Annotated in this window: 53 protein-coding genes (1 of these 53 running past the window's edge); 21 read left to right on the forward strand and 32 right to left on the reverse strand. The window is 65.5% G+C overall.

From position 1 onward, the window contains the following. Positions 1 to 185 precede the first annotated feature (185 nt). The 7 genes from VGR99_RS27500 to VGR99_RS27530 all read right to left on the reverse strand — a co-directional run bounded on the left by VGR99_RS27500 (position 186) and on the right by VGR99_RS27530 (position 7536). On the reverse strand, positions 186 to 1160 hold the full coding sequence (locus VGR99_RS27500) for an ABC transporter ATP-binding protein (protein WP_326902990.1): 975 nt from the start codon (positions 1158 to 1160) through the stop codon (positions 186 to 188). Then, a complete protein-coding gene (locus VGR99_RS27505) occupies positions 1157 to 2572 on the reverse strand; it encodes an amidase (RefSeq protein WP_326902992.1) in 1416 nt (471 codons plus the stop codon). Before VGR99_RS27505 ends, VGR99_RS27500 begins: the two co-directional genes overlap by 4 nt. Next, positions 2569 to 2766: a hypothetical protein gene (locus tag VGR99_RS27510; RefSeq protein ID WP_326902993.1), complete on the reverse strand. Its 198-nt coding sequence runs from the start codon at positions 2764 to 2766 to the stop codon at positions 2569 to 2571. Before VGR99_RS27510 ends, VGR99_RS27505 begins: the two co-directional genes overlap by 4 nt. Then, positions 2763 to 3824 (reverse strand): oligopeptide/dipeptide ABC transporter ATP-binding protein, encoded by a 1062-nt coding sequence (locus VGR99_RS27515; protein ID WP_326902994.1) that lies wholly within the window; start codon positions 3822 to 3824, stop codon positions 2763 to 2765. Before VGR99_RS27515 ends, VGR99_RS27510 begins: the two co-directional genes overlap by 4 nt. A 2-nt stretch (positions 3825 to 3826) precedes the next feature. Next, the gene (locus tag VGR99_RS27520; RefSeq protein ID WP_326902995.1) at positions 3827 to 4729 is read right to left on the reverse strand and encodes an ABC transporter permease; all 903 of its coding nucleotides are present in this window, start codon (positions 4727 to 4729) and stop codon (positions 3827 to 3829) included. A gap of 3 nt (positions 4730 to 4732) precedes the next feature. After that, entirely contained in the window at positions 4733 to 5686 is a 954-nt protein-coding gene (locus VGR99_RS27525) for an ABC transporter permease (RefSeq protein ID WP_326902996.1), read from the reverse strand. A 191-nt stretch (positions 5687 to 5877) separates the two neighbouring features. After that, entirely contained in the window at positions 5878 to 7536 is a 1659-nt protein-coding gene (locus tag VGR99_RS27530) for an ABC transporter substrate-binding protein (protein WP_326902998.1), read from the reverse strand. 210 nt (positions 7537 to 7746) lie between these two features. Between VGR99_RS27530 and VGR99_RS27535 the strand changes: the two genes are divergently transcribed. After that, positions 7747 to 9342: an ABC transporter substrate-binding protein gene (locus VGR99_RS27535; RefSeq protein WP_326903000.1), complete on the forward strand. Its 1596-nt coding sequence runs from the start codon at positions 7747 to 7749 to the stop codon at positions 9340 to 9342. A gap of 143 nt (positions 9343 to 9485) precedes the next feature. On the opposite strand, the gene VGR99_RS27540 is transcribed toward VGR99_RS27535, so the two are convergent. From VGR99_RS27540 to VGR99_RS27560, 5 genes are all read right to left on the reverse strand, one after another. After that, positions 9486 to 10424 (reverse strand): dihydrodipicolinate synthase family protein, encoded by a 939-nt coding sequence (locus VGR99_RS27540; protein ID WP_326903001.1) that lies wholly within the window; start codon positions 10422 to 10424, stop codon positions 9486 to 9488. A gap of 121 nt (positions 10425 to 10545) precedes the next feature. Further along, positions 10546 to 12627: a methyl-accepting chemotaxis protein gene (locus VGR99_RS27545; protein ID WP_326903003.1), complete on the reverse strand. Its 2082-nt coding sequence runs from the start codon at positions 12625 to 12627 to the stop codon at positions 10546 to 10548. Between the two features lie 100 nt (positions 12628 to 12727). Further along, the gene (locus VGR99_RS27550; protein WP_326903004.1) at positions 12728 to 13498 is read right to left on the reverse strand and encodes an enoyl-CoA hydratase; all 771 of its coding nucleotides are present in this window, start codon (positions 13496 to 13498) and stop codon (positions 12728 to 12730) included. A gap of 10 nt (positions 13499 to 13508) precedes the next feature. Next, positions 13509 to 13973, reverse strand: coding sequence for a MarR family winged helix-turn-helix transcriptional regulator (locus VGR99_RS27555; RefSeq protein WP_326903005.1), 465 nt, complete (start codon positions 13971 to 13973; stop codon positions 13509 to 13511). A gap of 45 nt (positions 13974 to 14018) precedes the next feature. Beyond that, a complete protein-coding gene (locus tag VGR99_RS27560) occupies positions 14019 to 14693 on the reverse strand; it encodes a TetR/AcrR family transcriptional regulator (protein ID WP_326903007.1) in 675 nt (224 codons plus the stop codon). Positions 14694 to 14799: 106 nt separating this feature from the next. Between VGR99_RS27560 and VGR99_RS27565 the strand changes: the two genes are divergently transcribed. Both VGR99_RS27565 and VGR99_RS27570 read left to right on the forward strand, forming a co-directional pair. Beyond that, a complete protein-coding gene (locus VGR99_RS27565; protein ID WP_326903008.1) occupies positions 14800 to 16047 on the forward strand; it encodes an HlyD family secretion protein in 1248 nt (415 codons plus the stop codon). Beyond that, a complete protein-coding gene (locus tag VGR99_RS27570) occupies positions 15995 to 17611 on the forward strand; it encodes a DHA2 family efflux MFS transporter permease subunit (protein ID WP_326903009.1) in 1617 nt (538 codons plus the stop codon). The genes VGR99_RS27565 and VGR99_RS27570 overlap by 53 nt, the downstream gene beginning before the upstream one ends. A 147-nt stretch (positions 17612 to 17758) precedes the next feature. On the opposite strand, the gene VGR99_RS27575 is transcribed toward VGR99_RS27570, so the two are convergent. From VGR99_RS27575 to VGR99_RS27615, 9 genes are all read right to left on the reverse strand, one after another. Further along, the gene (locus VGR99_RS27575) at positions 17759 to 19420 is read right to left on the reverse strand and encodes a tannase/feruloyl esterase family alpha/beta hydrolase (protein ID WP_326903010.1); all 1662 of its coding nucleotides are present in this window, start codon (positions 19418 to 19420) and stop codon (positions 17759 to 17761) included. Between the two features lie 79 nt (positions 19421 to 19499). Beyond that, on the reverse strand, positions 19500 to 20954 hold the full coding sequence (locus VGR99_RS27580) for a GntP family permease (protein WP_326903011.1): 1455 nt from the start codon (positions 20952 to 20954) through the stop codon (positions 19500 to 19502). 3 nt (positions 20955 to 20957) lie between these two features. Beyond that, positions 20958 to 21977 (reverse strand): patatin-like phospholipase family protein, encoded by a 1020-nt coding sequence (locus tag VGR99_RS27585; protein WP_326903013.1) that lies wholly within the window; start codon positions 21975 to 21977, stop codon positions 20958 to 20960. 111 nt (positions 21978 to 22088) lie between these two features. Further along, positions 22089 to 23333: a phosphoglycerate dehydrogenase gene (gene serA, locus VGR99_RS27590; RefSeq protein ID WP_326903014.1), complete on the reverse strand. Its 1245-nt coding sequence runs from the start codon at positions 23331 to 23333 to the stop codon at positions 22089 to 22091. Between the two features lie 195 nt (positions 23334 to 23528). Next, positions 23529 to 24761 carry a rhodanese-like domain-containing protein gene (locus VGR99_RS27595; protein WP_326903015.1) on the reverse strand — a complete coding sequence of 411 codons (1233 nt, stop codon included), beginning with the start codon at positions 24759 to 24761 and terminating at the stop codon, positions 23529 to 23531. A gap of 85 nt (positions 24762 to 24846) precedes the next feature. Beyond that, positions 24847 to 26040 carry a PepSY-associated TM helix domain-containing protein gene (locus tag VGR99_RS27600; RefSeq protein WP_326903017.1) on the reverse strand — a complete coding sequence of 398 codons (1194 nt, stop codon included), beginning with the start codon at positions 26038 to 26040 and terminating at the stop codon, positions 24847 to 24849. Then, the gene (locus VGR99_RS27605) at positions 26033 to 27061 is read right to left on the reverse strand and encodes an extracellular solute-binding protein (RefSeq protein WP_326903018.1); all 1029 of its coding nucleotides are present in this window, start codon (positions 27059 to 27061) and stop codon (positions 26033 to 26035) included. Before VGR99_RS27605 ends, VGR99_RS27600 begins: the two co-directional genes overlap by 8 nt. Before the next feature lie 2 nt (positions 27062 to 27063). Then, positions 27064 to 29403: a TonB-dependent siderophore receptor gene (locus VGR99_RS27610; RefSeq protein WP_326903019.1), complete on the reverse strand. Its 2340-nt coding sequence runs from the start codon at positions 29401 to 29403 to the stop codon at positions 27064 to 27066. Between the two features lie 202 nt (positions 29404 to 29605). After that, positions 29606 to 30490 (reverse strand): dihydrodipicolinate synthase family protein, encoded by an 885-nt coding sequence (locus VGR99_RS27615; RefSeq protein ID WP_326903021.1) that lies wholly within the window; start codon positions 30488 to 30490, stop codon positions 29606 to 29608. A gap of 178 nt (positions 30491 to 30668) precedes the next feature. On the opposite strand from VGR99_RS27615, the gene VGR99_RS27620 reads away from it, so the two are divergent. Then, positions 30669 to 32081, forward strand: a complete 1413-nt coding sequence (locus tag VGR99_RS27620; RefSeq protein ID WP_326903022.1) for an FAD-binding oxidoreductase — start codon at positions 30669 to 30671, stop codon at positions 32079 to 32081. 12 nt (positions 32082 to 32093) lie between these two features. Next, positions 32094 to 32774, forward strand: a complete 681-nt coding sequence (locus VGR99_RS27625) for a GntR family transcriptional regulator (RefSeq protein ID WP_326903025.1) — start codon at positions 32094 to 32096, stop codon at positions 32772 to 32774. Positions 32775 to 32777: 3 nt separating this feature from the next. Here VGR99_RS27625 and VGR99_RS27630 read toward each other — a convergent pair whose 3' ends face one another. Beyond that, positions 32778 to 32942: a hypothetical protein gene (locus VGR99_RS27630; protein WP_326903026.1), complete on the reverse strand. Its 165-nt coding sequence runs from the start codon at positions 32940 to 32942 to the stop codon at positions 32778 to 32780. Positions 32943 to 33250: 308 nt separating this feature from the next. On the opposite strand from VGR99_RS27630, the gene VGR99_RS27635 reads away from it, so the two are divergent. Together VGR99_RS27635 and VGR99_RS27640 are read left to right on the forward strand one after the other, a co-directional pair. Then, positions 33251 to 34117 (forward strand): 3-keto-5-aminohexanoate cleavage protein, encoded by an 867-nt coding sequence (locus tag VGR99_RS27635; protein WP_326903027.1) that lies wholly within the window; start codon positions 33251 to 33253, stop codon positions 34115 to 34117. 84 nt (positions 34118 to 34201) lie between these two features. Further along, a complete protein-coding gene (locus VGR99_RS27640; RefSeq protein ID WP_326903028.1) occupies positions 34202 to 36223 on the forward strand; it encodes a YgiQ family radical SAM protein in 2022 nt (673 codons plus the stop codon). A 17-nt stretch (positions 36224 to 36240) separates the two neighbouring features. Here VGR99_RS27640 and VGR99_RS27645 read toward each other — a convergent pair whose 3' ends face one another. Continuing rightward, positions 36241 to 36534 (reverse strand): DUF718 domain-containing protein, encoded by a 294-nt coding sequence (locus VGR99_RS27645; protein WP_326903029.1) that lies wholly within the window; start codon positions 36532 to 36534, stop codon positions 36241 to 36243. A 309-nt stretch (positions 36535 to 36843) separates the two neighbouring features. After that, positions 36844 to 37119 (reverse strand): type II toxin-antitoxin system Phd/YefM family antitoxin, encoded by a 276-nt coding sequence (locus VGR99_RS27650; RefSeq protein WP_326903031.1) that lies wholly within the window; start codon positions 37117 to 37119, stop codon positions 36844 to 36846. Positions 37120 to 37292: 173 nt separating this feature from the next. Here VGR99_RS27650 and VGR99_RS27655 point away from each other — a divergent pair, with 173 nt between their 5' ends. Further along, positions 37293 to 37751: an Rrf2 family transcriptional regulator gene (locus tag VGR99_RS27655; protein WP_326903032.1), complete on the forward strand. Its 459-nt coding sequence runs from the start codon at positions 37293 to 37295 to the stop codon at positions 37749 to 37751. Between the two features lie 62 nt (positions 37752 to 37813). Next, positions 37814 to 38461 (forward strand): class I SAM-dependent methyltransferase, encoded by a 648-nt coding sequence (locus tag VGR99_RS27660; protein ID WP_414645191.1) that lies wholly within the window; start codon positions 37814 to 37816, stop codon positions 38459 to 38461. Between the two features lie 42 nt (positions 38462 to 38503). Here the strand turns inward: VGR99_RS27660 and VGR99_RS27665 are convergent, their stop codons facing one another. Both VGR99_RS27665 and VGR99_RS27670 read right to left on the reverse strand, forming a co-directional pair. Next, positions 38504 to 38782 (reverse strand): DUF1488 family protein, encoded by a 279-nt coding sequence (locus tag VGR99_RS27665; RefSeq protein WP_326903034.1) that lies wholly within the window; start codon positions 38780 to 38782, stop codon positions 38504 to 38506. A gap of 36 nt (positions 38783 to 38818) precedes the next feature. Beyond that, complete coding sequence (locus tag VGR99_RS27670; RefSeq protein ID WP_326903035.1) at positions 38819 to 39166, reverse strand: hypothetical protein; 348 nt, start codon at positions 39164 to 39166, stop codon at positions 38819 to 38821. Between the two features lie 219 nt (positions 39167 to 39385). Between VGR99_RS27670 and VGR99_RS27675 the strand changes: the two genes are divergently transcribed. Together VGR99_RS27675 and VGR99_RS27680 are read left to right on the forward strand one after the other, a co-directional pair. After that, positions 39386 to 40471, forward strand: a complete 1086-nt coding sequence (locus VGR99_RS27675) for an AraC family transcriptional regulator (protein WP_326903036.1) — start codon at positions 39386 to 39388, stop codon at positions 40469 to 40471. Between the two features lie 9 nt (positions 40472 to 40480). Next, positions 40481 to 41503 carry an LLM class flavin-dependent oxidoreductase gene (locus tag VGR99_RS27680; protein WP_326903037.1) on the forward strand — a complete coding sequence of 341 codons (1023 nt, stop codon included), beginning with the start codon at positions 40481 to 40483 and terminating at the stop codon, positions 41501 to 41503. A 16-nt stretch (positions 41504 to 41519) separates the two neighbouring features. On the opposite strand, the gene VGR99_RS27685 is transcribed toward VGR99_RS27680, so the two are convergent. Beyond that, entirely contained in the window at positions 41520 to 41966 is a 447-nt protein-coding gene (locus VGR99_RS27685) for a hypothetical protein (RefSeq protein WP_326903038.1), read from the reverse strand. A 143-nt stretch (positions 41967 to 42109) separates the two neighbouring features. On the opposite strand from VGR99_RS27685, the gene VGR99_RS27690 reads away from it, so the two are divergent. Both VGR99_RS27690 and VGR99_RS27695 read left to right on the forward strand, forming a co-directional pair. Continuing rightward, the gene (locus tag VGR99_RS27690; protein ID WP_326903039.1) at positions 42110 to 42397 is read left to right on the forward strand and encodes a type II toxin-antitoxin system ParD family antitoxin; all 288 of its coding nucleotides are present in this window, start codon (positions 42110 to 42112) and stop codon (positions 42395 to 42397) included. 6 nt (positions 42398 to 42403) lie between these two features. Continuing rightward, positions 42404 to 42754, forward strand: a complete 351-nt coding sequence (locus tag VGR99_RS27695) for a type II toxin-antitoxin system RelE/ParE family toxin (RefSeq protein WP_326903041.1) — start codon at positions 42404 to 42406, stop codon at positions 42752 to 42754. Positions 42755 to 42791: 37 nt separating this feature from the next. Here the strand turns inward: VGR99_RS27695 and VGR99_RS27700 are convergent, their stop codons facing one another. Next, on the reverse strand, positions 42792 to 43388 hold the full coding sequence (locus tag VGR99_RS27700) for a TetR/AcrR family transcriptional regulator (RefSeq protein WP_326903042.1): 597 nt from the start codon (positions 43386 to 43388) through the stop codon (positions 42792 to 42794). A gap of 91 nt (positions 43389 to 43479) precedes the next feature. Here VGR99_RS27700 and VGR99_RS27705 point away from each other — a divergent pair, with 91 nt between their 5' ends. Then, positions 43480 to 44772, forward strand: a complete 1293-nt coding sequence (locus VGR99_RS27705) for an MFS transporter (RefSeq protein WP_326903043.1) — start codon at positions 43480 to 43482, stop codon at positions 44770 to 44772. A gap of 80 nt (positions 44773 to 44852) precedes the next feature. Here the strand turns inward: VGR99_RS27705 and VGR99_RS27710 are convergent, their stop codons facing one another. Then, positions 44853 to 46172, reverse strand: a complete 1320-nt coding sequence (locus VGR99_RS27710; protein ID WP_326903045.1) for an aminotransferase class V-fold PLP-dependent enzyme — start codon at positions 46170 to 46172, stop codon at positions 44853 to 44855. A 252-nt stretch (positions 46173 to 46424) separates the two neighbouring features. Here VGR99_RS27710 and VGR99_RS27715 point away from each other — a divergent pair, with 252 nt between their 5' ends. From VGR99_RS27715 to VGR99_RS27725, 3 genes are read left to right on the forward strand one after another with little or no spacing between them, the layout of a single operon-like run. Further along, a complete protein-coding gene (locus VGR99_RS27715; protein WP_326903047.1) occupies positions 46425 to 46859 on the forward strand; it encodes a DUF2846 domain-containing protein in 435 nt (144 codons plus the stop codon). Between the two features lie 25 nt (positions 46860 to 46884). Beyond that, positions 46885 to 47016 carry a hypothetical protein gene (locus VGR99_RS27720; RefSeq protein WP_326903049.1) on the forward strand — a complete coding sequence of 44 codons (132 nt, stop codon included), beginning with the start codon at positions 46885 to 46887 and terminating at the stop codon, positions 47014 to 47016. Then, positions 46989 to 47222 (forward strand): hypothetical protein, encoded by a 234-nt coding sequence (locus VGR99_RS27725; RefSeq protein WP_326903050.1) that lies wholly within the window; start codon positions 46989 to 46991, stop codon positions 47220 to 47222. Before VGR99_RS27720 ends, VGR99_RS27725 begins: the two co-directional genes overlap by 28 nt. A 6-nt stretch (positions 47223 to 47228) precedes the next feature. Here the strand turns inward: VGR99_RS27725 and VGR99_RS27730 are convergent, their stop codons facing one another. Then, positions 47229 to 50441 (reverse strand): autotransporter outer membrane beta-barrel domain-containing protein, encoded by a 3213-nt coding sequence (locus VGR99_RS27730; RefSeq protein WP_326903052.1) that lies wholly within the window; start codon positions 50439 to 50441, stop codon positions 47229 to 47231. 192 nt (positions 50442 to 50633) lie between these two features. Between VGR99_RS27730 and VGR99_RS27735 the strand changes: the two genes are divergently transcribed. The 3 genes from VGR99_RS27735 (at position 50634) to VGR99_RS27745 (ending at position 54233) form a co-directional block, all read left to right on the forward strand. Continuing rightward, positions 50634 to 50804: a hypothetical protein gene (locus VGR99_RS27735; RefSeq protein ID WP_326903053.1), complete on the forward strand. Its 171-nt coding sequence runs from the start codon at positions 50634 to 50636 to the stop codon at positions 50802 to 50804. A 33-nt stretch (positions 50805 to 50837) separates the two neighbouring features. Next, positions 50838 to 52217, forward strand: coding sequence for a hypothetical protein (locus tag VGR99_RS27740; protein WP_326903054.1), 1380 nt, complete (start codon positions 50838 to 50840; stop codon positions 52215 to 52217). A 102-nt stretch (positions 52218 to 52319) separates the two neighbouring features. Next, a complete protein-coding gene (locus VGR99_RS27745; RefSeq protein ID WP_326903055.1) occupies positions 52320 to 54233 on the forward strand; it encodes a tetratricopeptide repeat-containing glycosyltransferase family protein in 1914 nt (637 codons plus the stop codon). Here the strand turns inward: VGR99_RS27745 and VGR99_RS27750 are convergent. Together VGR99_RS27750 and VGR99_RS27755 are read right to left on the reverse strand one after the other, a co-directional pair. Continuing rightward, complete coding sequence (locus VGR99_RS27750) at positions 54212 to 54994, reverse strand: alpha/beta hydrolase (protein WP_326903056.1); 783 nt, start codon at positions 54992 to 54994, stop codon at positions 54212 to 54214. The genes VGR99_RS27745 and VGR99_RS27750 overlap by 22 nt on opposite strands. Further along, positions 54991 to 55332 (reverse strand): hypothetical protein, encoded by a 342-nt coding sequence (locus VGR99_RS27755; RefSeq protein WP_326903057.1) that lies wholly within the window; start codon positions 55330 to 55332, stop codon positions 54991 to 54993. The genes VGR99_RS27750 and VGR99_RS27755 overlap by 4 nt, the downstream gene beginning before the upstream one ends. Positions 55333 to 55594: 262 nt before the next feature. Here VGR99_RS27755 and VGR99_RS27760 point away from each other — a divergent pair, with 262 nt between their 5' ends. Continuing rightward, positions 55595 to 56117: the beginning of an NAD-glutamate dehydrogenase gene (locus VGR99_RS27760; protein WP_326903058.1), read on the forward strand. The gene runs 4301 nt beyond the window's last position; only the first 523 of its 4824 coding nucleotides appear in the window; it begins with the start codon at positions 55595 to 55597; its stop codon lies beyond the right edge, outside the window.

Raw genomic sequence — 56117 nt, forward strand, 5'->3', positions numbered from 1 at the left:
AACTCCAATCTCGCGTCCATCCGGGACACCTCGTGGAACGGCATCCGACAACCTCCTTACTGAGCTGTCGAAAGTGTCCACGATGTCTCCGAACACCCGTCCACTATCTCCCCGGTCTGAACACCCGCAAGGGGGGAGGGAGCGCAGTGTGCATGAGGCGATGGCTGCGCTGAATCGCGGAAGTGCTACGTCGCGGCCACCGGCTCGGCCAGCACGCACCTTGCCGCCCGGCCCGGGCCGACCTCCACATTGGCAGGCAATTGCTCCAGGCAGCGCGGCTCGGCGAGCTTGCAGCGGGGGGCGAAGGAGCAGTTATGGGGCTTTTCGGCCAGCGAGGGCGGGGTGCCGGGGATGGTCTCCAGCCGCTGGCCGCGCTGGGCCCCGTGGATGGTGGAGGCGAGCAGGCCTTTGGCGTAGGGGTGCACCGGGGTGCGGACGATGTCGCGAAGCGTGCCCTGCTCCACGATCTGGCCGGCATACATCACCGCGACGCGGTCGCAGATCTCGATCGCGACACCGATGTCGTGGGTGACGAAGATGACGGACATGCCGAACTCGCGCTGAAGCTCGCGCAGCAGCAAGAGGATCTGGATCTGCACGGTGGCATCGAGCGCGGTGGTCGGCTCGTCCGCCAGCAGGATTTTTGGACGGCAGGCCAGCGCGAGCGCGATCATCGCGCGCTGGCGCATGCCGCCGGACATCTCGTGCGGATAGGCATCGAGCCGCCGCTTGGCCGAGGGAATACGCACCACCTCGAGCATTTCGAGCGCGCGCGCACGCCCTTCCGCGAAGCTCTTGCCTTCGTGACGCACCACGCTCTCGGCGATCTGCGCGCCGATCGTGTAGACCGGATCGAGCGCGAGCGCGGGCTCCTGAAAGATCATCGAGACGGTCTGGCCGCGGAACGACGACAGCTCTTCGTCGTTCATCGCGAGCACGTCGCGGCCCATGACATTGACCTTGCCGGTGATCTGCGTGCGCTTCTTCGGCAACAGCCGCATCAGCGCGCGCAGGGTCACGCTCTTGCCCGAACCGGACTCGCCGAGCAGGCCCAGCACCTCGCCGTCACCGAGCGAGAGATTGAGATCGTTCACGGCATAGACCGTGCGCTCTCCGGTGAAGCGGATGTTGAGGCCTGAGATCTCGACGAGCTTTGTCATGACGGCAGTTTCGGCAATCGATCGTGATAGTCGGTGACGCGCTGGAAGGCGGCGCCGATGGTAAGCAAAGTCGCTTCATCGAAGGAGCGGCCGATCAGCTGCATGCCGACCGGCAGGCCGCTCCTGGTGAAGCCCGAGGGCACGGTGAGCGACGGCAGGCCCAGGAAATTCACCGGACGGGTGAACAGCGTCAGGCGCTGCACCATGGCCGGCGCATTCGGGCCGCCGCCGACATCGCTCTCCTCGATCGTCGGCGCCGGCACCGGTGAGGCCGGCGCGATGATCGCGTCGACGCCGGCGGTCGCAGCATTGTGCGCGGCAAGCGCGGGACCGCGCCAGCGCATCGCTTCGAGATAAGTGATGGCGGGAACGGCAAGACCGTTCTGCAGCCGCATCAGGACCTGCGGGCCATAATCCTGTGGACGCTCGATCATCCAGCGCTTGTGGAAGGCGGCAGCTTCCGCCGCGAGCACGAGCTGGCTTGCCGAGGACAATTGCCGCTGGTCCGGCAGCTCGACCGTGACGATGTCGGCGCCCTCCCGCTTGAGCACCGCGATGGTCTCGTCCAGCACACGGGCGACTTCGCTGTCGAGATCGTCGACATAGAAGGACGAGGGCACGCCGATCTTCAGGCCCTTCAGCGAGCCCTTGGTGGCGCCGACATAATCGGACAGCGGCTCGTGACTGCAGGTGGAATCCGCGGGGTCCGCGCCGGCCATCAGCGCCAGCAGCAGCGCGCAATCCTCGGCAGTCCGCGCCAGCGGGCCGACCGTGTCGAGCGATTGCGACAGCGGCATCGCGCCGGCGCGGCTGACCCGGCCCACCGTGGTCTTCAATCCCGTGACGCCGCAGAAATGCGCGGGCATGCGGATCGAGCCGCCGGTGTCCGAGCCGAGCGCGGCAAAGGTCAGGCGCGCGGCGACCGCCGAGCCGGAGCCCGAGGACGAGCCGCCGGTGATGTGCGCGACGTTCCAGGGATTGCGCACCGGACCGTAATGGGCGTTGTGCCCGGTCGGGCCGTAAGCGAATTCGGCCAGATGCAGCGTGCCGAGGCGGACCTGGCCGGCATCCTTCAGCCGCTGCAGCGCGGTCGAAGTGACGGTCGGCACGAAATCGCGGCGGATCAGCGAGCCGCAGGTCGAGACCTTGCCGGCATCGTAATACATGTCCTTGTGCGCCAGCGGCACGCCGTGCAGCGGCCCCCGGACGTTACCCTTGGCGAGCTCGGCGTCGGCGGCCTCGGCAGCTTTCAGCGCCGCCTCGGCTTCGATCAACATGAAGGCGTTGAGATGCGGCTGCCATTGCGCGATGCGGTGCAACAGCGCGCGCGTCACCTCATGCGAGGACACCTGCTTCATCGCGATCGCGCGCGCGACCTCGGTAAGCGTCATCAATGCAGGCTCGGTGCTCATTTCGACACCTTCTGCGTCTGCGCGACCGGATAGAGCGCCGGCTCGAGGTCGAACGGCAGCGTGCCGGCGATGGCCTCGAAGCCTTCGAAGGCAGGCCCGATGGAGTTGGAGATGCGCGCCGCGATCTCGTCGTCCACGGGAACGCCCGCGACTTGCGCGATCGGCTTGATCTCTTTCGGAGTCGGTCTTGTCATGCTGTTTCCTCTGCGGGCGCGCGGCTATGGCCTGAACCCGGAATCGCCATATAGCACGCGGCCTCGTGGCCCATCTTATCGAGCGCGGTGAGCTTTGGTGTCGCATTTGCGCAGAGCGGCTCCGCAAACGGACAACGGGTGTGGAAGCGGCAGCCCGAGGGCGGATCGATCGGATTGGGCGGATCGCCCGTGATCGGCGGCTTCTCGGTGCGACGATCCGGATCGGAGGACGGCATCGCAGCCAGTAGCGCGCGCGTATAGGGATGCGCCGGGGTGTCCCAGACCTGATCGACCGGACCGAGCTCGACGACCTCGCCGAGATACATCACCAGCACGCGGTCGGAGATGTAGCGGACGACGTTGAGGTCGTGGCTGATGAAGAGATAGGTCAGCCCGAACTCGCGCTTGAGATCGGCGAGCAGATTGAGCACCTGCGCCTCGACCGATTTGTCGAGCGCGGAGACGGCTTCGTCCAGGATCACCAGACGTGGCGACAGCGCCAGTGCACGCGCGATGTTGACACGCTGGCGCTGGCCGCCCGAGATCTCGTGCGGATAGCGATTGGCGAAATTTTCAGGCCGCAGGCCGACCTTGCCGAGCAGCTCGCGCGCCAGCGCCCGCGCCGTGCCGTCGGCCATGCCGTGGACCTTCGGGCCGAACGCGATCGATTCCTCGATGGTCAGGCGCGGATTGAGCGAGGCGTAGGAATCCTGGAACACCATCTGCATGCCGCGGCGCAGTTCGCGCAGCGACAACGACTGGCCGACGGTCATGCCGTCATAGATGATGTCGCCGGTGTCACGCGGCATCAGGTGCATCAGCAGCCGTGCGGTGGTGGACTTGCCACAACCGGACTCGCCGACGATGCCGACGGTCTCTCCTTTCGCGACGGAGAACGAGACATTGTCGACGGCACGGACGGTTCGCTTCGCGGCGAACAGCCCGCCGCGCACCGGGAAGTGTTTTGTCAGGCCATTGACCTGGAGCAGCGGCTGCGCGACGCCGCCGACGTCCTCGACCTGCTCCAGCATTGCAACAGAGGTGTTGGTCTCGCTCATGGCTAGTTCCTGATGTCCATGGCGCTACGCAGGCCGTCCGAAAGCAGATTGAAGCAGATCGACACTGCAAAGATCATCGCGCCCGGCAGCGCGGCGACCCAGGGATTGACGTAGATCGCGGTGCGCAGGGTGTTCAGCATCAGGCCCCATTCCGGCTCCGGCGGCTTGGTGCCGAGGCCGAGGAAGGAGAGACCGGCGGCCAGGATCATCGAGACCGAGATGAGACTCGTCGCATAGACGAAGATCGCGCCCAGCACGTTGCCGAGAATGTGCACGCGCATGATGGTGAAGGGACCTGCGCCCGAGGCGCGCGCGGCCTCGACGAAATCCATGTTGCGCACGCCGGTGGTGACGCTTTCGGCAACGCGGGTGATCTGCGGCACGAACACGATGGTGAGCGCCACGATGGAGTTGAGGATGCCGGCTCCCAGCGCGCCGGAGATCGCGATCGCGAGCAGCACCGAGGGGAAGGCGTAGAACACGTCCACGGTGCGCATGATCGCGGTGTTGAGCTTGCCGCCGACATAGCCGGCGATGATGCCGAGCGACGTGCCGAAGCAGAAGGCGAGGATCACGGGCAGGATGCCGATGACCAGCGACAGCCGGCCGCCATAGACCAGCCGCGCCAGCATGTCGCGGCCAAGCTCGTCGGTACCGAGCGGATAGCCCACGGTGCCGATGTGGCGGAGGCGGCGGATCATCGAGCCCTTGTAGGGGTCTTCGAGACCGAGCCACGGGGCGAAGATCGCGGAGAGGAAGATCAGCAGCAGCACCAGCGCGCAGGCCATGCTGACCTTGTCACGCCGGATGCGGCGGCCGACGGTCGCCCAATAGCCACGCGCCTTGGTCGCGGGCGCAGCCTGCAGCGCGGCATCGGTGGCGGCGGTCAACGGAAGCTCGCTCATCGGCTAGCCCCGCTTGATGCGCGGATCGATCGCGGCTTGCGCGATGTCGACCAGCAGATTGAGGAAGACGAAGAACAGCGCCAGGACCAGGATCGTGCCCTGCAGCAGCGGCAGGTCGCGCTGGAAGATCGCGGAGTTGAGTAGGAAGCCCGAGCCCGGCCAGGAGAACACGGTCTCGATCAGGATGGAGCCGCCGAGCATATAACCCAACTGGAGCCCCATCACCGCCAGCGCCGTCGGCGCGGCGTTCTTGATGACGTGACGGAACACGCCGCGCTCATGCAGGCCCTTTGCGCGCAATGCCTCGACGAAATCCTGCGAGAGGATATCGCCGGTGAGCGCGCGCACGGTGCGGGTGACGATGCCCATCGGGATCACCGAGGTCGTGATCGCCGGCAGCACCAGATATTTCAAATGCGCCCAGTCCCAGGCCCAGGAGTTGGAGCCGTTCGGTCCGGCGCCGACCGCGGGCAGCCAGTTGAGCTGCACCGAGAAGATGATGACCAGCACCATGCCGAGCCAGTAATGCGGCACCGACACGCCGGCGATGGCGAAGGAGGTCGCGACCTTGTCGATCCAGGTCTCGCGGAAATAGCCGGCGATCAGGCCGAGCAGGATGCCCATGGTGAAGCCGATGATGGCTGCGGCGATCGCGAGCGTGACGGTGTTGCTGACCGCGCGCATGACTTCGGCGAGCACGGGGCGTCCCGTCGCAATGGAATTGCCGAGATCGCCATGCAGCGCGCGCATCAGCCACAGGCCGAACTGCACCGGCAGCGGGCGGTCGAAGCCGTAGGCGGCACGAAGCTGGGCGGCGAGCTCCTGCGAGGCATCCGCCGGGAGCACCGCGACGAGCGGATCGCCCGGTGTGATGTGCACGAGCAGAAAGCACACCAGCGCGACGCTGATGACGATCGGGATGACATAGACGATGCGTCTGGCGGTGTAGGCGAGCACTGATCTTCTTTCTTCCTTCTCCCCTTGTGGGAGAAGGTGGCGCGAAGCGCCGGATGAGGGGTTGTTTCCGCGGGTACAGTCATTTCAATAGGGAGAGGGTCACTCGCGGAGAGAGACCCCTCACCCGGCTTCGCTTTGCGAAGCCACCCTCTCCCACAAGGGGAGAGGGTGCACTGAGTTTGTGGTGCGAATTACTTCATCGACACCAGCGAGAAGTCGATGAACCAGCTCTTCGGCTGCACCACGCCTGTGACCTTCGGGCTCATCGCACGCGGGCCGACGTCGTGGGCGACGTAGAGGAAGGCGGCATCATCGACGGAGGCCGCGTGCAGCTCGGCGAGCGCGGCGTCACGCGCGGCGGGATCGAAGGTCTGGCGCGCCTTCTTCACCAGCTCGTCGAACTTGGGATTGTTGATGAAGCCCCAATTGTTCGAGACCGGCGGCGCCATGCCCGACTGCAGGAAGCGCACCAGCGCGAAATACGGGTCCATCGCCGCATAGGTGACGTTGATAGCGTTGGAGCCGCGGGCCGACGGATCGCTGGCGCCCTTGCGCCAGTTGGCACTGAACAGCGTGTTCCACTCGATGACGTCGAGTTGCACATCGAAATAGCACTCGGCCAGCGCCTGCTGCAGATACTCGTTCATCGGCAGCGGCAGCATCTGGCCGGAGCCGGACGTCGAGGTCTGGACCTTGACCGTCAGCTTCTTGGCCGGACCAAAGCCTGCTTCCTGCATCAGCTTCTGCGCGGCGGGCTTGTCATACTTGATCTCGAAGGTCGGCTTTCCGCGCCAGGGATGGCCGGGCTCGAACGTGCCGGTCGCGGGCACCATCAGGCCGCCGAGCAATCCGTCCTTGAGGCCTTCGCGATCGATGCAGAGATTTGCAGCCTTGCGCACACGGATGTCGTTCCAGGGCGAGCCTTCGATGCGTGAGAACTGCCACGGCCAGACATGCGGCTGCTCGTTGGCGTAGAGCTTGAAGCCGCGCTGCTTCAGCTCGGGCAGCGCATCGGGCGCCGGCGCCTCGACCCAGTCGACCTGCCCGGAGAGCAGCGCCGCGGTGCGCGCGTTCGCCTCCGGCATCGGCAAGAGCACCATCTTGTCGACCTTGGGCACGCGATCTTTGTTCCAGTAGCTCGCGTTCTTGACCAGCTCGAGCCGCTCGCGCGGCGTGAAGCCCACCATCTTCCACGGGCCGGTGCCCGCGGCGTCCTTGGCGAACGCGGTCCATGCGGCCTGCGACTTCGCCTTGGCGTCGGCGCCTTCGGCCTTGTCGTAGAAGGCCTGCCACTTCGCCGGGCTCGCCATGAACAAATTGGTGAGGTTGATCGGCAGGAAGCTGTCGGGCTCCTTGGTGGTGAGTTCGACGGTCATGTCGTCGATCTTCTTCGCCGAGACCAGCGTCGGCATGCGCGAGGCCGTGACGCCGACCTGGCTGGCGTCGAACTGCGGCGCATCCTGCTTCAGCACCTTGTCGACGTTCCATACCACGGCATCGGCGTTGAACGGCGAGCCGTCATGGAAGGTGACGCCGGGGCGCAACTTGAAAGTCCATTTGGTCTTGTCGGCATCGTCGACCTTCCACTCGGTGGCAAGGCCGGGGATCACCACGCTGGCCTTGTCGGCGGAGGACAGGTCCCAGCCGGTGAGCGCGTCGTACATGGTGAGGCCGGTGAAGCGATTGCCTTCGAAGCCCTGATCGGGCTGGCCGAGCGTGCGCGGAATATCGGCAGCCGTCATGCCGATGCGCAGTACAGTCTCTGCGCTCGCGACGCGCGGCCAGGCCGCCGCAGTCGTCAGGGCCAGCGCAGCAACCAGCGCCGCGCGTGTCGTCATCTTCATAAGCATCGCCTCAGTCCTTTTCCGGCTTTCGATGATTAATTTTGATGCAATCGTATGCAATGGCTATGCCAAGGAGAAACTTATTCTGCAAATTGCTCCTGCGACGACAAGTCCTTGTGATCAAATCGAGGCGAAGCAGCAGCTTTGCCTATTCTGGCATCAAGCTTGCAAGTTTGGCCCCGATTTCTGCTTGAGTTTTCCTGGGAGCTTTGGGCCATGCGTATCCGACTAACGACCTGTCTCGCCGTGCTTGCGCTGGCGGTTTCCGCAATCTCGGCGCGCGCCGAAACGGTGGTGCGCTATGGCATCTCGATGGCGGATATCCCGCTGACGACCGGCCAGCCCGATCGCGGTGCCGGCGCCTATCAGTTCACGGCCTACACGATCTACGATCCCCTGGTGGCGTGGGAGATGGACGTCGCCGACCGGCCGGGCAAGCTGGTGCCGGGCCTCGCCACCGAATGGAAGGTGGATGACAACGACAAGACCAAGTGGCGCTTCACTCTGCGCAAAGGCGTGAAGTTTCACGACGGCAGCGACTTCAACGCCGACGCGGTGATCTGGAATCTGGACAAGGTGCTCAACGACAAGGCGCCGCAATTCGACAAGCGGCAGAGCGCGCAGGTGAAGACCCGCCTCCCCTCCGTCGCGAGCTACGCCAAGATCGACGACTTCACGGTGGAGATCACCACCAAGGCGGTCGACTCGTTCTTCCCCTATCAGATGCTGTGGTTCCTGGTGTCGAGCCCGGCGCAATATGAAAAGCTCGGCAAGGATTGGGACAAGTTCGCGAGCCAGCCGTCCGGCACCGGCCCCTTCAAGCTGACCAAGCTGGTGCCGCGCGAGCTCGCCGAGCTCACCAAGAACCCTGACTATTGGAACAAGAAGCGCATTCCCAAGGCCGACAAGATCGTGCTGGTGCCGATGCCGGAAGCGCTGACGCGCACCAATGCGCTGCTCGCCGGCCAGGTCGATCTGATCGAGACGCCGGCGCCGGACGCCGTTCCGCAGCTCAAGGCCGCCGGCATGAAGATCGTCGACAACGTCACGCCGCATGTCTGGAACTATCATCTCAGCGTGCTGCCGGGCTCGCCCTGGACCGACATCCGCCTGCGCAAGGCGCTCAATCTCGCGATCAACCGCGACGAAGTCGTCGGCCTGATGAATGGCCTCGCCAAGCCCGCCAAGGGCCAGGTCGACCCGTCGAGCCCGTGGTTCGGCAAGCCGACCTTCGACATCAAATATGATCTCGCCGCCGCCAAGAAGCTGGTCGAGGAAGCCGGCTACTCCAAGGCCAAGCCGCTGAAGACCACCTTCATCATCGCGCAGGGCGGCACCGGCCAGATGCTGTCGCTGCCGATGAACGAATTCCTGCAGCAGAGCTTCAAGGAGATCGGCATCGACATCGACTTCAAGGTGGTCGAGCTCGAGACGCTCTACGCGCATTGGCGCAAGGGCGCGGCCGACGAGATGAACGCCGGCATCACCTCGAACAACATCGCCTATGTCACGTCGGATCCGCTCTACGCCATCGTGCGCTTCTTCGCCTCCGACCAGATCGCACCGGTCGGCGTCAACTGGGGCGGCTACAAGAACCCGAAGGTCGACGCTCTGATCAACGAGGCCAAGCAGACGTTCGATACCGCCAAGCAGGACGATCTGATCGCGCAGGCGCATGCGCTGATCGTCGACGACGCCGTGCTGGTCTGGGTCGTCCACGACACCAACCCGCATGCACTGTCGCCGAAGGTGAAGCAGTTCGTTCAGGCGCAGCACTGGTTCCAGGACCTGACGACGATCGGGATGGAGTGAAGGCGCGCGGCGGCAAACACCGCCGCCGCAGGGTGGGCAAAGCGCAAGCGTGCCCACCACCAGCCGCCAACGGAGAAAGATCGTGGGCACGGCGCTAACGCGCCTTTGCCCACCCTACGGGAGCTTCGTCGTATCGCTGCTCCCTACTTCCCCCAGCGCAGCGCCAGTGCATCGCGCTCCTTCGCCAGTTCCAGCAATCCCGCCCGCGTTGCCGGGTGCAGCGGCTGGAGCGGGTGGCGCACGGCTTCCGACTTGATCACGCCGCCGGCCTGCATCATCGCCTTGCAGGCGATCAGGCCGCATTGGCGGTTCTCGTAATTGATCAGCGGCAGCCAGCGCTCATAGGCGGCCTTCGCCTCCTCGCGCTTGCCGGCGAAATAGGGGTCGATGATCTGGCGGATGCCGTCGGGATAGCCGCCGCCGGTCATCGCGCCGGTGGCGCCGGCATCGAGATCGGCGAGCAGCGTGATCGCCTCCTCGCCATCCCACGGTCCCTCGATCGCGGCACCGCCCGCCTCGATCAGACCGCGCAGCTTCGACGCCGCGCCCGGCACCTCGATCTTGAAATAGCGGATGTTGGCGAAGTCGCGCGCCAGCCGCGCCGGCAGCTCGACCGACAGCGGCGTGCCCGCCACCGGCGCATCCTGGATCATGACCGGAATGTTGATCGCGCCGGAGAGCACCTTGAAGAACTCGACGATGCCTTTCTCGGGCACGCGGAAGGTCGCGCCGTGATAGGGCGGCATCACCATCACCATCGCCGCACCGGCGGCCTCCGCCTGCTTGCTGCGCGCCGCGCACACGGCCGAGCTGAAATGCGTGGTGGTGACGATGACCGGAACCCGGCCCGCGACATGCTCCAGCACCGCATGCATCACAGTTTCCCGCTCGGCATCGGTGAGCACGAACTGCTCGGAGAAATTGGCGAGGATGCAGAGGCCGTGCGAGCCGGCGTCGATCATGAAATCGATGCAGCGGCGCTGGCCCTCGAGATCGAGCTCGCCGCGCTCGTCGAAGATGGTGGGTGCGACCGGGAACACCCCGCGATAGGGGCGCTGGGCCTTGTGTGGGGTGACCGGCATCGAACTCTCCATCCCTGATGTGTCTTACGTCTGTTGCCGCTTGGCGCGGCGGCACAGATGTAGCCGCCGCGCGGACCGGCGGCAATGCCCGCGCGACGTGGGATGAAGGAACAGAGCGACGTTACGCGGTCTTCACCGCGCCGAGGAAGCCTTCGACCGCGACACGGAGACGATCGGCATCCGCCGACATCTTCTTCACGGAATCCGACAGCACCGTGCCGGCGTTGCCGGTTTCCTGGTTGAGCTTGGCGACGCTGCCGATGGTGTCGGTGACCTCGCGGGTGCCTTGGGCTGCCTGCTGGAAGTTGCGCGAGATCTCGGTGGTGGCCGCGCGCTGCTGCTCCACGGCCGCCGCGATCGCCGTCATCTTCTCGTCGATGCCGCTGATGGCGCCGCCGATGGAGCGGATCGCGGTCACGGCCTGACCGGTCGCGCCCTGGATCTCCTCGACCTGGCGGGAGATTTCCTCCGTCGCCGTTGCGGTCTGCGCCGCCAGACTCTTGACCTCGCCGGCGACCACGGCAAAGCCGCGGCCGGCCTCGCCCGCGCGCGCGGCCTCGATGGTGGCGTTGAGCGCGAGCAGATTGGTCTGGCCGGCGATGGCGTGGATCATCTTCACGACTTCGCTGATGCGGCTTGCGGTCTGGTCGAGGATCTCGACGGTGGCGTTGGTCTGCTCGGCCTGCGCCACGGCCTCGCGCGCTTCGCGTGCGCTCGACTGCACCTGCGCGGAGATCTCGCCGACCGAGGCCGAGAGCTCTTCCGTCGCGGCCGCGATGGTCTCGAGATTATTGGTGGCCTGCTCGGCGGCGGAGGAGACCGCCGCGGTCTGACTGCTCGATTCCGAGACCAGCGTACGCACGTCGGTCGCGGTGGCATCGAGCTCCTTCGCCGACGCTGCGACGCTGTGGATCACCGCCTGCACGGTGTCGTCAAAGCTGCGGCAGGCCTCATCCACGGTGCCGGAGCGGGCGAGTTGCAGCGCCTGCTGCGATTCGCGCTCCTGACCGAGACGCTCGGCGGTCGCCGCGCTCTCGCGCAGGCTTTCAAGCGCGGCGGCCATGGTGCCGAACTCGTCGGGATAGCGGGATTGCGGCACCGGCGTCGCATAGTCGCGGGCGCTGATCCGCGCGATCGCATCCAGGATGGCGCGCACCGGACGCATCAGGCGGTTACGCACCACGTACACGCCGGCCAGCGTCACGGCGAGCGCGATCAGGAAGGCGAGCGACTGCACCACGAGGTTGGTGAGCGCCTTGGTCTGAACGGTCTCGGCCCGCGCGATCGACTGGTCGAGCGCCTTGGTCGCGACCCCGACGATGAGCGGGAACGGCGACTGGCACAGCGTATTCCATTCGGACGCCGGCATCGCGGGCTTGCCGCTGCCGTCAAAATTCTTGGTGAGATCGCCGATCTGCTTCAGGACGCCATCGGTCTTGGCCTGCGCGTCCTTGGCCGCGGTCACCAGTTCGGCGCTCACGTCAGGCGCTGCGAGCAGTTCGCCCATGCCGGCCCAACCGGAGGCGATGGTGCCGTCCCATTGCGCCAATGACCGCTTCTGCGCGTCGTCGAGCTGCTTGCTGCTGTTGACGTTCGAGCGCAGCATCGAGCAATGGATGCCGTAGCGGTCGCGCACCTGCCAGGCGAAGCGGCGGACCTGGATCATGCGGGCGATGTAGGGATCGTTCATCCAGGCGCGGTTCGACACCGCTGTCGAGGCGAGGTTCGCCGTGTCGATCACCTTGGTGACGGCATCGTACCAGGGGTTGGTGCGCTCGATCTTGCGCTCGGCGCGCGGACGCTTGGCTTCGTCGTAGAACAGCTGGAATTGCGGTGCGGCCTCGCCCCAGCGCTGCTTCATCGTGCCGGCGAGCTCATCGCGGCGGGCGAATTCGATGGTGGCAAGCGCGGCGCTGATCCCGTCATAGCCGGCCTGCTCGGCCTTCTCGGCATCGGCGAGCTTTGCCTTGGGGTCGTCCTCGCCGAGGATGGCGCTCTGCGCATCGCCGCGATTGTTGCGCAACGACAGCACGCCCTGGAAGATCGCCTTGTCGGCGGCGGCTAACCGCGCGGTCTCGAGACTGTCGCTGTAGCGGCCGAAGGCCCCGAACATCTGGATCGCCGTCGAGGCGAGCGCACCGACCGCCAACAGGGCCATCAGCGTCAGGAGCAGCGAGCTTACCGATTTCTTAAACATTGCCATGAGTCACAAGGGGCCTACTTCCGGGAGAGGCCACCTTGCACTGCGACATGCCAATGTTTCGTTAAGGTTTTAGTCGAATTGCTGCGTTTGCCTGCGCGCTTTACGCGACCTTGGTGAAATCGGGCGGACGGCGCTCCGCAAAAGCCGTAAAGGCCTCGCGCGCCTCGGCGGTGCGCAGGCGCTGGGCAAACTGCTCGCCCTCGGCCTGCATCTGCGCGACCAGCGCCTCGCCGTTGCGCATCAGCTTCTTGGTCGCGGTGAGCGCGCCGGCCGGCTGGCGCGCGAGCCGCTGCGCCAGCGCGAGCGCCTCGGCATCGAGCTTGTCGAGCGGCACCACGCGGTTGGCGAGGCCCCAATCCAGCGCGGACTTCGCCGGCACGGTCTCGCCGAGCGCGAACATTTCGTAGGCGCGGGCATGGCCGATGCGCGCCGGCATCAGCAGGCTGGAGGCGGCCTCCGGCACCAGCGCGAGGCTGACGAAGGGCGTCGACAATTGCGTATTGTCGGCGAGCACGACGAGGTCGCAATGCAGCAGCATCGTAGTGCCGACGCCGACGGCGCGGCCCTGCACGGCGGCGACCAGCGGCCGGGTGCAGCGCGCCAGCGACTGGATGAAGCGGATCACGTTGCGGCTGCCTTCCGACTTGCCGCTCGCCACGGCCGCGAACTCGCCGACGTCATTGCCGGCGGTGAACATGTCGCCTTCGCCGCGGATCAGGATCACGCGGGCGGACGGATCGAACTCGGCCGATTCGATGGCGTCGGCCAACTTGCCATACATCGCATCCGTCAGCGCATTCTTCTTGTCGGGACGCGCCAGCGTGAGGGTGAGAATTCCGTTGTTGTTCTCGACGCGCACATGCTCGGTCATTTCTCTCTCCTTATTGTTCGTCTGAAGCTCTTGTGGGGTCCCTTGGAAACTTGTCCTGAATGCTCGTCAGCCAGCGCGCGACGATGTCGATCTCCGCGCTGGTAAATCCTTCCGTCAGCGCCGCGTTGACCGCGGCAGCATCTGTCTTTGCCTGCGCCAGCACTGTACGCCCCTTCGGCGTCAGCCAGACGCGCGAGGCGCGGCCGTCCTCGCGATCGGCACGCCGCTCGACCAGCCTCGCCGCGGCACTGCGATCGACCAGGCCGGAGATGCCGGCCGGGCCCATGTCCAGCGCCGCACCCGCCTCGCCCATCAGGACGCCGTCCTGCTTGCCGAGGATGAACAGCAGCCCGGCCTGCGCCGGCGTCACCTCGTTCTCGCGCTGCGCCGCCATCCAGCGCTGCAACCGGCGCTGCGCGACATTCAGCAGATAGATCAGCCGGTGGTGCCTCACCGCGGCGTCTTTATTTCGCATGCGAAGTATCTAGCCGAGACCGGCCGGCTTGTCAAAACGGCGCCGCTAGGTCGATTTGACGCGGCAGCCGTCGAGGAACAACGCCGCGCAGGTCTGCACCCGGCGTTCGATCTGCTTGCGTGACGGCAGCGGCATGCCCCCATAGATCGCCGCGCGCTGCGGCGCCGAGGCGACCATGCCGATCAACATGCCGGCGACTTCATCGGCATCGTCGATCGCGATGCGCTTGCGCTTCACTTGAAGGCGCAGCCAGCCGGCCAGCGCCTTCACGGTGCGGGCAATGCCGTTGTTGTAGAAGTTTGCAGCGAGTTCGGGAAAGGTCGCGGATTGCTGCAGCACCATGCGCTGCAACGCCACGACCTCCGGGTCGAGCGCGAGATCGGCGCAAGCCAGCAGCGCGGCGCGCAGTCCCGTGTCGATATCGACATCGTCGCTGGCCTGCAGATCGACCGCGGACAGCAGGCGCTCCAGCCTGTCCGCACACATCGCCTCGAACAACGCGGCCTTGCCGGGAAACAGACGATACAGGGTCTTGGTCGAGATGCCGGCGCCGCGCGCGAGCTCTTCCGTGCTGGTCGCGGCATAGCCTTCGGCGGCGAAGGTGTGCCGTGCGGCTTCGAGGACCATCCGCTTCGTCTCCTCGTCGCTGCGCACCGGCGGCCGTCCGCGGGGGCGAACTTCGCTATCCGATTTTGCCTGGGCCATGCCTTTGTCAGCCATGTCTTGATCAGCCATGCCTTTAAATGATGCCTGTCATTCCATTGACAATTCCAAAGCTAGTCTCATTTTGGAAATCGTCAAGTTTCCTAATTCAGGGGAGCCGGCCATGACCGTGCACACCAACCCATCCGCAGCCGCCGAGACCGCCCTTCCCGCCTCCGCATTGGAGGGCGTCTTGCCCGCCACGCCGACCCGCGCCGTCAGGCAAAAGCTCAATCTCCGCAAGCTGTTGCTGATGGGAGCGGCGGCCGTCGCGCTGGCCGGCGCAAGCTGGTACGGCTACGACTACTGGACCGTCGGCCAGTACCTCGTCTCCACCGATGACGCCTATGTGAAGGCCGACAACACCACCATCGCGCCGAAGGTCAGCGGCTATCTCAACGGCGTTCAGGTCGCCGATAACGAGCATGTGAAGGCCGGCCAGATCCTCGCCAGGATCGACGACCGCGACTTCCGTGTCGCGCTCGACCAGGCCCGCGCGGATGTCGCCGCCGCAAATGCGACGGTGACGAGCAAGGAAGCCCAGCTCGACGTTCAGGAAGCGGTCATCACGGCGGCAAAGGCGACCATCGACGTCGACAATGCGGCGAAGGTCTTCGCCAAGCAGGAAAACAAGCGCTACACCGACCTTGCCGCGACCGGCTACGGCAGCGTGCAGAACGCACAGCAGGCGCAGGCGCGCGACGCCGGTGCGGACGCAACGATCGCGCGAGACAACGCCAACCTGATCTCCGCCCAGAAGCAGGTCGATCTTCTCAAGGCCGAGATCGTGCAGGCCAAGGCTGCCGCCGCGCGCGCCGCCGCGATCCAGCAGCAGGCCGAGCTCAATCTCGGCTACACCACGATCGTCTCGCCGATCGACGGCGTCGTCGGTAACCGTTCCTTGCGCGTCGGCCAGTTCGTGCAGGCAGGCACGCAACTGATGTCGATCGTGCCCGCCGAGGGCGCTTATGTCGTCGCCAATTTCAAGGAGACGCAGTTGACGCATGTCGCGCCGGGCCAGACGGTGGACATCGAGGTCGACATGTTCCCGGGCCAGGTCGTCCACGGCCGGGTCGATTCGATCGCGCCGGCCAGCGGCCAGGAATTCGCGCTGCTGCCGCCCGACAACGCCACCGGCAATTTCACCAAGGTGGTGCAGCGCATCCCCGTCAAGATCGTGCTCGACGGCAAGCATGGAGCCGCGATCGCGCTGCGGCCCGGCATGTCGGTGATCCCGACGATTGCAACACGTTCGGCCGCGCCGACCGCCAATGCGGACGCCGCAGCAAAGGCCAAGCTCGTTTCCGGAGGGTCGTGCCATGTCAAACAGCCTCTCACTTTCGACGCAAGCCACACCGGCCGCGACGTCTGATCGCCCGATCGCCGATCCCAACCGCGCGAGCGCCGCGACCTGGATTGCCGTGCTCGCCGCCATGATCGGCTCGTTCATGGCGATCCTGAACATCCAGATCACCAATGCCTCGCTCGCCAACATCGAGGGCGGCATCGGCACCGGCGCCGACAACGGCTCGTGGATCTCGACGTCCTATCTGATCGGCGAGATCATCGTGATCCCGCTGACCGACTACCTCAGCCGCGTGTTCTCGTTCCGCCACTACATGCTGGCGAGCGCGACGCTGTTCGCGGCGTTCTCGGTCGCCTGCGCCTTTACTCACGACCTGCCGTCGATGATCGCGATGCGCGGCCTGCAGGGCTTTGCCGGCGGCGTGCTGATCCCGATGGCGTTCACGCTTGTTTTGACCAAGCTGCCGAAGCCGCAGCAGCCCGTCGGGCTCGCAATCTTCGCGCTGTCCGTGACGTTCGCCCCTGCGATCGGTCCGACCATCGGCGGCTATCTCACCGAGAACTACGGCTGGCGCACCATCTTCTTCGTCAACGTGATCCCGACCGCCGTGATGGTGGCCGCGCTCTACATGACGCTGGAGCGGCAGAAGATGCAGCTCGGCCTTTTGAAAGACGGCGACTGGGCCGGCATCGTCACCATGGCGATCGGGCTGTCGGCGCTGCAGGCCGTGCTCGAGGAAGGTAACAAGGACGATTGGTTCTCCTCGCCCTTCATCGTCAAGCTCGCGATCATCGCGGCCGTCAGCCTCACCTTGTTCGTCACGATCGAGCTCACCATCGAAAAGCCGCTGATCCGGCTGCGCCTGCTGACGCAGCGCAATTTCGGCTTCGGCACCATCGCGATGACCATGGTCGGCTTCGCGCTGTTCGGCTCGGTTTATATCCTGCCGGCCTATCTCGGCCAGGCGCAGGGCTACAATGCCGAGCAGATCGGCAACGTGCTGGCCTGGACCGGGCTGCCGCAGCTCGTGCTGATCCCGCTGATCCCGAAGCTGATGCAGCGCTTCGACACGCGTTACATCGCCGTCACCGGCCTTCTGATCTTCGCCTATAGCTGCTTCATGAACACGGCGATGTCGCCGGACTATGCCGGCGACCAGCTCTGGATCCCGAACATCGTGCGCGCCGTGGGCCAGGCCATGGTGCTGACGCCGCTGACCTCGGTGCTGACGGGCGGCATCGCGCCGCAGGATGCGGCCGCGGCCTCCGGCATCAGCAACATGTTCCGCAACCTCGGCGGCGCGATCGGCACGGCGACGCTCGCCACCATCATCACCAAGCGCGAGCAGTTCCACTCCAACATCATCGGCCAGTCGGTCACGCTCGGCCGCGAGGAAGTCCGCACCCGCATCGCGCAGATGACGGACTACTTCATGGCCCATGGCGTGCCGGACCCCCACGCCGCGCGCGAGCAGGCCATCATCGCGCTCGGCAAGACGGTGAAGCGCCAGGCGCTGGTGATGGGCTATTCCGACGCCTTCGCCGTGATCGGCGCGGTGCTGGTGCTCGCCGCGATCGCGGTACTGCTGACGCGACGGGTGAAGGCTGCGGGCGGGGGCGGCGCGCATTAGCGGCTCGACCATTGATTGCGATTTATCGGGTGAGCGGGACTCTCCGCGAGGACGGTGACAGTTGGACTCGAGGAGATTCCCCCTCACTCGGAATTCAAGCGTTGCTTGAATTCCGACCTCTCCCCGCAAGCGGGGCGAGGTAAGAAGTCACGGCGCGCAGGTAAAGCTCGCGGCCTCCATCGCCGGGCCGCTCTTATACTGCGGCCAGGCCGGCCAGCGGCATAGCGGCAGCGCGCGCAACACCGCAAATGACGGCGCCTCGACCTTCTGCTCGCTGACCTCCAGGTCGCCGGGCGCCTTGCCCTTCTCGACCCAGTCGACCAGCACGCTCAGCATGTCGACATTGGCCGGCGCGCCGGAGCCGACATGGTCGACGCCGGGCGCGGTGTAGAGCCGCGCAAACTCCACGGTCTCGGCCTTGCCGAGCTTGCGCTCGACGCTCTCGAAATAGCGGATGCCGGCATAGGGGCTCTGCGCATAATCCGCCATGTGCTCGAGCATGATCAGCCGGCCGCCGCGGGCGCGAAAACGGCTGAGATCGGGATCGGTCGAATCCATGAGATTGGAGACCTCGAGCAGCCGCGCCTTGTGGTCCTCCACCTTGTAGGTGGCGACGTCGAGCTTGGGATCGCGTGCGAACACATGTTGAATGCCGCCGGCGCCGTAGATCCAGGCGATGCCGTTGTTGGGCGCAGGCGGCTGCGCGGGCGGCGCGGTGCCGAGCCACCACGCAACCCAGCCGCCGGTCGGCCCGATCGCCGGCGTGTCCTCGCCCGAGATGCCCCAGCCCGGATAATCGTCGAGGCCGTTGGCGAGCTCGAACGGAAATTTGTAGGTCCCGTGCAGCGTGCTCACGGCCTTGATCTGCGGCTCGGTGAGACATTGATCGCCGCCCTGGCCCGCCGCGCAGCGCAGCGTTTCGACCTTGAACGCGGCCTTGCAGGCGACGGGATCCCTCACCAGCGCAGCGCCGGAGCCGTCGGCCTTGTCGCAGGCCGCCCGCACCGCATCGGCGACCAGCTTGACCTGCGTCGGGTTGATCCAGCCCTCGCCCATGGTCGCTAGCCCCGAGCGCGTGCCGGCATGCTGCAGGCCGACCCAGTTGATGACGGGGACGCGGGCGAAGATGCCGTCGAAATCGTCGGGATAGCGCTGGGCCATGGTGAGGCCTTCGCGGCCGCCTTCGGACGAACCCATGAAGTACAGCCTCTCCGGCTTCTTGCCGTAGGCGCGCTCCATCAGCGCAACGGCGGCGTCACGCACCTTCTTGTAGGCGCGATGGGCAAAATTCTCGAACGCTTCGTCGTTTGCCGCGAACAGTTGCGGCGGTTCGCCAGGCTTGGACTCGTGGCCGGAGTCGGTGCCGTAGGTGACGAAGCCGCGTGCCAGCGGCGAGGGCTTGTCGAAGGGATAGGCCGGCGGCAACCCGAGGCCCGTGATCAGCACGCCATTGAAACCACCGCCGCCATATTGCAGCGAGCGGCCATTCCACTCGACGGGCAGATTGACCTGGAATTTGATCGGCGGCGCCTTGGGATCGACAGGATCGATGTGGCCGAGCACCTTGCAGAAAGCGGGATTGGCCGGCGTGATGCGGCCCGACGGCGTCGGCCCGCGCTCGGCGACCGCGATCTGCGATGGCGTCTGCAGCGTTGCGGAATCGATCTTGACGGCATCGGCCCCGCCGACGAGGCCCTTGCAGACGGTGTCCGCATCTTCCGCCATTGTTGCCGCCGAGGCGGCGGTTGCGCCCAGCGCCGCCGCCGTTCCCACCAGCCATGCGCACAGCTTCGCCCTCGATAGCGTCATCGTTTCCACCCGGTTTTCTCTGTTTTGCGTCCGACAGCTGGCTGCATTCAACGCAACCTTCGTGCCTGCGTCAATCGCTTCAGAACGAGCCCAGCGCGCTACCCAGTGCGATCACGACCACCAGCGCCAGCAGCGACGACACGATGCCCACCATCACGATGTCGAAATAGCTGTCGCGATGCGTCAGGCCGCAGATCGCAAGCAGGCTCACGACGGCGCCGTTGTGGGGCAGGATATCCAGCGTGCCGGAGCCGATCACCGCGACGCGGTGCATCAGCGAAAGGTCGATGCCGGTGCGCGCGGCGAGCTCGACATAGGTCTGGCCGAGCGCATCGAGCGCGATGGTCAGGCCGCCCGATGCGGAGCCGGTCAACGCGGCCAGGATGTTGGTCGCCACCGCGAGCGACACCAGCGGGCCGCCTTCGATCGCGAGCACCCAATCGCGCACGATCGTGAATGCCGGCAGCGCGGCGACGACTGCGCCAAAGCCGACGAGACTGGCGACGCTGAACGCAGGCAGCACCGACGCATTGGCGCCGGCATCCATGGTCTGGCGTAGCGCAGGCAGCCTGCTCCAGTTCAGCACGATGGTCGTAAGAATCGCGGCAGCCAGCGCAACCGCGACTGACCACACACCCGCAACCGCGGCGAGCGACGTGCCGCCAAAGCGCTGCTCGGCGAGATAGGAGACATCGAGGCGCGGCAGCACGCCAAGCGACATCACGAGATTGACCGCGACGACGACGACCAGCGGCACGATGGCGCTCACGACCGGCGAGGGGGCGCTGCTGCGATGGCCGTGCTTCATCTCCGCCGGATCGAATTCGCGTGCCGTGGTCGCGCGCTCCCGCACGAGCTCGTCGGACGCCGCGCGATCGGTCGCATCCTCGACGTCGTCGCCATAACCCTCCCCGGCGCGCCGAGCCCTGGCCTCGGCGCGACGCAGCCACCACAATCCCGTGCCGAGCATGACGAGGGAAGCGATGATGCCGAGGCCCGGCGCGGCAAAGGGCGTCGTGCCGAAGAACGGCATCGGGATCGCATTCTGGATCGAGGGCGTGCCGGGCAAGGCCGACATGGTGAAGGTCGAGGTGCCCAGAACGACCGCGGCCGGAATCAGCCGCCGCGGTATCGCGGCCGCGCGAAACAGCGAGCGGGCCATCGGCACGATGACGAAGAACGCGACGAACAGGCTGACGCCTCCATATGTCACCACCGCACCGGCCAGCACGACTGCCAGCACCACGCGCCGCTCACCCAGCCGTTTTGCCATGAAGCCCGCAACGGACGTGACCGCGCCACTGTCGTCCATCAGCTTGCCGAAGACGGCACCGAGCAGGAAGATCGGGAAGAACTGCGCCACGAAGCCGCCCGCGCTTGCCATGAAGACCTGCGTGAGGTTCGCCAGCAGCGGCTCGCCGCCGAACAGCGCTGCCACCAGCGCGGCGAACGGCGCCAGCAGCAAGACGCTCCAGCCGCGAAATGCGAACAGCACCAGCAGCCCGAGCCCGACGAGAAGGCCGAGAAGCCCCATGCCTCAGCACTCCGCCAGCAGGACATCGAGATCGGCGGTCGAGCGATGGCCGATATCGGCACCGTGCTCGTCGAGAAATGCCTCGGCCGCCAGCCGCCCCTCGGACCGCAGCATCGAGACGAACTCCCACTCCGCATTGAGCTTCGACGAGGCGCCGAACTTCGCCAGCATGTCGCTCTTGATCCGGTGCGTCCGCATCTTCGCCCAGCGCGCGCCCTCGCCGCTGCCGGGATCTGCCGCCTGACGCAGCAGCGCGATCATCCGCAGCTCTTTCATCAGCGGCGAGTTGAAGGAGATTTCGTTGAGCCGGTTGAGGATCTCCGCCGCCGTGCGCGGTTCCTCCGGCCGCTCAGTCGGATTGATCTGGACGAGGATGGTGTCGTAGGCGCCGCTTTCGCGCACCAGCGGCGTGATCGTCGGGTTGCCGGCGAAGCCGCCGTCCCAATAGAGCTCGCCATCAATCTCGATCGCCCGGAACATGGTCGGCAGGCAGGCCGAGGCGAGCAGGACGTCGGCGGTGATCTCCGCGTTGCGAAAGATGCGGCCGCGCCCGGTCCGCACGCTCGTCGCGGTGATGAACAGCTTGATCGACGAGCCCGCGAGGCGCTCGAAATCGATGCTCTCGGCGAGCACCGCGCGCAGCGGATGGTAGCCGGTCGGATTGAGGTCGTAGGGCGAGAGCACCCGCGACATCAGATCGGTGAGGATATAGAAGGGCGAAGTATCGAGGGTCCACCGCCCCATCAGGCGGTCGAGCGGCGAGCGCTGCAGCGGGCTGAAGGCCGCGGCCTTCGACACGCGGCGCCAATATTGTTCGAGCGCCTCGCGCGCGCGCTCGGCGCCGCCGCCCGTCCAGCCGTCTGCCAGCACGGCCGCATTCATCGCGCCCGCAGAGGTTCCGGAGATCGCGGCGATCGTGAGCCACTTCTCCTCCAGCAGGCGGTCGAGCACGCCCCAGGAGAAGGCGCCGTGCGAGCCGCCGCCCTGAAGTGCGAGATCAATCAGTACGGCGTCGCGTTCCATGGCGGACACTCACGTAACTGAAGCTCAAATTCGACGTGCTTTTTAGCACGCCGAGGATGACAGCAGTGTAGGGAGCAATCGCCGAAAGTTGCAACCGGAACGTGGGATAGTTTAGTGCTCGAATACCAGCCGTGCGCCAACCGTGCCCTCGAGGGCACGGATCTGCTGGAGCAGCGCGCCTGAATCCTGGCCGCCGAGATCGGCGTCGAGCACGACATAGCCGAGGTCGCCCGCGGTCTCCAGATATTGCGCGGCGATGTTGATGTCGCGCTCGAGAAACACCTCGTTCAGCCGCCGCAGCATGCCCGGCACGTTGCGATGGACATGGCTGAAGCGCGCGCCGGCGGGACGCAGGTGCAGCTGCACCTCCGGGAAATTCACCGCGCCCATGGTCGATCCGGTGATGAAATAGTCCACCAGCTTGCGCGCGACCTCGCCGCCGATGCGCTCCTGCGCTTCCTCGGTCGAGCCGCCGATATGCGGGGTGAGGATGACGTTGCCGAGGCCCTGCACCGGGCTCTTGAAGCGATGCGCATTCGAGGACGGCTCGACCGGGAACACGTCGATCGCCGCACCCGCGATGTGTCCGTCACGCAGCGCGCCAGCGAGCGCATCGAGATCGACCACGGTGCCGCGGCTGTTGTTGATCAGGAACGAGCCCGGCTTCATCGCGCGCAGCTCCTTCTCGCCGATCATGCCTGATGTCTCCGGCGTCTCCGGCACGTGCAGGCTGACCACGTCGCTCTGCGCCAGCAGCTCTTCGAGCTTCTCGACCGGCTCGGTGTTGCCGTGGCGGAGCTTGTCGGTGCGATCGTAATAGATGACCCGCATGCCCATGGCCTCGGCCAGCGTCGAGAGCTGCGAGCCGATATTGCCATAGCCGATGATGCCGAGGGTGCGGCCGCGCACCTCGCGGCTGCCGGCCGCCGACTTGTCCCAGCCGCCGTCATGCGCCGACACCGAACGCGGGAAGATCTGGCGCAACAGCATCACGATCTCGCCGATCACGAGCTCGGCCACGCTGCGGGTGTTGGAGAACGGCGCGTTGAACACGGGAATACCGCGCTTGCGCGCGGCCAAGAGATCGACCTGGTTGGTGCCGACGCTGAAGCAGCCGACCGCGAGCAGCCCGTCGGCGGCCGCGAGCACCTCGTCGGTGATCTGGGTGCGTGAGCGGATGCCGAGCAGCGACACGCCCTTGAGCGCCCGGCGCAGATCCTCGCCGTCCAGCGCCTTGGTCAGCCGCTCGACATTGGTGAACCCTGCGCTCCTGAACAGGTCCACGGCGCTGTCATTGACGCCTTCCAGCAGCAGCGCCTTCGCGCTCCGCTCAGGGCTTTGGCCTGGGGCTGACATAGAATCTCCATAGGTGACGGCTTTGCCGCAGCTCTTAGACCGCGGACGGTGGGCAGCACAATAGGGCTTGGATATGGGAGGAAGATGGCGGGGCGGGAGGTGGATCTGGTGTACCAGACCCGTCATCCGCGCGCTCACAGCAGCCGGGCCGTCGCCCTTCGAGGGCCGCTACGCGGCCGCCTCAGGGTGACGGATCTAGATCACATAGAACCCGTGTGTGCCGTCCAGGCGAAGCTGCTCGACGAGGCCGTACTCCCAGTCGAGATAAGCCTGCATCGCGCGCTCGGCGACTTCGGTGCCCTCGTAGGGACGGCGGTAGCGGTGCGCCGGGTCCAGCTTGGGCAGCACGAGCGGCGGCGCGATCTCGAGCGTGCCGTCATAGCCGCCTTCGAGCACATAGACCTCCCAGCCCATCTGCGCGAGCCAGGACGCCGTCATGTCGGCGCGAACGCCCTTGTCGTCCGTGAGGACGATCCGCGCGCCGCGCACCGGCGCGGCCATGTCGGTCTCCTGGACGAGCTGGCCGCCCGGATAATGGCGAAAGCCCGGGAGATGGCCGGCCGCGTGTTCCTCGGCATCGCGCACGTCGAAACGATAGAGCGTGCGATCGGCTTCCGCGACCAGCGCCGACATCTCGCTTGCGCCGATGCGACGAACGCCGGCGCGATAGGCGACGTCACGGGCATTGGCCGGGCCGCCCTCGAACGATCCGATCGCGCCGCGCGTCTCCGCGCCGTGGTTGAGCGAGTGCCGCGCCAGCGTCCAGCCGATCGTGCCGTTGCGCAGCGCCCGTACCTTGTTCGGCACGCCGGCATTGATCAGCGACTGGGTGCCGATGATCGAGCGGGTGCGGCCGGCGCAATTGACGATGATCGTGGTGTCGGGGTCGGGCGCGGCCTGACCGGCCCGCAGCACCAGCTCCGCACCGGGCACGCTGACCGAGCCCGGGATGTTCATGGTCGCATATTCATCGAAGCGGCGAACGTCGAGGATGGCGATGTTGGCCTTGTCGGCGATCAGCTTTGCCACCTCGTCGGCGCTGAACGAGGGCGTATGGCGGCGCGCTTCGACCAGTTCGCCAAAGGCTTTGGAGTAGGAATTGACGTCCTCGAACACCTGATAACCCGCATCACGCCAGGCCTTCAGCCCGCCATCGAGCGCGCGGACGTTGGTGAAGCCGAGCGCGGCCAGCCGTTCGGCACCGGTCGCGACGAGCCCCTCGCCGTCGTCGTAAAGCACGATCGCCACGTCCTTGCGCGGCAACCTCACCGCGGCTTCGATATCGATCCGGTCCGCGGCCATGTTGGCGGCGAACAGGGGGTGGCCGGTGGCGAAAGCAGCCTCGTGCCTGAGATCGAGCAGCGCGATCTCCTCGCGCAGCAGCAGCGCGCGGCGGATATCAGCAGGAGAGACGGTCGAGAGCTTCATGGCAAGAACCCTAGCAAGCACCCTGGCGAGGACAGGCCATGGCTTTTGAACGATTAGGGGCGCGTTGGCTAGCCTTCGCGCACGCTCACTCGCCCGGAACCAGCTTTCCGAGCGGTGGCTGCGCCGGGCGGCGCAGCTTGCGGCGCGACAGATAGAGCAAGATGCCGGTCACCGAGAACAACGGCATCAGCGCTGCAGCGATCATGAAGGCGAGCTTGCCGGGCCAGCCCAGAAACGCGCCACGATGGATGTCGAGCACGTTGGCGATGATCTTCTCGCCGAGGCTCTTGTCGGCATAGCGCTCGGCCGAGATCACTTGCCCCGTGATCGCATCGATGCGGAATTCGTCGCGCGTGGTATCGAGCGTCGAGTCCTTCGGCCACGACCGGATCCGGATCACCGTTCCCGGCCCATTCGGCAGCGCCAGCAGCACCTTGGAGAAGCGGCCGGCCTCCTCGCGCTGGATCGTCGTCCAGGCGCGATCGAAGCCAACTGATTGATCCGCCTCAGGACGGCCAGCGGCGCGCGGCGCCTTTGCAGCCATCTTCGGCTGCATCTTTGCGGTGGCGACATGTGGGCGCGACAGCAGCCAGACGACACCGTCCTTGTACCAGTCGAACGAGTACCACAACCCGGTCAGCGTCATCACGAGATAGACCGGCAGCACCCAGGTGCCGATCACCGCGTGCAACGAGCGATGCAGCCCGCGGCCGCTGAGACCGAGATTGGGCTTCAGCCACATCTTCACGCTGGTCGCGCGGCGTGGCCAGCGCAGCACGAGGCCCGTGATCAGCATGACGATCAGGCCGAGCGCGGCAATCCCGGTGATCGGACGGCCCCAGCCCTTGGCCTCGCCGGGAATGAGCAGCCAGCGGTGCAACTGGCGCACGGTGACGAAAAACTCTTCGCCGCGCGGCGCGCCCAGCACGCGCGCGTCGTAGGGATCGACATAGAGCGAGCCGCGCCGGGCGCCCTGCTCGTCGCGGCCGAAGCGGGCACGCACCGCCGCCGACGGATCGCTCGACAGCGTCACGGACGCGACCTTGCCGATATCAGGCATCGCCTGCAGCCGGGCCACCAACTCGTCCGGCATCAGCGCCGGCGTCTGGCGCGGCGCGACCTGCATGATGCCGCTGTTCAGATAGTCGCCGATCTCGTCCTCAAAGCTCATGATCGAGCCGGTCAGCGCGATCAGCGCAAGCAGCAGCGCGAGCACCAGGCCCGCGATGGAATGGACCTGATGCAGGACCGCCTTGATGGTGTGCCCCACCCTATTCATCGAATCCGGCCTTCTTGATGAGGGCGATCGCGGCATTCTGGGACGCAGCGATCTCGTCGACCGGCAGAGTATCGGCAGTGAACGAGCTCATCCCGGCAACGACGAGCGCACGCTCTGCCGCGGCCAGCACGGGATATTCCAGCTCGGCGGCGGCAAAGATCCGTTGCGCCACCGGTGTCACCAGGAATTCGAGGAATTGTCGCGCTTCGGCGGGATGGGGCGCATGTTTCGCGATGGCCGCGCCGGTGAGATTGACGTGCGTGCCGCCGCCCCTGAATGTCGTCGGCACCGCCTTGACGTCCGCCGCCCAGTTGCGCCAGTCGGAGCCCTCGCGTCCGTCACGCAATTGCGCCAAGGCGACGGTGTTGCCGATGCCGATCTCGCACGTGCCTTGCGCGATCTCGCGGATGACGTCGTTGTCCTTGCCATCAGGCTTGTGCGCGAGATTGGCCTTCAGGCCGGCGAGCCAGGCTTCCGTCGTGGCCTCACCGTGATGAACGAGATAGGCCGCGACCAGTGCGACATTGTTCTGGTGAAGCGGCGAGCGCATGCAGAGCTTGCCGCGCCATTGCGGATCTGCGAGGTCTTCGTAGTCGATCGCGGCGAGCGCGCTGTCCTTGCGGGCAAAGACGACGCGCGGGCGGACTGCGAGCGCAAGCCATTGCGCACCGCTGCTACGGAGATTTGCCGGGATTGCCTGCTCGATGCGCGCGGACGAAGCAGCCTGTGTCAGCCCGCGGGCCGAGAGCTCGGTCGTCTTGTCCAGCCCAATCGTCAGAAGCACGTCCGCGGGCGATGCTGTGCCTTCCGACGCAAGGCGCTTGACGAGCCGATCCTCGACGAAGACCACGTTCACCCTGATGCCGCTGGCTTCGGTGAAAGCTGCAACGACAGGCGCGACCAGGGCCGCTTCCCTGGTCGAATAGAGCGTGATCTCCTCGGCGCGGCTCGCACCCGTGGCGGCAAGGCAGGCGGCCGCCACCGCGACAAGCACCGCGATGGCTTTGTGCCGCGCCGCCATCGTCAGAACTTCACCGTGGCCGACAGAGACACGCGCCGCGCATCACCGATCGCAACGTTCAGATTGTTGATGGCGGAGGGATAGTAGACGGTGTCGAACAGGTTCTTGACGTTGAACTGATAGATCACCGGCGTGTTCTGGTATTTCGTCTCATAGGTCGCAAAGATATCGGCGACGACATAGGACGGCAGGAAGAAGCTGTTGGTTGCATCGCCGGGGCGGTCGCCGACATAGCGAGCGCCGCCGCCGAGGCGAAGCTGGCCCGGCAATGCGGTGCCGAAGTCATAGACCAGATAAAGTGACGCCGTGTTCAAGGCGACGTTTTGCAGCTTCCTGCCATAAAGCGTCGGATCTTCGGAAGCCGTCACGCGCGCGTCGGTATAGCCATAGCTGCCGATCAGGGCCCAGCTATCGGTGAGCCTGCCGGTGACATCCAGCTCGACGCCGCGCGAGTGGGCGCGGCCGACGGTGTGAATCTCCACATCATTAGCGCTGTTGGTCACCGTCGTCTGCACGTTCTTCTTGTCGAGATCGTAGAGCGCCAGCGTACCGGAGATGCGCTTGTTCAAATCGAACTTCAGGCCGGTCTCGTATGACACGCCCTCCTCGGGCGCGACCTTGGAATCGACCACGACGCCGATCGGTGCGATGGTCGAGTTCGGCTTCAACGACTCGGTGTAGCTCGCATACAGCGAGACCTCGTCGGTCAGCTTGAAGATGGCGCCGCCGAGCGGAAGCACCTTGTCCTGGGATACGTTGGTATTGGTGTTGAACGGCTTTCCACGCCCGGCGATCTGGTCGTAGTCCATGTAGCGTACGCCGCCGACCAGCGCGAACCGCTCGGTGAGATGCAACGTGTCCTGGAAAAACAGCGACCACTGGCCCAGCTTGTCGGTCTGTGCGCTATCGGGGTTCGACGGCGTCGTCCCCGGCCCGATCAGCCCGTAGACGGGATTGTAGACGTTGAAGGCGGGAGTTGCCTGCCGGATCAAGGTGTCACGGTAGATGGTGCGATACTGACCGTCGCCGCCGAACACAACGTCATTGCGCATGTTGCCGAGCCAGAAGCCGCCGGAAACGTACGACGTTCCGTAGCTCACGTTACTGAGCGAGCTTCCCGTGCCGTCATTGCTGCGCGTTTCGGCGCCAGTCGTGAAGTTGATGTTGGTAATACGGAGCTGGTTGGCGCTGAAGGTTTCGGTGTTGTAGCTGTAGCCAGCGTAGAGCTTCCAATCCTGGTTGAAGCGGTGCTCGACCGAGGCCTGGATCAGGTCGGACGTGCCCCATGTGTTGTTGAAGGGTTCGTCGAGCCGGCGCGTGGACGGCACCGCCAGCGGCGCCTTGGTCACCGGATTGAACGCGGTGCCGCGATCGAACGGATAGATGAACTCGCGATGCTCGTAGTTGAGCTGGACCGTTGTGTCCTGGCCGTACCAGGCCAGTGACGGCGCAACCAGCATTTCGCGGTGACGGCCGAAATTGCGCCAGTAATCCTCGCTGACGCCGTAACCGATGAAGCGGTAGGCAAGGCCCTGGTCGCCGATCGGACCGGTGATGTCGAGCAAGCCGTCGGCACCGGTCTTGGAGGCACTGAAGGCCGAGCCGAGCAGCGTCACCGAACCGTGCTGATAGAGCTCGGGACGCTTGCTGATGGTGTTGACGATACCGCCGGGGTCCATGATGCCGTAGAGCAGCGAGGCCGGCCCTTTCAGCACCTCGACGCTTTCGACCGCGGAATTGAAGCTGCGGCCCTGCACCAGCGGCATGCCGTTGCGCATGATCGAGCCGTCGCGGTTGTCGCCGAAGCCGCGGCGGATGACGGCATCCTGCGAGCCGGCGAGCGTGTTGGTCTGGGTGATGCCGGAGATGTTGATCAGCGCATCGTCGATGTTGCGAGGGAGCTGGTCCTTCAGCACCTGCTCGGGCACGATGTTGACGGCCTGCGAGGTATTGAGCGGCGAAGCGCCGCTGCGCAGGGTCGTCGAACTCGGCATCGCGCGGTAACCGAGCTTTGCCGCCTGCTGCGCGGCAGCCGCCGCCGCGGCGCGTTCCGAGGATGTCGGCTCCGCAGGAGCGGCCGTCGCATTGCGGCTGCGCTGGCGCGCGGCGGTTTGCTTGCGACGCGGAGACTGTTCCGCGGCACGCGCCGCTGGTTTCGACCGCTGCGCCGGCGCTTCCACCGTCACCGGCGGCAACGCCGATTGCGCCTGTGCGCTCGTCGTGATGGAGGGGGTTTCAGCGAGCAGCACGGCTGCACCGATGAGAAGACTTGCACGGCTCTTGCCGGCAAGAAGACAATGGCCGCTGACGCGGCGGCCATCCACGAGGGCACGCACTTTCATTCCACTTCAAGTCAAGAACTTTGAAGTGTCGGCCTGTAACAGTCGCTGCGCGCGAAGAGAACCGTAGCCGGGCTTGAATAGCTCTAGTGTTGAATCGTTCTAAGCGCAGAAGCGCGCCGAACGTCAATCAAGGATTGATCTTGCAGCAAGCGCGACACGCTGCGCGCGAATTCGCGGCAACGTGTCACGACATTGTGCGCTCTCACACGGCGGCGGGAGCAGTCAGTTCGTCGAGCTTTTGCTTGAACGCCGCGCCATCGGACCAGGCACGAAGCGGCGGACGAACGCGCAGCCATGCCGCATCGCCCGTCTGTGCCGCGAGGATCGCCTTCAGCGTCGCGGTGAACGACGGAGTCTTCAGCACGATGTCGACCACGGCCTTCATGCGCGCTTCGACGTCCTTGCCGTCGACCATGCCCTTGACCAGCTCAGGCACGACATTGGCCATGCCGCAGATGGTGCCGGCGCCGCCGCCGGCGATCGCACGGGTGATATCGGTTTCGTTGCCGACGGTGATGGCGAGCTCGGGCGCGGCGGCACGGAACGCCTGGAACTGCTTGAAGTCGCCGCTGGAGTCCTTCAGGCCCGCAACCACCTTGCCGTAACGCTTGCGCAAATTCGCGGCGACGCTGGTCGGGATTGCGACGCCGGAGACCTGCGGGATGTGATAGAGATAGGCGCGCAGACGATCGTCGCCGACACCGTCGAAGATCGCGGCGAACGCATCCTCGATGCCCTCGGGCGAGACGCCGCGATCGAAGTAAGGCGGCAGATACAGCACGTGGCGCAGGCCAAGGCCGAGCATGGCGCGCGTCAGCGCGATGCTGTCGGTTATGGCGGGAAAGCCACCGCCGACGCCGATGCGCTCCGCCGGCACACCGGCCTTGAGCACGGCTTCGATGGTCGCGACGCGCTCGGCGACATTGAACGAAGTGCCCTCACCGGTGGTGCCGAACAGCACGACACCGTCGACGCCCTTGCCGAAGAGTTTTTTGGCGTGAGCTGCGAGCTTGGCGGAGTCCACACTGCCGTCCGTCGCCAACGGGGTTGCCGACGCCACCCAGAACCCGCGAATCGCCTCCGTCATCTCACCACCCTTTGCTGCAACCTCGGACTAAGCCCCTGATCTCCAACGATCTTGGGATGCCTTCCGAGCCTTGTTTTTGCTTTACTTTTGATGTTGTACCTTACATACAAGACAGACGCAAACCCTTTCCACCGTCGCTGCGCGCATGAGGCGCAGCCGAATTTAGAGGAGGTCTCGCATGAACATGGTGACCCCCATTGAGCGGCCCGACCAATTGCTCGGCGCGCTGCGCGACAAGCTTGGCGCGGCCGCGGTGCTGACCGGCGCGGATGTGCCGGCGCGCAATTGCAACGACTGGAGCGCGAGCCTGCCGCAGACGCCGCGCGCGGTGATCCGCCCGCTCGATGCGCAAGGCGTTGCCGATGCGATCCTGACCTGCCGGCAGGCGCGCCAGCCGTTTGTGCCGCAGGGTGGCTTGACCGGACTGTGCCGCGGCGCCTCGCCCGAAACGGGCTGGGTCGCGATCTCGCTGGAGCGCATGACCGGCATCGAGGAGATCGATCGCGCCTCGATGACGATGACGGTGAAGGCGGGCACGCCGCTGGAGACGATCCAGAAGGCTGCGGACGAGGCCGGCTTCTTCTTTCCGCTCGATCTTGGCTCGCGCGGCTCCTGCGCGATCGGCGGCAACCTCTCCACCAATGCCGGCGGCAATCGCGTGATCCGCTACGGCATGACGCGCGAGCTGGTGCTCGGCCTCGAAGTGGTGCTGCCCGACGGCACCATCATCACCAATCTCAACAAGCTGATGAAGAACAATGCCGGCTATGATCTGAAGCATCTCTTCATCGGCTCGGAAGGTACGCTCGGCATCATCACCCGCGTCGTGCTGAAGCTGTTCCCGAAGCCGCGCTCGACCATGGCCGCGCTCTGCGCCCTGAAGGACTATGCCGCGGTGATCGCGCTGCTGGATGCCGCGCGCAGCGGGCTCGGACCTTTGCTGTCGGCCTTCGAGGTGATGTGGCCGGACTATTGGGACGTGATCACGACACGCGCCGGCGTGAAGCCGCCGGTCGCCGCGGGTCTCGGCCTCTACGTGCTGGTCGAGGCGCAAGGCACCGACGAGAGCATCGACGCGCCGCGCTTCCAGGCCTGGCTCGAAGAATTGATGGAGCGCGGACTGCTGGCCGATGCCGCGGTGGCGCAATCGCTGGGCCAGACGCAGGCGTTCTGGCGCGTACGCGACATCTGCGCCGAGTTCGGCCAGGTGCTGGGGCCGCACATCTCCTACGACATCGGCCTTGCGGTGGCGCGGATGGACGAATTCGTCACGCGCTGCAAGGCGGCGCTCGCCGACGGCATCGAGGGCTGCGAGAGCGTCTATTACGGCCATATCGGCGACGGCAATCTGCATCTGGTGTCCTGGGTCACGGGCCTCACCGTCGAGCAGCAGCCGAAGGAGGAGATGGACGCGATCATCTATGGTCTCGTGCGCGAGATGGGCGGCAGCGTCTCCGCCGAGCACGGCATCGGCACCTTGAAGAAGAAGTGGCTGGGCCATGCCAGGAGCGAGCCCGAGATCGCGCTGATGCGCACCTTGAAGGCCGCGCTCGATCCCGATCACCTGCTCAATCCCGGCAAGGTGATCTGAGCGAGCGAGCGCATGAGATCGCTCAAGCTCGATACGCCGAAATCCCTGTCGCAGCGTGTGATGCAGCGGCTGCGGCAGGCCATCATCGAGGGCGAGTTCGCGCTCGGCGCCGCCATCTCCGAGGAGATGGTGGCGAATTCCTTCGGCGTCAGCCGCACGCCGGTGCGCGAGGCGATGGGCCAGTTGCAGGCGCAGGGTCTCGTGGTGATCCGCCCGCAGGTCGGCAGCTTCGTCTTCACCCCGAGCGCGGACGACATCACTGCGCTCTGCACCTTCCGCGTCACGCTCGAACCCAGGGCGGCCGAGCTTGCCTTTCGCCATGATCGCGACGGCGCGCTCGCAACGATGAGCGAGGCGATCGCGGCGATGGAGCCGGCGGTCGAGGCCAGGGACAACATCGCCTATGGCCGCGCCGACGCCGCGTTCCACGAGGCGCTGTTCGCCCATTGCGGCAATCACTATCTCGCCGAGTCCTACCAGCTCGTCGCCGGCCGCGTCGCAGCGTTGCGCACAAATCTGACCTCGCCGATCGACGTGCGGACCCGTTCGTCCTTCGACGAGCACCGCAAGCTGCTCGACCTGTTCGCGCGCGGCGAGTTTGCGGCGTTCGAAGCGAGCATGACCAAGCACATCACCAATTCGGCCGTGGTCTATGCCAAGGCCTTGAAAGTGGACGCGCTGAAGGCGGAGTAAGTGTTACCGCCCACCCTTCGATCCCGGCCGGTCAAGGAAATCCAGCGCTGTGTTGATCTGCTCGAGCTGGTGCTCGATCCTGTCGCGATCCTCCACGGCTTTCGCCTTCTCGAGTTCCTCGACGAGCTTCTGCTTCCGCGCCAGCAAGTTCTCTATGACCGTACTCACAAGACCCCCATCGCCCCGAAACGAGCATCGGGGCAAAAACCGGTTGCGGACACTGGCGCCGGGATTGCCGAGACGCGCGCGAGCGTGGCTCGTGCGGGTGCCTAGGTCAGAATGTTCACGGGGGCGGATGGTTCCTGCAGATGAACCGGAGCCGATGCAACTATTTGTGGCGGGAATCATGTGCCGTGAGCCGCATCATGACCTCGATCACGAATGTCCCCGCCCATGCCCGTGCAACACCCGCAGATGGGCGTGATATGGTCCTCCAAAACAAGCATCGTCCGTTCAGGGGATGAAGGAGGCGCGCCATGCACAAGGTCTGGATCGAGGCGGCGTTGAACGGACCGTGGAGCCGCGCGCTTCAGCCCGGCATTCCCGACACGATCGAGGCGATCGTCGCCGAGGGCATCGCCTGCGCGGAAGCGGGCGCTGCTATCATTCACACCCATGCCTATGACGGCGGCGGGCCGCAGACGTTCGACTGGCAGGTCTATGCCCGCATCATCGAAGGCATTCGCACCAAGGTCGACGTGCCCGTCTATCCCTCCATCCCCGGCCTCGATGCGCGCGGCAATGTTGCCGATCCCAAGGCGCGCTTTGCCCATATCGAGGCGCTCGCCGAACGCGGCCTGCTCGAATTCGCGGTGGTCGATCCCGGCAGCGTCAACTTCACGCTGACCGCGACCAGTGCGCAGGCCAAGCCCGCGGAGACCTATCTCAATCCGGAGACCCATATCCGCCACGGGCTTGATGTCGCCAAGCGCCGCGGCATCCATCCGGCCTTCGCGATCTACGAACCCGGCTTCATCCGCGCAGGTGCTGCACTGGCCCGCGCGAGCGGCGTGAAGTCGCCGGTCTACCGCTTCATGTTCTCGCAACAATTCGCGTTCTGCTTTCCGCCGAAGCCCTATGGCCTCGCGGCGCTGGTCATGCTGGCGGAGGAGGAAGCACCTGGTGCGCCCTGGATGGTCTCCGGCCTCGGCGTCGACATCACGCCGCTGATCGGCGAAACCGTGGCCCGCGGCGGCCATATCCGCGTCGGGCTGGAGGATGCGCTGCTGGGCTCGACCGCGACCAATCTCGGCCTGGTCGAGGACGCAGTGCGGAGGGTGCGAGAGCACGGCGGCGAGCCGGCCACGACGGCCGAGGTCCGGCAGGCGCTGGCGAAGGGTTAACCCCGCCCGAACGACTACGGAACCTCGATCTTTCACGCGTCCGTCGGTTGTATTCGGGGACGCGGAGTCCTATGCGTAGGCGCCATGGACACCCAGATCATCGCTGCCGAAAAGCCCCTGATGGCCCAGGCACGCCCGCGCAAGCCGGCGCCGTTCCTTCCCATGAGCCGCGCCGAGATGGACGCGCTCGGCTGGGATGCCTGCGACATCGTGCTGGTGACCGGGGACGCCTATGTCGACCATCCGAGCTTCGGCATGGCCATCATCGGCCGGCTGCTGGAGGCGCAGGGTTTCCGGGTCGGCATCATCTCGCAGCCGGACTGGCAGTCGGCCGAGCCGTTCAAGGTGCTGGGCAAGCCAAAAGTGTTTTTCGGCGTCACCGGCGGCAACATGGACTCCATGGTGAACCGCTACACCGCCGACCGGCGCCTGCGCCATGACGACGCCTATACGGCGGGCGGCGAAGGCGGCAAGCGGCCGGACCGCTGCACCGTCGTCTACGCCCAGCGCTGCCGCGAGGCGTTCAAGGACGTGCCGATCATACTCGGCGGCATCGAGGCCTCGCTGCGCCGGATCGCGCATTACGATTACTGGTCCGACAAGGTGCGCCGCTCGGTGCTGGCCGACGCCAAGGCCGACCTGCTGCTCTACGGCAATGCCGAGCGCGCCGTGGTCGAAGTCGCACAGCGGCTTGCCGCAGGTGAGGCGCCGCGCGAGCTCGACGATATCAGGGGCGTCGCGCTGTTCCGCCGCGTGCCGGAAGACTACGCCGAGTTGCACGCCGACGATCTCGATTCCGCCGACGAAGGCGCCACGCGCCAGAAGGGCGCGACCGTCATCAGGCTGCCGGCGCTGGAGCAGGTCGAGCAGGACAAGGAAGCCTATGCCCGCGCGTCACGCGTGCTGCACCGTGAGAGCAATCCCGGCAACGCGCGCCCGCTGGTGCAGCGTCACGGCGATCGCGACCTCTGGCTCAACCCGCCGCCGATCCCGCTGACCAGCGACGAGATGGACGCGGTCTACGACCTCCCCTACGCGCGCGCGCCGCATCCATCCTATGGCGAGGCCAAGATCCCCGCCTGGGACATGATCAAGTTCTCGGTGACGATCATGCGCGGCTGCTTCGGCGGCTGCACCTTCTGCTCGATCACCGAGCACGAAGGCCGCATCATCCAGAACCGCTCCGAAGGCTCGATCCTGCGCGAGATCGAAAAGATCCGCGACAAGACGCCCGGTTTTACGGGCGTGATCTCCGACATCGGCGGCCCCACCGCCAACATGTACCGGATGGCGTGCAAGGACCCGAAGGTCGAGGCCGCGTGCCGCCGGCCGTCCTGCGTCTTCCCGGAGATCTGCCCGAACCTCAACACCTCACATGACGATCTGATCCGGCTCTATCGCAAGGTGCGCGAGACCAAGGGCATCAAGAAGGTGATGGTCGCCTCCGGCGTGCGCTACGACCTCGCGGTCGAGAGCCCCGAATACATCAAGGAGCTCGTCACCCATCACGTCGGCGGCTATCTGAAGATCGCGCCGGAGCATACCGAGCGCGGCCCGCTCGACAAGATGATGAAGCCGGGCATCGGCGCCTATAACCGCTTCAAACGGATGTTCGATGCCGCCGCCGAGCAGGCCGGCAAGAAATACTATCTGATCCCCTACTTCATCGCCGCGCATCCGGGCACGACCGACGAGGACATGATGAACCTCGCGCTCTGGCTCAAGAAGAACCGTTATCGCGCCGACCAAGTGCAGACCTTCCTGCCCTCGCCGATGGCGACCGCAACGGCGATGTACCACACCGGCGTCAACCCCTTGCGCGGCGTGCGCCACGGCGGCAGCGACAAGGTCGATGCGATCAAGGGCCTGCGCCAGCGCCGCCTGCACAAGGCGTTCCTGCGCTACCACGACCCCGATAATTGGCCGGTGCTGCGCGAGGCCCTGATCGAGATGGGCCGCCGTGACCTGATCGGCTCGCGGCCCCACCAGTTGGTCCCTGCGTACCAGCCGCCCGGCACCGGCAAGGCCGCCGGCACCAGGCGCCCACTCCGCCCCGGCGGCAAGACGCAGAAGTTCACGACCAAGGGTCTGCGGGTGATGAAGTAGCGGGCGCCGCTCGCCTGCTAAAGATCGAGCACCACATCTCCCGACACGGCGTCCGTGACACCGCGTCCGTTGCCCTGGTCCTCGAGCACGGACCTGAAACTGTCGAGGGTCTTGATCATCGCCGGTCGTGCTGCAATGAGCGCGTCCTGACTGGACCACGTGCCGATCAGGCAGAAGGTCTGCTCGCCGGTCTGGATGATGACTCCGCGCTCGAGGCCCGGCCATTTCGCCTTGCCGTCGCGATGCGCGTCGAGGAAGGCGACCTCCTTACCCCGCTTCACCCTGAATTTCACCACGTTATAGACTTGCATGATGCGCCTCCCGACAATGGACCGATGAAAGCGGACGCCGTTCGAGGTCGAGGACGAAATTCCCTACGGCCGCCTCGGCCAATTGTTGCCCTCAGGTGCAGCGACGTCACCGTGACAAATCATCATGGCGAAACGGCGTACTCGCGCGACGCAGGCCATCCAGAACAAAATGTCGAAAACAACCCCATGCACAGTAGACGGCATGAGCGGGAACAATGGCTTGGGCCGCTATGTCGTGGCTTTGACACGTCGGGCAAAACAGGCGCATGATGGCATCATCGGGCGCGTGGGCTAGCGCGGGTCGGCCAGCTACTCCGTATCGATATCCTCAAGCTTCACGCCGCGTCCCGCGCGCAGGCTATTGCGCGCCTGTTCAACGCGCTGCAGGAAGCGAGGATCATTCTCCAAACGGTATTCGAACCAGTCGTCCTCTGATTCGAATCCAATCAGCACGCCAGCCGGCTTGCCGTGACGCGTGATGACGATCTCCTGCGTTTCCGCTTCACGGAGATAGCGGGACAGATCATCCTTGATCTCTGAGAGCGGGACCTCTTTCACTCCGGACTTCCGAACTGTGCGAGCCATGACTCGGCCTCCGATTTGGCAACGATCGCCAGAATTTCGACGGTCGTGCCGGATACATCATAGAACACGCGCGTCGTCCCACACCTAGCCTGTATCAAGGCCGGCGCAATGATGGCTGTCACGCCCGCCGAAATCCGTTGACTCAGACCGCATCACGTAACATATATAGTTACATGAAACGCGACAGCCGCTTGTCCGGCGTGCTCCACGTGCTCTTGCACATGGCGCAGCAGCCGGGTCCCTTCACCTCCGAGACCCTGGCGAAAGCCATGGACACCAATCCGGTGGTGATCCGCCGCATCATGGCGGGGCTGCGGGACCTCGGCTATGTCCGCTCGGAGAAGGGCCATGGTGGCGGCTGGACGCTCGCTTGCGATCTTTCCAAGGTGACGCTGCGCGACGTCTACACCGCGCTCGGCAGTCCCGCGCTTCTGGCCATGGGCAACCGGACCGAGGCGCCCGGCTGCCTCGTCGAGCAAGCCGTCAATGCCGCGCTCGACCAGGCATTCGGCGATGCAGAGGCGTTGCTGCTGGCGCGCCTCGGCGAGGTGACGCTGGCGCGGCTTGCCGACGATCTGCGCAAGCGCCTCGGGACGCGAAAACATCAAGGCATCGACGCGCACCACGCGTGACGAGCGCCATTCAGCAGGACAACATCGTGACCGACATTCAAAGCGCATTCGCCGATCCGCAAATGGTGGCGACATACACCGAAGGACCGCCGCGGTTCGTTCCCGGTTACACTTCGATGTTGTCCATGGCGGCGATCCTGCTGGCCGAGCGTGCGCGTGACGACGCGCGCATCCTCGTCCTCGGCGCCGGCGGCGGCCTGGAGTTGAGAGCCTTCGCGCAGGCGCAGCCGCGCTGGAGTTTTGATGGCGTGGACCCGTCAGCGGCGATGCTGGATCTCGCCAAGCAAACGCTGGGCCCGCTCGCCTCGCACGCACATCTCCACCAGGGCTATATCGACGACGCACCGGACGGACCGTTCGACGGCGCGACGTGTCTTTTGACGCTGCACTTCGTCGATGTCGCGGAGCGGCGTCGCATCGCCGCGGAAATCCACCGCCGGCTCAAGCCGGGCGCGCCGTTCGTGGCAGCCCATTTCAGCATCCCAGGCGGCGACGATGAGCGGCCGATCTGGCTTTCGCGCTATTCCGCGTACCTGGCCGCATCCGGCGTCGAGCCCGACAAGGCGGCCGCCGCCCGAAAGGCGGTCGACGGGCAATTGAGCATTCTGGCGCCGGAGCAGGATGAGATGATTTTGCGTGAAGCCGGCTTCTCGGGCGCATCGGTGTTCTACACCGGCTTCACCTTCCGCGGCTGGGTCGCGTACGCCTGAGGCCTCGCGCCTTCAAATGCGCTGCGGCAATTCCATCGATCGTCACAGCGCCTTGACATGTTTGGAGAAGATGCGCACCGGCGCGCCCTTGCGTTGGCCCTGCCGTTCGAACGCGACCAACGCAACGCGCTCGACCGTTTCGCGCAGGCGCATGAACCGGGCCTCCCTTTCGCCGGGCAGCGTGCCCTTCGTGCCGTCGAGATCATCCAGCGCACTGCTGCTGATCTCGCAATCGACGACCTTCGCGCCGAGCATCATCGTAAAGAGAAATGCCATGCGCCTGGTGTCGTACGCCAGAGGCCGACCGCGGGTCAGCTGCACGGCTTGGTCGGAAACTCCCAGTGCACGCGGCAATTGTCAGCCTGCCGTTTTGACGGCGGTACACAGCGATGGCTCCGCCAAGCGGCGCGCCTGCGAGGCAAAATCCTCGAACGTTGTGACCGCATCGCTCATGTTATGGCAGCCGCGACTGTCGCGTGACGCGTGAACGCGAAGGTCGAACAGCTCCATCCAGAACAACGGGCTCTCGGGCAAGCCCGCCGCCAACGCTTCGAACATGCTGATCTCGCAATCCCCGACACGTTCGAGCGCAACCATCCGCGAACCATGGGCGATATCGGCAAGTCCGAGCAACTTTCCGTACCCTCGCAATATCTTCACGTTGATGGGCGGCGCGGCGCCGTCACTGCTGGACATCAAGGCCATCGTAGCTTTCGGGGAAAGGGGCTGCCCCGAGAACGCAAGACCTGTCTGGGGGCAGACAAGCGATTTAAGTCACACGCCCCCCGGTTTCTTGTTATCGTGAGCCAATAAGTTGATTTTTCATGCCGTGATCACGATCGGCGAGCCCAAAGAGCGAGGCCCGCAGCGGCAACGTCGAAAGGGTTCGGTGTGCCGACTGCCCATTCGCCCCATTTTGAAACAATGCCCAGTGCGACCGGCGGAATCGCCCGCCTGGTATGGGCGCGCCTGCGGGACGCCGGCATCGAGGCGGACAGCCTGTTGTCCAGGGCCGGATTGACTCTCAAGCAGATCGAGGATCGCAAGGCGCGCGTGAGCGCCGAGAGCCAGATCAGGTTTCTGGAACTCGGTGCAGAAGCGCTGCAGGACGACACGCTCGGATTTCATCTGGCACGGGACTTCGACCTGCGTGAAATCGGCCTGCTCTACTATGTCGCGGCATCCTCCCGCACGGTTGCCGAAGCCTTGTCCAAGACCGAGCGCTATTGCCACCTCGCCAATGAAGGGGTTTCACTGCGATTTGCCGCGAAGGAAATGAAAATTGCGCTGAGATATGTCGGCGTGGACCGGCGGTCGGACCGGCATCAGATTGAATTCTGGCTGACCACCATCATTCGAATCAACCGCGTCCTGACCAATCGCCGGCTGGTCCCGAGCCAGGTGCGGGTCGCCCATCGCCGCCGCACGACACCCGCGGGCGTGAAGTCGTTCATGGGGTGCGAGATCGAGTTCGGCTGCGACGTCGACGAGATCATCTTCCCGCAATCAACCGGCCTCATCCCGATCGAGAGCGCCGACCACTATCTGAACGATCTGCTGGTCACCTATTGCGAAGAGGCGCTGGCGCACCGCAAGTCCCGCGTGACCTCGCTCAGGTCGAGCGTCGAACATGCGATCGCGCCCCTGCTCCCGCACCGCGAGGCACGGGTCGAAGAGATCGCCCGCCGTCTCGGACTGAGCCATCGCACACTGGTACGGCGCCTCGCTTTGGAGGGATTGACCTTCAGCGGTATCCTCGACGAGATGAAGATCGACCTCGCCAAGAGCTATCTGAAGGACGATGGACTGCCCATTTCGCAAACCGCCTGGCTGCTCGGCTACGGCGAAGTCAGCGCGTTCACCCACGCCTTCAAGCGCTGGACCGGAATGACACCAAGGCAATGGCGCGCCCTGGACACCCCCGAACGGGACAACGACGCAGGCCACGGGTCAGATCGTGAGCAGGTTTCCTCGGAGTTGCCCATCGCAAATCGCCGCGACCGTCCCTAGATTGCCCCCATGAAGAAAATCGGATTTCTGTCCTTCGGACACTGGACACCCTCGCCGCAATCGCAGACCCGCTCGGCCGGCGACACGCTGTTGCAGTCGATCGACCTCGCCGTCGCGGCGGAGCAACTCGGCGCGGACGGCGCCTATTTCCGCGTGCATCATTTCGCGCGGCAGCTCGCCTCGCCCTTCCCGCTGCTCGCCGCGGTCGGCGCCAGGACAAGCACGATCGAGATCGGCACGGCCGTGATCGACATGCGCTACGAGAACCCGCTCTACATGGTGGAGGACGCGGGCTCCGCAGATCTCATCGCCGGCGGGCGGCTCCAGCTCGGCATCAGCCGCGGCTCGCCCGAGCAGGTGATCGACGGCTGGCGCTATTTTGGTTATCGCCCGGCCGAGGGCCAGAGCGACGCCGACATGGGTAGGCGCCATGCCGAGGTGTTTCTCGACCTGCTCCGCGGTGAAGGTTTTGCCGAACCCAATCCGCAACCGATGTTTCCGAACCCGCCGGGACTGCTGCGCCTCGAGCCGCACGCGCAGGGCCTGCGCGAGCGGATCTGGTGGGGCGCCGGCTCGAACGCCACTGCGGTGTGGGCGGCGATGCACGGCATGAACTTGCAGAGCTCGACGCTGAAGAACGACGAGACCGGCGAGGCCTTTCACGTGCAGCAGGCTGCGCAAATCCGCGCCTATCGCGCCGCGTGGAAGGACGCCGGCCACAGCCGCGAGCCCCGCGTCTCCGTCAGCCGCAGCATCTTTGCGCTGATGGACGATCGCGACCGCGCCTATTTCGGCGGCGAGCGCGGCGGCGAGGACCAGATCGGCTTCATCGATCCGCGCACCCGCGCGATCTTCGGCCGGAGCTATGCCGCCGAGCCGGATGTGCTGATCGAGCAGCTCAAGCAGGACGAGGCGATCGCCGAGGCGGATACGTTGCTGCTGACGATCCCCAATCAACTCGGCGTGGATTACTGCGCGCATGCGATCGAGGCGATCTTGAAGCATGTGGCACCCGCGCTCGGGTGGCGGTGAGCTGATAGCTCACCGTTCAAGTCGGGGCGCTATTTCTCTGCGCCCTGATTTTGTCGAGCCAGGCCGCCAAACGCGGATGTCCCGTGTATCGGCCTCCCATGCTTGCCAGTTCCTGCTGAAACACCGGCAGCGACAACAGCCTTTCGATGTCGGGCTCCCTGATCTTCCAGATCGCCGGCGGAAAGAAGCCATGCACCTTGAGCTCGTAGAGCTCGAAGATCGAGTGGATGATCTCGTGCACGGCCTGCCGCTCTTGCGCCGTGATCTCGATGTCGCCGGCTGCCCCGCGTTCGAGGAACACCGAGACCGGAAGGCGGCGCCGCAGGTCGGAGACCCGGTCGGAATAGCGAAGGAAGATGTCCGCGCCGAGACGTCGATTGTTGGTGTGGAGCGCTACGTAGATCGCCGTCATGCCGACGATGACCGTCCCGAGCGTCATGAATCTAAGAATATGGTCGAGCACGCGTCTGTCTCCTTGCGCGGGGCAGCGGAGTTAAAGATGTAGACCACGGCGCGAGCTGATCAAATGGGCCGCCGAGGCTCGAAGTTGAAGCGGCAGGACCCTTGTGGCATATTATGCCATAAGGTCGAACAACGAGGACGACGATGCCAACGAGAAACGTCGTGCTGACGAAACACCAACAGGAACTCATTGAAGCCCTCGTCGAGTCCGGTCGCTACCAGAACGCCAGCGAGGTGCTACGGGATGGGTTGCGACTGGTGGAGCAACGCGAGGCCGAGGACGCTGGCAAGCTCAAGGCGTTGCGCGCCGCGGCCCGCCTCGGCATCGGGTCATTGGAGCGAGGCGAGTTCAAGGAGTTCACGACGATCGACGACCTGCAGAAATATCTGACTGATCTGTCGGAGAAGGTCATCGCTGGAACGGACGAATAAAGCGGTATGGCCCGGCAACAATGGCGCGTCCGCCTCGGCGCTGCCGCTGAGGTCGACTTTGCGAATATTCTGAAATGGACCACCGAGAATTTCGGGCCACGACAATCCCGCCTTTACAGGGACACGCTGGTTCGGGCGATAGGCGAACTCGCCAATGGCCCCGAGCTTGCGGGTTCCAAAGCCCGAGACGAGATCGCGCCGGGTCTTCGCACGCTCCACATTGCGCGACACGGTCGGCGCGGAAGCCACTTCCTCATGTACCGCGCCGCGCCGGAGAGCACGATCGAACTCGTGAGAATCCTCCACGACAGGATGGACCTTCGGCGGCACATTCCGACCGACGAAAGCGACGGATAATCTCCCGATAAAGCCATGCGGGAGGGCTGCTGGATCGCTACCCCGCCTTCACACTCGCATCGATCAGCAGCTTCGCGGCCGCGACCGCCGACTGCGCGGGGCCGTCCTCGGATTGCTGGCCGGTGACGTAGATGCCTTCGATGAGGAGCAGCAGGGCATCGCCGAGCACGTTCGGCTGGCGCGCGCCCATGCCGGCGGCGAGCTCGCGCAGGCGCTTGCGGAAGACCTTCTTGTGAGCTTCGGCGACCTGACGCGCGGGATTGTCGCGCGAGGGATATTCCACTGCAGCGTTGCTGAGGCCGCAGCCGCGATAACCCTTGGCGACGGCGCGCGAGGCGAGCTGGCTGATATAGGCGAGCACATGATCGCGCGCATTGCTATAGGTCTTGCCGCCGGGGCGCTCGAAATTCTCCCAGAAGCTCAGATCGTAGTCGCGCAGATAAGCGGCGGCGAGATCGTCCTTGGAGGCGAAGCTGCGATAGAGGCTGGGTTTTGTCACGCCGGCCCGGTCCACCACCTCGTCGACGCCGACGGCGCGGATGCCCTCGCGGTAGAACAGCTCGCTGGCGGAGGCGCGAATGCGGTCGGCGGCCCGGACGGGCGCTTCAGCGGGTTTTTCGGCTTTTTTCGTCATTGGGCTTCGTCCGCCTTCGGCATAGGGGGCTTGACAATGTTACTGACCGGTACGTACTAATGCCGCATCGCAATACGTACCGGTAAGTAACATGCCCCAACCCTCTGTTCAATCCCCCGCCTCCCGGCGGCCGTTCGGCCAAAACTACGCCTTCGTGGTCGTCGCCGTGATTTTCCTCGCGCTGCTTGCCGCGGCGGGACTGCGCTCGACGCCGGGCGTCCTGATGCTGCCGCTGCAGAAGACATTCGGCTGGGACGTCAGCGTGATCTCGTCCTCGGCGGCGATCGGCATCTTCCTCTATGGGCTCGCCGGTCCCTTCGCCGCGGCGGTGATGCAGCGCTTCGGCATCCGCCGCACGGTGCTGGGCGCGCTGGCGCTGATGTCGGCCTCGACGGCCGCGAGCTACTTCATGACCGCGCCGTGGCAATTGTTCATGACCTGGGGACTGCTCTCCGGCATCGGCTCGGGCGCCGTCGCCAACGTGCTCGGCGCCACCATCGTCAATCGCTGGTTCACAACCAATCGCGGCCTCGTCATGGGATTGCTGACCGCGAGCACCGCGACCGGCACGCTCATCTTCATGCCGGGCCTTGCAGCACTGGTCGAATGGGGCGGCTGGAAGCCGGTGGTGCTGACGGTGGCGGCGTGCTGCGCGGCGCTGATCCCGCTGGTCTATGTGCTGGTGCCGGAGCGACCGGCATCGATCGGCCTGCGCTCCTATGGCAGCACGCATGACGACCAGCCGGCATCGCCTGCGCAGGGCAATCCGTTCGTCGCGGCCATCAGCAACCTCGTGCGCGCGGCGAAGACGCCGACCTTCTGGTTCCTGTTCGCGACCTTCTTCATCTGCGGCTTCACCACCAACGGCCTCGTCGGCACCCATCTGATCGCGTTCTGCGGCGACCATGGCATCCTCGAGGTGCAGGCCGCGAGCCTGCTGGCGCTGATGGGATTCTTCGACCTGTTCGGCACCACGCTGTCGGGCTGGCTCACCGACCGCTTCGATCCGCGCAAGCTCCTGTTCTTCTATTACGGCCTGCGCGGGCTGTCGCTGATCTACCTGCCCTACTCGGATTTCTCGTTCGTCAGCCTGTCGGTGTTCGCAGCGTTCTACGGGCTCGACTGGATCGCGACGGTGCCGCCGACCGTGCGCATCGCCAACGAGACGTTCGGCGACAGGAACGCGCCGCTGATCTTCGGCTGGGTCGTCGCCGGCCATCAGTTGGGGGCCGCATGCGCCGCCTTCTTCGCCGGCTTCATGCGCTCGTCGCAGGGTGACTATCTGCAGGCCTTCATGATCGCCGGCGTGACCGGCATCGTCGCGGCGCTGCTGTCGCTACTGATCGGCCGTCGGCCGGCACAGCCGGCGCTCGCGCCGGCGTGAGGGGCGCATCGAAGTCGCGAGATGGGTCCGGGACAGGCGAATTGGCTGCCCCGGCCCCTGTCGTCTTCGAAACACGCACGTCAGCCCGTCTTCGTCCCCGTGACGACGGCAAGTGCCTCGACGAGGCGGTCGAGATCGGCCTCGTCGGTGAACAGCGCCGGCGTCACGCGGATGCATTGGCCCCTGGCGACGCCGGCCCGGCGCACCGTCATGATCTTGTGGCCGTCCCTGAGCTTCGCCACGACGGCGTCGTTGTCGGCCTTGCTGGTCTTGCCGGCGAGACGGAAGGACGTGATCGCGCCGTATGAGCCGGCTTCGTCCGGCGTCAGGATCTCGATGTCCTTGAAGCCGCGGGCGCGGCTCACCCAATAGTCGCGCAAATAGCGCAGGCGGGCCTGCTTCGCCGCGGCGCCGATCTGCTGATGCAGCGCCACCGCCGTCGGCACCGTCAGCACCGTGGCGAAATTGACCGTGCCGGTATGCACGCGCGAGCGGATATCGGTCTCGGCAAAGTCCTCGTCGCCCATGTCGCGGTCGATGTCGGCGAGGCGGTCCTTCCTGATATAGAGGAAGCCCACCCCGAGCGGCGCGCCGATCCATTTGTGCAGATTGAAGCCGACGAAATCGGCCTCGAGCTCGCCGACGCGGAAGTCCATCTGGCCCCAGGAATGCGCGGCGTCGACGATGGTGTCGATGCCCTTGGCCTTCGCCATGCGGGCGATCTCCGCGATCGGCATGACGAGGCCGGTGCGATGGCTGACATGGGTCAGCAGGAGAAGCTTCGTCTTCGGGTTGGCCTCGATGGCGCGGGCATAGGCGTCGAGCACCGCCTGGCGGCTGGCGGGCTCCGGCACGTCGAACTTGACCACGTCGACACCACGGCGCGCCTTGAGCGAATTCATCGCATATTGCATCGAATCATAGTCGAGGTCGGCATAGAGCACGCCGTCGCCGGGCTTCAGCCTGTTGTAGCCGCCGATCAGGAGCTGCAGCGCTTCGGTCGCGCCGCGGGTGAGCGCGATCTCGTCGGGCGCAGCACCGACCGCCTCCGCCACCTTGATCCGCACCGCCTCGAAGTCCGCGCCCGCACGCTGCCGCGCGTAGAACGTGTTCTGGTAGTTGATCATGTCGGACTGGCGGATGAACTCGCGCCTCACCGGTTCGGGCATGATGCCCCAATAGCCGTTCTCGAAATTGACGACGTCGGGCGTCACGGCATAGAGCCCCTTCACCGCCGCCCAATAGGCCTTGTCGGTGGCGATGGCGGCCGGCGTGCCGGTCGGCGCCGCCGGGAGGCTTTCGGCGGCAAACGCCGGTGTCGCAAACGGCGCCACCGCTGCGGCCACAAAACCCTTCAGGATCGACCGGCGGTCGGACGACATGGTCTCAGTCAGATGCATTCTAGATCTCCACGATGCGCGGCGAAGGGAGCAGCGATCAGTAGAGCGCGAATGACGGAGCCATGACATTACGATGATCGACACGCCGCCGGCGGCGACCTCGCCGACCGACGCGGCAAGATTCGTCCGGCGCGAACAAGCGTTGCACGACTTGCGGTCGAGATTGACTTCAACCACCACCCAAGCCAATGATGATGCGGGGATATCTGGAATTGCGGGGCGAGAATGCGTTTGGGTGTGGGGATTCTGGTCGTGGCCACGTTGCTTGCGGGCTGCGCATCCGGGCCGATGGGCAGCGCGGCACTGACTGACAACGTCAAATCGAATACGGCGCGCCTCGTGGTCTATCGCACCTCGCCGATGGCATTTGCGGTCCAGCCCAATTATGCCGTCGATGGACGGGTGATTGGCGGCAGCCAGCCCGCGGGGTTCGTGTCGTGCGATCTGCCTCCGGGCCGCCACGAGGTCGCCGTCAACAACCTGCCGCTGAGCGGCAATTTGCTCGGGCAGGGCAGCGAGAAGGTCAGCGTCGATCTGCGCGCCGGCAGCACGACCTACCTCTCCGCCCAGCCGCAGATAGGAATCGTGACGCCCGGCGCGATCACGCTGATCCAGGTCACGGAAGGCCAGGGCCGCGCCGACGTCGCCAGCCTGCATCAGAGCAGTGGCTCATGCGGCAAGGCGTGATTCGAATCATTCCGCCAAGGCGCGGATGAATCGCGTTGTCCTGAAGATCATCCTGCGTCTTGGCCGCTACGCGGTACTGCCGGTCGTGGCGCTGGCCTGCGTGATCCTCGCTCTTACGCGCCAGAGCCGATGGCGGCCGCTGCCACCGCCGGCCTGACCCGCGAGCACGATCCGGACTCGACGCATCCGCCTTTCGCCAAGCGGCTCGCCAATCTCGGTTATGCCGGCATTCCCGGGATCGACGAGGTTCGCACATCCGCCATCGATCACCTTTTCTCACGCGATGCCGCAAAAGACATCCCCGCCCGCTTCGACGCGGACTGGCGGAAGAAGGCGCAGGCCTGGGTCACGATCGGCAGGTGAGCGCCGTCACCACTGGTACTTGACTGCCCCCTTGCCGGCGTAGCTGCGCGTGACGTTCGAGAACTCGCCCTCGAACGTTGCGGCGATGGCCCAGCCATTGAACCAGCTCTTTTCCGCCGACGCAGTGACCAGCGCGGCGTCCGTGGCTTGCGCGGCGCCGTTGACGACGAAGCTCGCGCCGGGCAACGCCTGGAAGGTCGCGCCGATCGAACGATCGGGATTGAAGTCATGCGCCCAGGCGAGGCGCCCGCGCAGTGTGGCGATGCCGTCGGCCATCCCGAAGGACTTGTCCGAGCGAAGACCGAGCTCGCTGCGGGTATCCGTGACACTCTTCGACGCGTAGCTCAGGGCAAAGGTGGTGTTGCCGGTGACCGCCCGCTCCGCATAGGCCGGCAGGTCGAAGGTGGTGAACTGGACCGCGGCATAGGGCGTGAGGCCGACGCCGCCGATCATTGGCGTGACGAAGCGGTAGCCGCCTTCGAGCCGGCCGGAATAGGCGTTCGCCTTGAAGCGCGCCTGAAGATGATCGACGCCTGCGATGGCGACGTTGCGGTCGGTGGTGACGTCCTGCCAACCATAGGCCAGCGCACCCGTGACATAGGCCGCACCTTGATTGTGCCGCACGAAGGCGCCGGCCTGGAACAGATCGGAGCGGCCGGTGCCGCCATTCGCGACCGAAAAGCTGGTGCCGCCGCCGGCAAGCGCGAAACCTGCGACCGTATCAGGCGAGAACCAGTAGTCGGCGCCCGCGGTCCCGCCCGCGATACGACTGGTGACGGCGTTGGAGCCGAGCACGGCATTGCCGTCGGTGGTCTGCGAGCCGCCGAAGCCCACGGCCCACACGCTCCAGCGTGACCCAAAGGGTTGGGCCTGCGGTGCCTTGCGCGACATCGCGGCGTAGGCGTCGCGCTTGGCGCCAGTGCGTTTGCGGCCAGCAGCAAAGGCGAGCGCATCGCTGTCCTCGGCCGCATAGCCCGCAGTGCCGCCGGTTGAACGCGGATCGTCGCGACCGGCCACGAACGGATCGGTCAGCACACCCATGAACATGTTCATCGCGTCAAAGGTGGCCTGCTGTGCGCCCGTCGCGGTCTCACCCGAAATCTGCGTCAGGCCAGCCGGGGTCAGCGCGCCGAACACCGCGGGGATGCCGCCGGTGCTGTTGAAGAAGTTGGTGACGGCGTTCGCGACGTTCTGCTGGTTGACGGAGGAGCCGACCGGCAGCGTGTAGCTCAGGGCCAGATCGAGATAGACGTTGCTGGCATCATAGCTGAGGCTCGACTTGAAGCCCGACGGCAGGCTGGTGTTGACGAGGCCGAAGGTGCCGCTGATGCTGCCGGCGTTGAGAATGGTGTATTGCCGCGCGACGTAGGCGCCAGGCGCGAACACCGCGTTGACCGTTGCGCCGCCGAGCGTCGCGGTACCCGTGACATTGACGCGGTCGGCGCTCGCAGGCGAGACCTCGACCATGTAGGTCGACGCCGCGGTGAAGGTGAGGCTGCCGCTGACGGTCAACAGGCCGATGGAATTGCCGGGTGCCAGCGTGCCGCCATTGACGATCGTGCTGCCGACGGTGCCGTTGCCGCCGAGCGTGCCGCCGGCATCGACCGTGACGCCGCTCGCCGCAGAGAGATTGCCGTTCACCGCCAGCGTGCCGCCGTTGACCGTGACCGGGCCGGCATAGGTCGACGTGCCCGTCAGCGTCCAGATCGACGAGCCGGTCTTGTCGAGCAGCGTCCAGCCGGCGGCGATCTGGCTGACGTCAAAACTGTTGCTGCCGGTGCCGGCGAAGCGGAACGTATCCGAGCCGCTGCCGACCGCCAGACCTGTCAGCGTCGCGGCCGGCCCGCTCATGACAAAGAGGCTATTGGCGCCGTTCAAGAGCACGGCAGTGCCGCCGGTCCCCTCGATGCTGCCGGCATTGGTGACCGTCGTTGTCGCGTTCGCCCTGACGCCGGTCCCGCCGGTGATGGTGCCGTTGTTCGTGACAATGTTGGCGGAAGAGCCGCTCGCGAGATCGACGCCATAGGTGCCGCCTTGCACCGTCGCCCCGGCCCCGACCGAGATGGCGATCTTGCCGGTCCCAATGGTCAGGGCGTTGATGCCGGACAGGCTCGCGTTGACGCTGCCGTTCGCGGCAATCGTGATGTCGCGGGTATTCGCAATATTGGCGATGGTGGCATTGATGCCGTAGAGACCTCCGCTGACCGCGCCGGCGGCCGTGATGTCGATAGCGCCGGTGCCGGTGGTGGACGTCGCGGCGATTGCGCTGCCGCCGGTCATGGTGATCGAGCTGCCCACGCCGGTCGTGATCGAGATCGCGCCGGCACCGGCGCTGACTGCGAACACGCCGGTGTTCGCGGCGAAGATCGCTCCGCCGGTCTGGGACACCGTGACGTTTCCGCCGCCGGTCTCGGTCGCCCTGATGCCGATCAGGAAGGCGGTGCCTGCGCTGCCGATATTGGCATCCGAGGTCACATTGATGGTCCCGCCGATCGAACCCGCGTTGATGCCGACGGTCGAGTTGGCGCTTGCGGTGCTGTTCTGGATCGACGTGTTGCCGGTCAGGGTCGCCGAGATGGCGCCCGAGCTTGCCATATACAGACCGGTGCCCGTTGTGCCCGTGACCGCGATATTACCGGCATTGAGCGAGACGGCGATTGCGCCGACGTCCGCCTGGGCGACCAGGCCGCTGCCGCCAAGGTAGTTCGGCGCGACAGGCGTACCGCTCGTGCCGACCGTGATGGAGCCGGCGCCGCTGGTTTCAAGGAGAAGGGCCGTGCTCGCAGAGCCAGCGCTGAGACTGCCATTGCCCGAATAGACGATGTCCCCGCCATTGGCGCCGAGCCGGAGCGCGTTGCCGGCGCCGATCGACCAACCGTTGTTGGTGAACGTCACGGACGCGGCCGGGAAGGTAGATTCGACCCAGAGTCCCTGGTTCGTGACGGTCTTTCCGGCGTTGATCGTGCCGGTCACCGCGCTACCGAAAGTGAACAGCTGGTGATAATCGTTCGACGATGTCGATGCGGCATTCAGATTGGTCGTGAGCGATGTCCAGGTGTCGTCGCATGTGACGGAATTCGGACCGGCCGACACCGAGCAGGCGGCAAAGGCGTTGCCGGAATGTCCCGCAACACCGATGGTCAGGACAACAGCGAAAGGCGCGCCGAGGGGAATGGTGCGCCCGAGCGCTGCCCACGAAGGTCGAAATTGCTGCTGCATCTGCCTTGCGCCGAGATCCCGGAGCGACTTCGCCACCGCCGGCACGAGGCTGGGACGACGCGTCGCACCTGCTTGATTTTGCGACCGGAATCCGGCCAGTGTGGATTGCCCTGCAATCAGGGCGTTCATATTTGCGGCTGGCTACACCGAAAGTCATGGTGTCGTTCTGAAAAAGTTCTTAAGCATCGCGCCATGGCCACGAGCTACATCATCGGTCCGTTCCGGCTCGACGCTGAGGCCGCGATCCTGTTTCGCGGCAGCGCGCCGGTCGCGCTCGGCCAGCGTGCGGTTTCCGTGCTGCGCGTGCTGGTGGAGCGAACGGGCACGCCGGTCTCCAAGGACGCGCTGATCAAGTCCGCCTAGGCCGGCCTGATCGTCGAGGAAAGCAATCTTCCGGTGCAGATCGCGGCCCTGCGCCGCGTGTTCGGCGATGAGCCGGGCGGCGAGCGCTGGATCGAGACCATGCCGAAATACGGCTACCGGTTCGCCGGTCCCGTGAGCACGGATGCACCAGGCTCCGTGGTGCCTGCGTCTCCGGTATACGGCGCGCCGGCCGAAACGCCGCCGCTTCCGGCGCAGCCGGCGGTCGCGGTGCTGCCGTTCCAGAACATGAGCGGCGATCCCGAACAGGAATATTTCGCCGACGGCGTCGTCGAGGAGATCATCACGACGCTGTCGCGCTTCCGCTCGCTGTTCGTGATCGCGCGCAACTCCAGCTTCACCTACAAGGGGCGCGTCGTCGACATCAAGCAGGTCGGCAGCGAGCTCGGCGTCAGCTTCGTGCTCGAAGGCAGCGTGCGCAAATCGGCCGACCGCGTCCGCATCACCGCGCAGCTGATCGACGCCACGACCGGCGCGCATCTGTGGGCCGACCGTTTCGACGGCGCGCTCGAGGATGTCTTCGACCTGCAGGACCAGATCGCGCGGCAGGTGGTGGGGCTGCTGGTGCCGAAGCTCGAGCATTCCGCGATCGAGCGCGCCAAGCGCAAGCCGACGGAGAGCCTCGGGGCCTACGAATATTATCTGCGCGGCACCGCGGCGATCTACCGCTTCACCATCCGCGAGGCCAACATCGAGGCCCTGCAGATGTTCAGGCGCGCCATCGAGCTCGATCCGGAGTTCGCGTCGGCCTATGGCATGGCCGCCTATTGCTACGTCAAGGACCGGACCAACCGCTGGCCGACCGACGACCTTGCGCGCGACATCGCCGAGACCGACCGGCTGGCGAGAAACGCGATTCGTCTCGGCCGCGACGATGCGCTGGCGCTCGCAACCAGCGCCGGCGCGCTCGCCTATGTCGTGCGCGATCTCGACACCGGCGCCGCTTGCATCGAGCAGGCGCTCCAGGTCAATCCCAACATGATGTGGGCGTCCTATTTCGCCGGCTTCATCAAGAGCTGGATGGGCGAGCCTGATGCCGCCGTCGGACATCTGATGTACGCGATGCGCCTCAGCCCGGTCGATCCGCTGATGCCGCTGATGCAGGTGGCAACGGCGCATGCGCATTTCTTCGCCGGCCGCTACGAAGAGGCCTCGTCCTGGGCCAATGCCGCCTTGCGCGGCACGCCGAGGCTGCTGCCGGCGCTGCGGATCGGCGCATCGGCCGATGCGTTCGCCGGACAAACCGCGCAGGCGCGGAAAGCCGTCGCCCGACTGCTCGAGATCAATCCCGGCGAGCGCGTCTCCAACCTCGATGCGATCTACGGCCCGTATCGCCGCGCGGACGATGCGTGGCGGTACGGCGAAGGATTGCGGCGCGCGGGATTGCCGGAGTGAAGCGGTCGGCGATCACGCCGGCGAGCTAGGGCCGAACCTTGCGCCAGGCTTGCGCCGTGAGGGCAACGCCCGGCTGCCCTGCTTTCGACGCTTGCGAGAATCGTGCATTTCTCGCTGATCGAGACATCGAAAGCTGATCCAGAATTGACCGGACATCGCGAGCACTTCGCCGCCAGCATGAGCTCGATGACGGCTGTGCCGGCGGTCGGCACGCCCGCCACCCTCTGCGAAACGGGCCTTCAGCATCTTAGGGACGGACGGCATCCCGAGGCGCGTGCCTGCTGCGGGCAGGCCCTCGCGATCGATGCGGAGAACCCGGACGCCCAGCATCTCATGGGGCTGCTGCTTCTCCACGCCGAACAGTACAACGATGCCCTGGCGTGGATCGTCCGCGCGATCCAGCGCGCGCCCAAGCCCGAATTTCTTGCAAGCTTCGGGGCGGCCTTGCTTCGGCATGGGCGCTTCGCGGAGGCGCTCAACGTCTTCGACAACACGATCAAGCTCCGCCCCGACGACGCTGAGCTGTGGCGGCAGCATGGCGACACGCTCGTTCAGCTTGCGCGCCTCGATCAGGCCCTCTCGAGTTATCAGCACACGCTCGACCTCGATCCGCATCATCAGGACGCCCTCTGCAACAGCGGGATCGTCCTGCACAAGCTCGAGCGGAACGAGGAAGCCATTGCGCGTCTTGATCTCTGCGACGGCCTGTTCCCGAACCATGCCCCGACGGTGCAGGCGCGCGCATGGGTTCTCTTCAACCTGAAACGGTTCGAGGAGTCCGCGGCCGAAGGCCGGCGGGCGCATGAGCTCGCCCCCGATAATGCCGACACCTGCAACAATCTCGGCCTATCGTTGCGGCGGCTCGGCAAGGATGAAGAGGCGCTGGTCTGGTTCGAAAAAGCCGTCGCGCTGCAACCGCGTCGTGTCGATGCCCTCAACAACAAGCTGACGGCGCTTTACCACCTGCATCGCTTCGACGAAGTCTTTGCACTGGCCGATCGCATGAAGTCGCTCAGGCTGAGCGATCTCGTGACAGAGTGGAACGTGGCCCTGGCTCAGCTCCTGACCGGCGATTTCGAAGCCGGCTGGCGCGGACACCACACACGGCTAAAGCTGCCTTCGGCGAAATACCCCGCGTTTCCAGAACCCATGTGGCTGGGCGAGGAAGACGTTGCGGGAAAGACGATCCTTGTCGCCGCGGACGAGGGCCTGGGAGACACCATTCATTTCGTGCGCTACGTACCACTGCTGGCGGCGCGCGGTGCACGCGTTCTCCTCGTCGTCCAGGATCCGCTGCTTCGCCTGATGTCGCCCCTGAGCGGTGTCTCTCACTGCGCTCCGACGTCGAATCTCACCACGCTGCCGGCGTACGATTTGCACTGTCCGGTCTCCAGCCTGCCGCTCGCCTTCAAAACGCGCCTCGATACGATCCCGGCGCAGATACCGTATCTCCCCTCTCCTCCGGAGAGCCGCATTCAGGCCTGGGACGACCGTCTTGGTCCTCGCACCAGGCTCCGGGTCGGTCTGGTCTGGTCCGGCGACCCAAACCACGTCAACGATCGCACCCGCTCGATTCCGCTGCGGACGCTTTGCCGGATCCTCGACGTCGACGCCACCTTCGTCAGCCTGCAGAAGGCCCCGCGCCCTGATGATGCGGCCGTCCTGCGCGAGCGAAGCGACATTCTCGACCTGACCGCTGATCTCACCGACTTCGTCGAGACCGCCGCGCTGATCACTTGCCTCGATGTTGTGATCACCGTGGACACCAGCGTCGCCCATCTCGCCGGCGCGCTTGGCCGTCCGACCTGGATCCTGCTGCCATGGACGCCGGACTACCGCTGGCTGCTCGATCGCGCGGACAGCCCCTGGTATCCCGGCATGCGGCTGTTCCGGCAAACCGAGACGCGCGACTATGACAGCGTGCTCGATCGCGTGCGGGACGAATTGCGGATTGAGGCCGCAAAGCACGAGGCCCCTGCGCGCAGCGACGAAGCTTACCCGGGTCTTCCCACGTAGAGCGAGATAAACCGGTCGATCATCGGGTTGATCTGCTCCGGCACTTCCAGCGACAGGAAATGCCCGGAGCCGACGGCCTTGGCGGTGACCAGTTGCGGGCACAGCGCCGCAAAACGATCCAGATCCGCGAGCCGATGGGCCGCTTCGATGTAGAGCACCGGGACCCGGCACGCCTGGACGCACTCACGCGCCCGATGCACATCCCAGGGGAACAGACTTGTAAACGTGGACACCAGCACGTGCTGCGGCGTCGCCAGAAAGGTCTGTTCGACATGGGCGCGGCATCTGTCGGTCGGCAGACAGGAGTCCGCCACAATCTTCCGTGCCTCGTCCGCAAAATCCGCGCCCTTCAAGCCCTCCAGATATCCGGCAAACACCGTCCCTGCCGAGGCAGGGAAGAGCACCCCTGAATCGAGCAGCACCAGGCCTGCAGGAAAGTCCGGATAGCGGGCGGCGATTTCGAGCGCCATGTTGCCACCCATGCTCTGACCCACGATGACCGGTTTGGTGATCTGCTGCCGGTTGCACAGAAAGACGAGATCATCGGCGAAGCCTTCGATCGAATATGCCTGTTGCGGCTTATCGCTCTCACCATGCCCCCGCAGTTCGGCATTCAACGCCCGACCTTGACGGGCGAAATACTCCATCTGCGGCGCAAAATGCGTGCGATCCCCGCCGAGGCCATGGACGAACAGGAATTGAAGCGGTCCCGCCCCGGCGATGTCGAAGGAGAGCTGGATTCCGTCATGCGCGAGCTTCATGGGTCATCTCCACCGACATGTTCAGGTGTCTCTGGCGAGTCCTGATCCAAGTGGCGCACCACGGGCCGATGAAGATGGCGCGACTGCTCGCCATGGCGCAATGACGGACCGGCCGACACCGCGATCAAGATGACCATTGCGCGCTGCGGTTGCCAAGGGGCACGCCAACATTCAGCTTGAGGCGATCCGGTGTGGCTCGCGCCGGTGCCGGCGCGTCGGATCGAGGAGACTTCAAGGAATTTGAGAATATCGAGGAGCTGCGAACTCTTTTGAATGACCTCATCATGGCAGACCTTCGCACGCTCCATATCGAGCGAGAGGGTTGTCGTGGACGTCATTTCCGATGGACCGGGCAGCGACATAATTGAAATTACATGCGATTTTCCTGCCCCAAGCGGGCGACCGCCGTGGCACCGACTTCGGCCCCACCCGGTATGACAGAGAAATTCAGCACGCCTCACGACGCAGCGCGCTTTTCGCCGCGGGATGGTGTATTGTCGCCGGAAGCTTCGATACCGCGGATCAATCGATCGCGGCGCTCGAAGAGATGCACTCCAGAATCAAGCTGATGATCGCGACTGCGATCGGACGGCGCGGCAAATGGAGGACATTATGGCGTGGCGCGACGACAAGGCCCGGGCAACCCTGATCCGCGATGCAGCGGGCAGCGTGCCAGCGGGCAAGAGCCCCCGGGCCTTTGCCGAGCCCTTGTTCGGCTACACCAATATCGAGGATCTCGCCAATTACGATGCCGCCTCGCTTGCGCTCCTGGCGGAGCAGGCCTGGGAGCACGTCCAGCGGCGCACGGCCGGCAGCGCCGATATCCGCGTCGTCAACCCGACATTGCCGAACGGACGCGAGATTTCCGTGCTCGAGATTCTCAACGACAACATGCCTTTCCTGTTCGATTCCACCATGGCGGAGCTCGCCGAGCAGGGCATCGAAGTCAGCCTCGTCGCTCACCCGATCATCGCCGTCGAGCGCGACGATGCGGGCAAGCTACTGCGCTTCTACGGCGAAACACTGCCGGAGGGAGCCAACGGCGCGCGCGAAAGCCTGATTCACCTCCACATCAGCCGCCTCGACGCGGATGCCGATCGCCAGAAGCTGGTCGACGGCCTGA

This window comes from Bradyrhizobium sp. (assembly GCF_035935975.1).
Lineage (GTDB): Bacteria > Pseudomonadota > Alphaproteobacteria > Rhizobiales > Xanthobacteraceae > Bradyrhizobium.

What these genes read in the sequence shown, in the direction of transcription:
- VGR99_RS27500 (WP_326902990.1), bottom strand. Translation starts at nt 1,160, where the DNA reads ATGACAAAGCTCGTCGAGATCTCAGGCCTCAACATCCGCTTCACCGGA.
- VGR99_RS27505 (WP_326902992.1), bottom strand. Translation starts at nt 2,572, where the DNA reads ATGAGCACCGAGCCTGCATTGATGACGCTTACCGAGGTCGCGCGCGCG.
- VGR99_RS27510 (WP_326902993.1), bottom strand. Translation starts at nt 2,766, where the DNA reads ATGACAAGACCGACTCCGAAAGAGATCAAGCCGATCGCGCAAGTCGCG.
- VGR99_RS27515 (WP_326902994.1), bottom strand. Translation starts at nt 3,824, where the DNA reads ATGAGCGAGACCAACACCTCTGTTGCAATGCTGGAGCAGGTCGAGGAC.
- VGR99_RS27520 (WP_326902995.1), bottom strand. Translation starts at nt 4,729, where the DNA reads ATGAGCGAGCTTCCGTTGACCGCCGCCACCGATGCCGCGCTGCAGGCT.
- VGR99_RS27530 (WP_326902998.1), bottom strand. Translation starts at nt 7,536, where the DNA reads ATGCTTATGAAGATGACGACACGCGCGGCGCTGGTTGCTGCGCTGGCC.
- VGR99_RS27535 (WP_326903000.1), top strand. Translation starts at nt 7,747, where the DNA reads ATGCGTATCCGACTAACGACCTGTCTCGCCGTGCTTGCGCTGGCGGTT.
- VGR99_RS27540 (WP_326903001.1), bottom strand. Translation starts at nt 10,424, where the DNA reads ATGCCGGTCACCCCACACAAGGCCCAGCGCCCCTATCGCGGGGTGTTC.
- VGR99_RS27545 (WP_326903003.1), bottom strand. Translation starts at nt 12,627, where the DNA reads ATGGCAATGTTTAAGAAATCGGTAAGCTCGCTGCTCCTGACGCTGATG.
- VGR99_RS27550 (WP_326903004.1), bottom strand. Translation starts at nt 13,498, where the DNA reads ATGACCGAGCATGTGCGCGTCGAGAACAACAACGGAATTCTCACCCTC.
- VGR99_RS27555 (WP_326903005.1), bottom strand. Translation starts at nt 13,973, where the DNA reads ATGCGAAATAAAGACGCCGCGGTGAGGCACCACCGGCTGATCTATCTG.
- VGR99_RS27560 (WP_326903007.1), bottom strand. Translation starts at nt 14,693, where the DNA reads ATGGCTGACAAAGGCATGGCCCAGGCAAAATCGGATAGCGAAGTTCGC.
- VGR99_RS27565 (WP_326903008.1), top strand. Translation starts at nt 14,800, where the DNA reads ATGACCGTGCACACCAACCCATCCGCAGCCGCCGAGACCGCCCTTCCC.
- VGR99_RS27570 (WP_326903009.1), top strand. Translation starts at nt 15,995, where the DNA reads ATGTCAAACAGCCTCTCACTTTCGACGCAAGCCACACCGGCCGCGACG.
- VGR99_RS27575 (WP_326903010.1), bottom strand. Translation starts at nt 19,420, where the DNA reads ATGACGCTATCGAGGGCGAAGCTGTGCGCATGGCTGGTGGGAACGGCG.
- VGR99_RS27580 (WP_326903011.1), bottom strand. Translation starts at nt 20,954, where the DNA reads ATGGGGCTTCTCGGCCTTCTCGTCGGGCTCGGGCTGCTGGTGCTGTTC.
- VGR99_RS27585 (WP_326903013.1), bottom strand. Translation starts at nt 21,977, where the DNA reads ATGGAACGCGACGCCGTACTGATTGATCTCGCACTTCAGGGCGGCGGC.
- serA (WP_326903014.1), bottom strand. Translation starts at nt 23,333, where the DNA reads ATGTCAGCCCCAGGCCAAAGCCCTGAGCGGAGCGCGAAGGCGCTGCTG.
- VGR99_RS27595 (WP_326903015.1), bottom strand. Translation starts at nt 24,761, where the DNA reads ATGAAGCTCTCGACCGTCTCTCCTGCTGATATCCGCCGCGCGCTGCTG.
- VGR99_RS27600 (WP_326903017.1), bottom strand. Translation starts at nt 26,040, where the DNA reads ATGAATAGGGTGGGGCACACCATCAAGGCGGTCCTGCATCAGGTCCAT.
- VGR99_RS27605 (WP_326903018.1), bottom strand. Translation starts at nt 27,061, where the DNA reads ATGGCGGCGCGGCACAAAGCCATCGCGGTGCTTGTCGCGGTGGCGGCC.
- VGR99_RS27610 (WP_326903019.1), bottom strand. Translation starts at nt 29,403, where the DNA reads ATGAAAGTGCGTGCCCTCGTGGATGGCCGCCGCGTCAGCGGCCATTGT.
- VGR99_RS27615 (WP_326903021.1), bottom strand. Translation starts at nt 30,490, where the DNA reads ATGACGGAGGCGATTCGCGGGTTCTGGGTGGCGTCGGCAACCCCGTTG.
- VGR99_RS27620 (WP_326903022.1), top strand. Translation starts at nt 30,669, where the DNA reads ATGAACATGGTGACCCCCATTGAGCGGCCCGACCAATTGCTCGGCGCG.
- VGR99_RS27625 (WP_326903025.1), top strand. Translation starts at nt 32,094, where the DNA reads ATGAGATCGCTCAAGCTCGATACGCCGAAATCCCTGTCGCAGCGTGTG.
- VGR99_RS27635 (WP_326903027.1), top strand. Translation starts at nt 33,251, where the DNA reads ATGCACAAGGTCTGGATCGAGGCGGCGTTGAACGGACCGTGGAGCCGC.
- VGR99_RS27640 (WP_326903028.1), top strand. Translation starts at nt 34,202, where the DNA reads ATGGACACCCAGATCATCGCTGCCGAAAAGCCCCTGATGGCCCAGGCA.
- VGR99_RS27645 (WP_326903029.1), bottom strand. Translation starts at nt 36,534, where the DNA reads ATGCAAGTCTATAACGTGGTGAAATTCAGGGTGAAGCGGGGTAAGGAG.
- VGR99_RS27650 (WP_326903031.1), bottom strand. Translation starts at nt 37,119, where the DNA reads ATGGCTCGCACAGTTCGGAAGTCCGGAGTGAAAGAGGTCCCGCTCTCA.
- VGR99_RS27655 (WP_326903032.1), top strand. Translation starts at nt 37,293, where the DNA reads ATGAAACGCGACAGCCGCTTGTCCGGCGTGCTCCACGTGCTCTTGCAC.
- VGR99_RS27660 (WP_414645191.1), top strand. Translation starts at nt 37,814, where the DNA reads ATGGTGGCGACATACACCGAAGGACCGCCGCGGTTCGTTCCCGGTTAC.
- VGR99_RS27670 (WP_326903035.1), bottom strand. Translation starts at nt 39,166, where the DNA reads ATGGCCTTGATGTCCAGCAGTGACGGCGCCGCGCCGCCCATCAACGTG.
- VGR99_RS27675 (WP_326903036.1), top strand. Translation starts at nt 39,386, where the DNA reads ATGCCCAGTGCGACCGGCGGAATCGCCCGCCTGGTATGGGCGCGCCTG.
- VGR99_RS27680 (WP_326903037.1), top strand. Translation starts at nt 40,481, where the DNA reads ATGAAGAAAATCGGATTTCTGTCCTTCGGACACTGGACACCCTCGCCG.
- VGR99_RS27690 (WP_326903039.1), top strand. Translation starts at nt 42,110, where the DNA reads ATGCCAACGAGAAACGTCGTGCTGACGAAACACCAACAGGAACTCATT.
- VGR99_RS27695 (WP_326903041.1), top strand. Translation starts at nt 42,404, where the DNA reads ATGGCCCGGCAACAATGGCGCGTCCGCCTCGGCGCTGCCGCTGAGGTC.
- VGR99_RS27700 (WP_326903042.1), bottom strand. Translation starts at nt 43,388, where the DNA reads ATGACGAAAAAAGCCGAAAAACCCGCTGAAGCGCCCGTCCGGGCCGCC.
- VGR99_RS27705 (WP_326903043.1), top strand. Translation starts at nt 43,480, where the DNA reads ATGCCCCAACCCTCTGTTCAATCCCCCGCCTCCCGGCGGCCGTTCGGC.
- VGR99_RS27710 (WP_326903045.1), bottom strand. Translation starts at nt 46,172, where the DNA reads ATGCATCTGACTGAGACCATGTCGTCCGACCGCCGGTCGATCCTGAAG.
- VGR99_RS27720 (WP_326903049.1), top strand. Translation starts at nt 46,885, where the DNA reads ATGAATCGCGTTGTCCTGAAGATCATCCTGCGTCTTGGCCGCTACGCG.
- VGR99_RS27725 (WP_326903050.1), top strand. Translation starts at nt 46,989, where the DNA reads ATGGCGGCCGCTGCCACCGCCGGCCTGACCCGCGAGCACGATCCGGAC.
- VGR99_RS27730 (WP_326903052.1), bottom strand. Translation starts at nt 50,441, where the DNA reads ATGCAGCAGCAATTTCGACCTTCGTGGGCAGCGCTCGGGCGCACCATT.
- VGR99_RS27735 (WP_326903053.1), top strand. Translation starts at nt 50,634, where the DNA reads ATGGCCACGAGCTACATCATCGGTCCGTTCCGGCTCGACGCTGAGGCC.
- VGR99_RS27750 (WP_326903056.1), bottom strand. Translation starts at nt 54,994, where the DNA reads ATGAAGCTCGCGCATGACGGAATCCAGCTCTCCTTCGACATCGCCGGG.
- VGR99_RS27755 (WP_326903057.1), bottom strand. Translation starts at nt 55,332, where the DNA reads ATGACGTCCACGACAACCCTCTCGCTCGATATGGAGCGTGCGAAGGTC.